Origin of the sequence: Streptomyces sp. WMMC500 (assembly GCF_027497195.1) — a bacterium.
GTDB lineage: Bacteria > Actinomycetota > Actinomycetes > Streptomycetales > Streptomycetaceae > Streptomyces.
Window position 1 is genome coordinate 2,129,586 of record NZ_CP114905.1, and the last position, 57,452, is coordinate 2,187,037.

Below are 57,452 nucleotides of genomic sequence, written 5' to 3' on the forward strand. Positions count from 1 at the left end.
CCCGGTCAGTGCGAGCGCGGCCACCGACATCGCGGAGCCGACGAGGAAGAACCCGCTCATCGTGCCGCGCAGCCCGGCACCCTCCTTGCCCTGCCACACCAGCGCCATCGGCGGCCCGCCGATCGCCGTCGCGGTGCCCATCAGGCCGGACGCGCCGCCGGCCAGGACGAGGTTGGGCCGGTTCGGCGCCGGGGCCCAGCCGAAGCTGTTCAACGCGATGCCGCACAGCACGACTCCGGCCAGCAGCAGCGCCAGCCCGCGCTCGGGCAGGACGGCGACGAGCAGCGCGCCCACCGCCGTCCCCGGCATCCGGCCCGCCAACGCCCAGCCGGTGCCGCGCAGATCGACGTGCTCGCGCTCGGTCACCGTCACCACCAGCGTGAGCATGGTGGCGAGAATGATCGGCATCCCGGGCAGCAGGCTTGCGTCGACCAGGGCCACCACCGGCGCGGCGAGCATGCCCATGCCGAAGCCGATGGACCCCTGGAGGCAGGACGCCAGCAGGACCGCGGCCGCCACGACGGCGAAGGCGGTCGGCGTCATCGGCCCGTCGGCACGCGGCCTGCCCCTTCCTGCAGCGGGTGGAAGCACTCCGCGGTGTGCGCCGGGTCGTCCGGGTCCTCGGCCGTACGGGGTGCGTCGGCCGCGCACGCCTCGGTCGCCCGCCAGCACCGGGTACGGAAGCGGCAGCCCGAGGGCGGGTCGAGCGGGGAGGGTATCTCGCCGCGGAGGATGATCTGTTCGCGCCGGTCACCGTGGTCGAGCGAGGGGGCGGCGGAGGTGAGCGCGGCGCTGTAGGGATGCAGGGCGCGGCCGAACACCGACGCGGTCTCCCCCTGCTCCACGATCCGGCCCAGGTACATCACCAGCACCCGGTCGGCGACGTGCTGCACCACCGACAGGTCGTGGGAGATGAAGACGTAGCTGACGCCGAGCTGCCGCTGGAGGTCGCCCAGCAGGTTCAGCACCTGCGCCTGCACGGACAGATCGAGTGCGGAGACGGGCTCGTCGCACACGATCACGTCGGGCCCGAGCGCGAGCGCGCGGGCGATCCCGATGCGCTGCCGCTGGCCGCCGGAGAACTCCTGGGGGTAGCGGTGTTCGTCGCTCGCCCGCAGACCCACCAGGTCCAGCAGCTCGCGCACCCGGGCGGCGCGCTCCCCCCGGCCGGGATACAGGTCCCTGTGGCTGCGCCAGGGCTCGCTGATCAGGTCGCCCGCCGTCATCCGGGCGTTGAGCGAGCCGAACGGGTCCTGGAAGACCATCTGCACCCGGCGCCGCCACTGCAGCAGCTCGCGGCCCTTGAGCGTGAACGGGTCCACGCCGTCGAAGCGGACGCTGCCGCCGTCGGGCCGCTCCAGCATCAGCAGCGTCCTGGCCAGGGTGGACTTGCCGCACCCCGACTCCCCGACGAGACCGAGGGTCTCACCGCGCCGCAGATCGAAGGTGATCCCGTCCAGTGCACGCAGCTTCTTCGCCGCGCCGCCGCTGCGGACCCCGAACACCTTGTTCAGCTCGCGCACCTGGAGCAGGGGCGCGCCGGCACCAGCGGTCATCACTTCACCTCGGCAGAGAAATGGCAGGCGGCCAGGCGCCCGGGGGCGACCTCGCCGAGCTGCGGGCGTGCTGTTCTGCAGACGTCCTGAACGAGCGGGCAACGCTCCTGGTAGACGCAGCCCGCGGGGATCGAGTGCAGGTCCGGCGGAGTGCCGGCGATGGACCGCAGCTCCTCGCCGCGGGCGGCGTGCGCCGGCACCGAGTCCAGCAGCCCCCTGGTGTACGGGTGCCGCGGCGCGGCGAAGACCTCCCGTACGGGACCGGACTCGACCACGTTGCCCGCGTACATGATCACGACCTGGTCGGCCTGCTCGGCGACCACGGCCAGATCGTGCGTGATCAGCACCACGGTCATGTCCCGCTCGGTGCGCAGCTCCCGCAGCAGCTCCATGATCTGCGCCTGCACGGTGACGTCGAGTGCCGTGGTCGGCTCGTCGGCCAGGAGCACGGTCGGCGACAGCGCGACCGCGATGGCGATGAGCAGCCGCTGCCGCATGCCGCCGGAGAACTGGTGGGGGTAGGAGTCGACGCGGGACTCCGGTTCCGGGATGCCGACCCGGGCCATCAGCTCGACGGCCGCCTTCCGCGCCTCCTTCCGCGACATCCCGCGGTGGATGCGGAACGGCTCGGCGAGCTGCGTCCCGACGGTGTAGACGGGGTTCAGCGCGGTGAGCGCGTCCTGGAAGACGATCGCCAGCTCGGGCCCCGCCATCGCCCTGCGGGTCTTCGCGTCGGCCGTGACCAGGTCCTTTCCGGCCAGCCGCACCTGCCCGCCCGCCACCTCCGCGACCGGGTCCAGCAGGCCGGCGATGGCCTGCGCCGTCATCGACTTCCCGCAACCGGACTCGCCGAGCAGCGCGAGGGTCTCACCGCGCCGGGCGGAGAACGTGACCGCGTCGACGGCGCGTACGGTGCCGTGCGGCGTGCTGATGTCGACGCTGAGCCCGTCGACTTCGAGGGCGGCGGGGCGGGCGGCCCCGCCGGGGGCGTCCTGCGCGGTGCCGGTCACGGCTGTGCCTCCTCGGCGGCGGGGGCTGCGGGGGCGGGGGTCTTGCGGCGTGTCCGGCGCGGCAGCGTCAGCCGCCACCGCTGGCCCGGGTCGGTGGCCAGCCGCACCCAGGCGGCGAGCACGGTCGCCGACACGGTGGTGACCACGATGGCCAGGCCCGGGAAGAACGAAAGCCACCACGCGGTCTGCAGATAGGTACGGCCCTGGGCGACCATCAGGCCCCAGCTCACGTCGGGCGGCTGGATGCCGATGCCCAGGAAGCTCAGCGACGACTCGGCCAGCATCACGTAGCAGAAGTCCAGCGTCGCCACGGTGAGCAGGGTCGGCAGCACGATCGGGAAGACGTGCCGCCTGATGATCGCGCCGCTGCGGGTGCCGAACGTCCGGGCCGCGTCGACGAACAGGCGGCTCTGCAGCTCGGCGGACTCCGCCCGGGCCGTACGCAGATAGATCGGGATGCGGGTGACGGCCAGCACCAGCACGAGGTTCGCCACACTGGGGGCGAAGACGTACAGCACGACGACGGCCATCAGCAGCGAGGGGAAGCTGAGGATGACGTCCGCCACCCGCATCGCGACGGTCTCCCGCCAGCCGCGGTGGTATCCGGCCCACATGCCGATCAGCGAGCCGATGGCCATCGACAGCAGCACGGCGGGTACGGCCACGCTGAACGTGGTCTGCGCGGCCACGATGAGTCGGGCCAGCACGCTGCGGCCCAGCGGGTCGGTGCCCAGGACGTCGAGCCAGCCGCTGTCCAGGCTGAACGGCGCCTGGTTGACGTTCTCGAGGTCCTGGTCGTTCGCCGCGGACTCGACCAGGAGCGGCCCGAACGCCGCGGTCAGCGTGATCAGGACCAGCACCGCGGCCGCCGCCGTCGCCACCCGGTCGCGGAGCAGCAGGCGCCACAGGCTGACCCGGCTGCCGCGGGCGGCGGGGGCGGGCTCCGCTCCCGGCGGGGCCGGGGTGGCGCCCGCGGCGCTGTCGGACAAGGTACTCACGGCGTCCTCCTCATACCTTCGCGGGCTCACGGACGCGGGCGTCGAGCAGCGCGTAGCAGATGTCGATCAGGATGTTGAGCACGAAGATGGTCACCGCGGTGAGCAGCACCGCGGCCTGGAGCACCGCGAAGTCCCGGCCCAGAATCGAGTCGATCATCAGCTTCCCGATGCCCGGCCAGCCGAAGATCGTCTCCACCACCACGGCACCGTTGACCATGGAGACCGCGAGGTCGCCGGCGACGGTGAGCGCGGGCGCTGCGGCGTTGCGCAGGGCGTGATGGGTCACCACCCGCACCCCGCCCGCGCCCTTGCTGCGCGCCAGCCGTACGTACGGCGCGGAGAGCGCGGAGACCATCGCTCCCCGCACCACCTGGGTCAGGACTCCCACCGGCCGGATCATCAGGGTGGCGACCGGGAGGACCCAGGAGAGCATGCCGTCGCTGACGCCCGACGTGGGCAGCACGCCGAACCCGACGGCGAAGATCCACACGCCGGTGATGGCGAACCAGAAGTCGGGGATGCTGGCGGCGGTCATGGACAGGAACGAGGCGATGCGGTCGGCCACCGAGTTCGGCCGGAACGCCGCCCAGCTCCCGATGAGCACGGCGGCGGCGACGGCGAGCAGCATCGTGGCGAAGGCGAGCTGCAGGGTCGCGGGGAAGGCGCGCAGCGCCATCGTCGACGCCTGCTCGCCGGTGCGCAGCGACTCGCCGAAGTCGAGCCGCACCACGCCGCTGAGGTAGTCGGCCAGTTGGGCCCAGATCGAGTCGTTGAAGCCGTTGCGCTCCGCGTAGGCGTCGCGCTGGGCGGGCGTGGCGGACTCCGGCAGGTACAGCGACGTGGGATCGCCGGTGAGCCGGGCGAGGACGAAGACGCCGAGGAGCACCACGGCCAGCGGCAGCAGGCTGGTCAGAGCGCGGCGGCGGAGGAAGAGGAACATCGCGGTCCCTAGGTCGGAGGTGGTTCCCGGAGGGCCGGCACGAGGTGGCGCCGGCCCTCCGCGGGATCAGTCGTCGGCGGGGGAGATCTCGGCGAGCCGCATCTCGTCGCCGGTGGAGGAGTTGGGCCGGTAGCGAACCGTCGGGGCCACGGCGATGATGCCGTTCATGTGGGCGATGTACGCGTACTGCGCGATCTCGTCCGGCTCCTCCTCGAAGATCCGGGCCAGCGCGTCCTGGCGCTCCCGCCCCTCCAGTTCCTCCGCGGCTCTGATCTTCCGGTCGAAGGCGGCGGTGCCCCAGGAGCTCTGGAAGCCGTCGCTGAGCAGGTACTGGTCCATGCTGAACGCGGCGTCGCCGGCCTGGTTGCCGTGCTGGATCAGCAGCAGGTACGGGCCGGAGTCCTCGGGGAAGGGGCGCTCCTGCACCTCCGTGCTGCCCGCGGTGTCCTTCATCTCGATCTTGACGTTGAGGCCGAGCTCGCTGAGCTGGTTCTGGATGACCTGGACGGTCTCCTCGACCTTCGGGAAGAGCGCGGTACGGGTGATCAGCCGGATCTGCGCGTCCAGATCGACACCGTCGGCCTCCGCCTCGGCCAGCAGGTCCCTGGCCTTCCGCAGATCGGTCGGCCACGGCTTCAGCTCCGGGTTGAAGCCGACGATGCCCTTGGGTACGAGCTGGGCGGCGGCCCGCGCGTCCCCCTGGTAGAGACCGTCGACGATGGACTTCCGGTCGATCGCGTAGTTGATGGCCTGGCGTACCCGCTTGTCGTCCAGCGGCGGCTCGTACGCCTGCATGCGCAGCGCGGTGGTCTCGTTGTTGGGGAACTGCAGGGCGGCGTCCGCGGCACCGTCCTCGGGCCCGATCGCGGTGGCGATGTCGGCCTCACCGCCGACCACCATGGCGGCCCGCACGCTTCCCTCCGTACGCCACTGGTACTCGGCGGTCGGATAGGCGGGCCTGTCGCCCCAGTACCTCTTGTTCGCGGCCAGGACCAGGCGCAGGCCGGGCTGCCAGTGCTCGATCCGGTAGGGGCCGGTGCCGACCGGCTCGCGCACCTTCTTGTCCGCGCTGGTGGACGTGGGGACCATCTCGACGAAGGACAGCCGCATCGGGAAGATCGGGTCGGCCTCCGGGGTGGTCACCGTCAGCGTGCCGGCGTCGGGCGCCGCCACCTCCAGGTCCATGTCCCCGAAGACGTACCCCTCGACGTTGCAGCCGAGGTCGGAGTTGACGGCGCGGTCGATCGAGTACGCGGCGTCCTTCGCGTCGAACGGCGTGCCGTCGCTGAACTTCACACCCTTGCGGACCTCGAACGTCCACCGCCTGTCGGAGGTCCGCTCCCAGCGGGTCGCCAGCTTCGGCTCCAGCTCTCCCGACGACGCGTCGCGCTCCATCAGCGGCTCGGTGATGTTGGACCGCACGACGGAACCGGTCGAGGTCAGGGACGCCTCGCAGGGTTCGAGGGTCGGCGGCTCCTCGGGCAGCACGATGCGGAGGATGTCGCCGCCCGCGGCATCCGAACTGTTGGCCACGGTGCAGGCGGTCACCGTGAGGGCGACCGGCAGCGCCACGGCCGAGATCACGAGCCGGCGACGACGGCCGGGCCGGATCGGGCCACGAGCGGGAACACGGGGCATGGGGTTTCCTCCACAGCGAAACCAACTGACGTGTCTACAGATGTAGATGCTGTTTCGAATTGTGAACGCACGGTAAATGAGTGACTAGAGCGAGTCAAGGGGTTGGCAGCCCCTGACATGAGAGCTACATATGTAGACGGCATTTCTGTAGACAGTCTGCATCTGCTAGCTTGACGGTCAAGCCTTCCTCATGCCCGACCTTGGAGCGCCCATGCCCCGCTTCTCACCCGACGACCTGCGCCACGTCCTCGGCTCCGGTCTGCTGTCCTTCCCCGTCACGCACGCCACCGCGGGATACGCCTTCGACGAGCGGGCCTACCGCGAGCACCTGCAGCGGATGGTGGGCTACGACGTGGCCGGGCTCTTCGCCCCCGGTGGCACCGGCGAGTTCTTCTCCCTGACCCACGACGAGGTGGACGCGGTCCTGCGGGCGACGGTCGCGGAGACCCCGGAGGGCATGCCCGTGATGGGGGCCGCCGGCTACGGCACGGCGACGGCGGCCGCCATGGCCGAGCGGGCCGAGCGGGCCGGCGCCGACGGGATCCTGCTCATGCCGCCCTACCTCACCGAGCTCGGGCAGGAGGGCCTCCACGCCCACGTGGCGCGGGTGTGCACGGCGACGTCCCTCGGCGTGGTCGTCTACCACCGGGCGAACGCCCGGTTCAGCGCGCGCACCGTCGCCCGCCTCGTGGCCGAGTTCCCGAACTTCATCGGCTTCAAGGACGGCGTGTGCGACATCGACCTGATGGCCACGCTGTACGCCACGCACGGCGACCGCCTCGTCCTCATCGGCGGCCTGCCCACCGCCGAGACCTACGCCCTGCCCTACCTCGAACTCGGCGCCACCACCTACTCGTCCGCGATCTTCAACTTCGCGCCGCAGTGGGCCGTCGACTTCTACCGCGCGGTGCGCGCACGCGACCGGGAGGGGGTCTACTCCCGGCTGCGCGAGTTCGTCCTGCCCTACCTGGAGATTCGCGACCGGCAGCCCGGCTACGCCGTCTCCATCGTCAAGGCCGGACTCACCGCGGCCGGCCGCACGGCGGGGCCGGTCCGCCCGCCGCTGACCGACCTGACGGAAGCGGAACTCGCCGAGCTGACCCCCCTCGTGCAGAAGGTGATCTGAAGATGGCCGACACCGACTCCGACACCGACACCGACGCCACCCTGACCGGCGCCATGCTGATCGGAGCCGCGCGCGTGCACGGCGCACAGGGCACCGTGCACGGCAGCGACCCGCGCACCGGCGAGCAGTTGGCGCCCGCGTACGGCCTCGGCGGCGGCCCGGACGTGGAACGGGCCGCCGCCCTGGCCCAAGAGGCGTTCCCCCGCTACCGGGAGACCGCCCCGGAGCAGCGCGCGGCCTTCCTGGAGCAGGTGGCCGCCAACCTCGAGGCCGTCGCCGGGGAACTGGTCGAGCGGGTCGTCCGGGAGACCGGCATCGTCCGCGCGCGGGTCGTCGGCGAGCTCGCCCGCACGACCGGCCAGCTTCGGCTCTTCGCGGAGCTGGTGCGCGAGGGCGGCTGGGCCGGTGCCAGGATCGACCCGGCCCTGCCCGACCGCGTCCCGCTGCCGCGCCCCGACATCCGCCAGCGCAGGATCCCGCTCGGCCCGGTGGCCGTCTTCGGCGCGAGCAACTTCCCGCTCGCCTTCTCCGTGGCCGGCGGCGACACCGCGTCCGCGCTCGCCGCCGGCTGCCCGGTCGTGGTCAAGGCGCACAGCGCCCACCCCGGCACCTCCGAGCTCGCCGGCACCGCGATCCAGCGGGCCGTGGAACGGCACGGACTGCCCGAGGGCGTGTTCTCCCTCATCTTCGGCACCGGCGAGGAGACCGGCATCCGGCTGGTCACCGACCCGCGGATACGCGCCGTCGGCTTCACCGGCTCGCGCAGCGGCGGCACCGCGCTCATGCGCGCCGCCGCCGGCCGCCCGGTGCCGATCCCCGTGTACGCGGAGATGTCGAGCATCAACCCCGTCTTCCTGCTCCCCGGTGCGCTGCGCGGCGAACGCGCCGCCGAGCTCGGCGGCGCGTTCACCGCCTCCCTCACCACCGGAGCCGGCCAGCTCTGCACCAGCCCGGGCCTGGTCTTCGGCATCGAGGGCCCCGGCCTTGCGGCGTTCACCGAGTCGGCAGCCGCCGCGGTCTCCGCCGCCCCGGCACTGCCGATGCTGAACACCGGCATCCACGCCTCGTACGCCGAAGGCGTCGCCCGGCTCGGCGGCCTCGCCGAGGTGACCGAGGCCGCCGCGGGTCTGCCCGGCGACGGCATCGCCGCACCCGGCAGGGCACGGCTGTTCACCACCACGGGCGACGCCTTCCTCGCCGAGCCGGCGTTGCACGAGGAGGTGTTCGGCGCCTCCTCCCTGGTGGTGCGCCTGAAGGACGCCGGTCAGCTCGACACCGTGGTCGCCGCGCTCGAAGGCCAGCTTACCGCGACCGTGCACGCCGCCGAGGACGACGAGGAGGACCGGCGGCTCGCCCGCGGTCTGCTGCGCTCGCTGGAGGACAAGGTCGGGCGCATCGTGTTCAACGGCTGGCCCACCGGCGTCGACGTCGGCCACGCCATGGTCCACGGCGGCCCGTTCCCCGCCACGTCCGACGGCCGCAGCACCTCTGTCGGCACCCTCGCGATCGACCGGTTCCTGCGGCCGGTCGCCTACCAGAACGTCCCGGCCGGCCTGCTGCCCGCGCCCGTGGACACCCAGAACTCCCTCGGACTGTGGAGGCAGGTCAACGGTGAGCTCACCCGGGACTGAATCTCCCGTCGTCACGGCCCTGCGCGTCGTCCCGGTCGCCGGCCACGACAGCATGCTGCTGAACCTCAGCGGCGCGCACGGACCGTACTTCACCCGCAACGTCGTCCTGCTCACCGACTCCGAGGGCAACACCGGAGTGGGCGAGGTGCCGGGCGGCGAGCCGATCCGCCGCACGCTGGCGGAGGCGGCCGGCCTCGTCGTCGGCCGCCCGCTGGCCCGGCACCGCTCCGTGCTGCGCGCGGTCGGCACGGCGTTCGCCGCCCGCGACGGCGCGGGCCGCGGGCCGCAGACGTACGACCTGCGCACCACCGTGCACGTCGTCGCCGGGCTCGAATCCGCGCTGCTCGACCTGCTCGGCCAGTTCCTCGGCGTCCCCGTCGCGGAACTGCTCGGCGAGGGGCAGCAGCGCGCGCGGGTACCGGTGCTCGGCTACCTCTTCTACATCGGGGACCGCAACCGCACCGATCTGCCCTACCGCGGCGAGCCGCAGGCCGAGGACGCCTGGACGCGGCTGCGGCACGAGCCCGCGCTGACCCCCGACGCGGTGATCGCACTCGCCGAGGCGGCCCACGAGCGGTACGGCTTCGCCGACTTCAAGCTCAAGGGCGGGGTGCTGCCCGGTGAGCAGGAGGTCGCCACCGTCACCGCGCTGGCGGAGCGCTTCCCCGGGGCCCGCATCACCCTGGACCCCAACGGCGGCTGGCCGCTCGCCGACGCGATCCGGCACGGCCGGGCGCTGCGGGGTGTCGTCGCCTACGCCGAGGACCCCTGCGGCGCGGAGGACGGCTACTCCGGCCGGGAGGTGATGGCGGAGTTCAAACGGGCCACCGGGCTCACCACGGCGACGAACATGATCGCCACGGACTGGCGGCAGTTGGGCCACGCGATACGCGCCGCGGCCGTCGACATCCCGCTGGCCGACCCGCACTTCTGGACCCTGTCCGGCTCGGTCCGGGTCGCCCAGCTCTGCCAGGCGTGGGGCCTGACCTGGGGATCGCACTCCAACAACCACTTCGACATCTCGCTGGCGATGTTCACCCACGTCGCCGCCGCCGCCCCCGGCGAGATCACGGCGATCGACTCGCACTGGATCTGGCAGGACGGGCAGCGGCTGACCAGCCGGCCCCCGGCCATCGAGAACGGGTCGATCGAGGTCCCGGCCGCGCCCGGGCTCGGCGTCACGGTCGACCACGAGCGGCTTGAGGAGGCGCACGAGCTGTACCTGAGCGCGGGCCTCGGCGCCCGGGACGACGCCGCGGCGATGCAGTACCTCATCCCCGGGTGGCGGTTCGATCCCAAGCGCCCGGCTCTCGACCGACGGGGAGACACCGCATGACCGACGACAGAGGCCGCGTGCTCCAGGTCGGCCCCTTGATGCCGTCGCTCGCCGAGACGCTGCGCGGCACGTACGGCGCCCTGGTGCTGCCCGACGGCGGCGACGAGCGGGCCGCGTTCCTCGCCGCCCGCGGATCCGAGGTCGTCGCCGCGGTGACCTCCGGCCGCGCCGGTGTCGGCACCGGGCTCATGACGGCACTCCCCCGGCTCGGCGCGGTGATCAACTTCGGCGTCGGCTACGACACGACCGATGTCGCCCTCGCCCGCAGCCGCGGGGTGAAGGTGTCCCACACCCCGGACGTGCTGACCGACTGCGTCGCCGACACGGCCCTCGGGCTCACTCTCGACCTGCTGCGCGGGCTGTCCGCGGCGGACCGGTTCGTCCGTGCCGGCCGGTGGCCGGAGGCGGGGACCTTCCCGCTGATGCGCCGGGTCAGCGGCGCCCGGGTGGGCATCCTGGGGCTGGGCCGGATCGGCCGGGCGATCGCCACCCGGTTCGCGGCGATGGGGTGCCCGATCAGCTATCACAGCCGGCACGAGGTGCCCGGCACCGGCCACGTCTACGCGCCCTCACCCGTCGAGCTGGCCGCGGCGGTGGACGTGCTGGTCGTGGCCACGTCCGGCGGCGCCGGCACCCGCGGGCTGGTGGACCGGTCCGTCCTGAAGGCACTCGGCCCCCGCGGCTATCTGATCAACATCGCCCGCGGGACCGTGGTCGACGAGGACGCGCTGGTCGAGATGCTGACGGCAGGAGAGCTCGCCGGCGCCGGACTCGACGTGTTCGCAGCCGAGCCGCAGGTACCCGACGCCCTGCTCGGCATGGACAACGTGGTGCTCCTGCCCCACCTCGCCAGCGGCACGCTGGAGACCCGGGCGGAGATGGAACGGCTCACCCTCGGCAACCTCGCCAGCTTCCTCGGCGGCGGCGACCTGCTGACCCCCGTCCCCGAGCTGCGCTGAAGCCGGTCCGGCCGCCCGTGCCCCAGACCACGGCGGCGGGCCGGGTCGTGATGACCCGGCCCGCCGCCGTACCTCCGCTCCCGCGGGGAGCGCTACCGCACCTCGGTGATCTCCGGTCCGCGCGCCAGCGAGTCGATGCCGCCCGCGAACCGCGAGCCCTCGCTCGCCTCGTCCTGCTGCACCCCGTCCGGCACCATCTGCGCGTCCGTCGGCAACTGCAGCACGATCGGGTCCCGCGGCGCCATCGGGCCCTCGCCGCGTACGACCACGGTCTCGCGGAAGATCTTCTCCAGCACCCCCGCCGCCTGCGGCTGCACCGCGGCGTGCCCGGAGATCACGCCGCGCAGGAACCACCGCGGGCCGTCGCAGCCGACGAACCGCACGACCTGCATGCCGCTCTTGCCGTCGGGCAGCTTGACCGGCACCTGGGCGCGCAGCTCCCAGCCGAGGGTGTCCTTGCGCTCGTCGATGATGCCGCCCTGCTTGGTGATGCCGTTGGCGATCTCGGCGCGGACCTCGCCCCAGATGCCCTCGTTCTTCGGGGCGGCGAAGCCCTGCAACTGGATCGCGCTGTCCCGCAGCACCACCGTCGCGGCGACGATCGACTCGCCCGCCACCTCGACGCGCAGCTCCATGCCCTCGACCCCGGGGACGAGCAGGCCGCCGAGGTCCACCCGGCCGCGGGTGGCGTCCTCGACCTCGCCGATGTCCCACGGGCCCTCGGGCCGCTCCTCGGGGGGCAGCGCGTACCTGCGCTCCTCCCCGTCCTCGGGCTGCTCCTCCGCCGACTCCTCGGCGTCCTCGGCGCTCACGCCGTCGGCGAGCTTGTCGACGGGCTCCTCCTGCCCCTTGCGACGACGTCCGAACACGTCACTGTCCTTCCCGGTCGGCAATGACCGAAGCGTATCCACGAGCGGCCTGCCGGTCGCCGAGGGAAGCATGCCCTCCGGTCGACCCGTGCCCTCCCTCGCCCCTGGCGGAGCCGGGGAGTTCGGCCACCTCGTGGAAGCGGGCCTTCTCCACCTGCTGGATCACGAGCTGCGCGATCCGGTCGAAACGCTCGAACCGCACCGGGCGGCGCGGGTCGAGGTTGACCACGTTCACCTTGATCTCCCCACGGTACCCGGCATCCACCGTCCCCGGGGCGTTCACGAGCGTCACGCCGCAGCGGGCGGCGAGACCGGAGCGCGGATGCACGAACGCCGCGTAGCCGTCGGGCAGCGCCAGGGCGATGCCGGTGGGCAGGACGACGCGCTCGCCGGGGGGCAGCTCCGCGGGCCGGGTGGTGACGAGGTCGACGCCGGCGTCGCCCGGGTGCGCGTACGCCGGGAGCGGTACCTCGGGGTCGACGCGGCGGATCAGCACGTCCACCGGCTCCCGCCCGGCCGTCACGGGTTCACCTCGAAGGCGCGCGCCCGCCGGACCTGGTCGGGGTCGGCCATCGCCGCCCGGATCTCGCTGTCCCGGCCGTTCTCGACGAAGTGGTCCACCTTGACCTCCACGAACAGGGCGTCGGCGCGTACGGCCACCGGCCCGTCCGGGGCGTCGAGACGGCCGGTGGCGGTGGAGTAGATCTTGCGGCCGGCGACGGCGCGGGCGCGGGCGGCCAGGTGGAGGGTGGCGCCCACCGGCACCGGGCGCAGGAAGTCGGTCTCCAGCCGGCCGGTCACCGTGATGGTGCGCAGCAGCCAGCTCAGCGCGCCCAGCGTCTCGTCGAGCGCGGCGGTGAGCACCCCGCCGTGGGCGAGGCCCGGAGCGCCCTGGTGGGCGGTCCTGACCGTGAATTCCGCGGTCACGCTCACGCCCTCGCCCGCCCGCGCGGCCAGGTGCAGCCCGTGCTCCTGGCCGCCGCCGCAGCCGAAGCACTGCTCGTAGTGGGAGCCGAGCAGCCGGCCGGGCGCCGGGGCGTCCGGATGCCGCACGGGTTCCGCGGCACCCGGGGGCGGGGTCAGCTTGTCACTTGCAGTCACGCGGCCAGAGCCTACCTGCGCGCACGACCCACGGCCGAGCCCCGGGCCGCCGCCATGGGAGGCTGGGGCCATGGAGACGACCCAGAGCTACGACGAGCGGCTGAGCGCCCCGCGGTCCTGGTGGGGCCTGGCGGTGGGTACGGGGGTGTGTCTGGCGCTGGTGCTGACGCCCTTCGGGACGCTTCCGCTGCTGGCCGGGCTCGCGGGCGGGACGGCGCTGGCGGCGGTCGGGGTCAGCTCGTACGGCTCGGCGCGGATCCGCGTCGTCGCCGGGAAGCTCGTCACGGACGACGCCCGGATCCCGCTCTCGGCGCTCGGTGAGGCGCAGGCGCTGGACGCGGAGGAGGCGCGGGCCTGGCGTACGCACAAGGCGGACACGCGCGCGTACATGCTGCTGCGGGGGTACATCCCGACGGCGGTGCGGGTGGAGGTCACGGATCCGGAGGATCCGACGCCGTATCTCTACCTGTCGACGAGGCAGCCGGAGCGGCTGGTGGCGGCGCTGCGGTCCGCCGCGGGCTGAAGCCTGAAGTTCGTCCGGCGGGGGCGTGTGAGGCCGCCGGGCCGTCTCAGCGCCCGGCCGGCGGCAGCGCGGGCGGGTCGCCCTTCGGGAGCGCACCTCCCCCGGCGCCCGGAAGGCCCGCGGGGCCGTCGGGCGCCGCAAGCTCCCCGCCGCCCGGCGGGAGCGGCTCCCACGGGACCTGGCGCACGCGCAGGTCGTCGCGGATGCGCTCGGCGAGCTTGCGGGTGTCCCTGCGGTTCATCAGCGCACCGGCGGCCGCGCCCATGAGGAACGGGGCGAGGCTCGGCAGGTTCCGCACGGTGCGCCTGAGTACCTGCTGCCGCAGGCGGCGGCGCATGGGGCCGCCGAGTACGACGTCGAAGCTGACAAGCTTGGCGGTGTCGATGCCGCGCTCGTCCGTCCAGGCGCCGAGGTACGCCATGGCCCGCTGCCGCGCCGGGCCCGGTGCCCGCACCCCGTACACCTCGTGCAGCTCGGCGATCAGCTTCAGCTCTATCGAGGCCACCCCCACGATCTCGGCGGTGAGCTCGGCGGGCATGGCGGGCGGCGCGGGCATCATCGCCGCCGCTCCGATGCCCGCACCGACCGTGGCGCTCCCCTTCACGGCTCCGGCGATGAGCCGGTCGGCGATCTCCTCCGGGCCGAGCCCGGGGAACTGCCGGCGCAGAGTCGCCTGGTCGCGGACCGGGACGCGCGGCGCGGTGTGCACGATGGCGTCCGCCATCCGCTCGAGCACCGCCCGGACGCGCCGGTCGGGGCGCGTCCGCCGCAGGATCCCGGTCTTCGGCCCGGCGGGACCGGAGCCGTCCGTGGGGGCCACGGCCGGTCTCAGGCCGCGCAGTCGCGGCAGATCGGCTGGCCGTTCTTCTCGGCGGCCAACTGGCTGCGGTGGTGCACCAGGAAGCAGCTCATGCAGGTGAACTCGTCCTCCTGGCGGGGCAGCACCCGCACGGACAGCTCCTCGTTGGAGAGGTCCGCACCGGGCAGCTCCAGCCCTTCGTTCTGCTCGAACTCGTCGACGTCGACGGCGGCGGCCGACTTGTCGCTGCGCCGCGCCTTCAGCTCCTCGATGCTGTCCTCGTTGACGTCGTCGTCTGTCTTGCGTGGGGTGTCGTAGTCCGTTGCCATTCTCGCTCTCCCCCTCCGGGTGGTCAGTGAGTCTCCAGCGCACGTAACGCATGAGAGGCCGGACTTGTGCCCGACCCGAAGCGGAGATTTTGCCTCACATCAAGGTCTGTTACTGAATCGACACCCGGCCGCACCCCGCAGGGGTGATCGCGGCCGGATGGCGAAAGGGACCATACGCGGTCCCCGGCTCTTCTCGTGCACGCCACCCCGTGTACTTCCCGTGACCGCATCCTGGGGAAACGCGGATCTTACGGGCTTTTCCCGGAATGCGGCGATGACACAGCGCACAGGGCCGGGATGGGCGGAATGTGACGTATCACACAGTCTGCATGGGCAGGGCGACGCGAATCACCAGCCCACCGCCCTCGCGCGGCTGTGCGGTCACCGTCCCGCCGTGCGCCCGAATGACGGATCTCACAATGGACAGCCCCAGTCCTACCCCCTTGTCACTGCCCGTACGCGCCGTCTTCAGCCGCCGGAACGGCTCGAAAAGGTTGTCCACCTCGTACGCGGGGACGACCGGTCCGGTGTTGGAGACCGTCAGCACGGCGACGCCGGGCTGCGCCTCCGTCGCCACCTCGACCCACCCGCCCTCGGGGACGTTGTACCGCACGGCGTTCTGCACCAGGTTCAGGCCCACCCGCTCCAGGAGTACCCCGTTGCCCTGGACGTACGCGGGCTTGCGCACCCCGCGCAGCACGACCCCCTTGCTCTGGGCCTCGCCGCGGATCTGCTCCATCGCCTGGGAGGCCACCTCGGCGAGGTCCACCGGCTTCCTGTCGACGATCTCGTTCTCGCTGCGGGCGAGCAGCAGCAGGCCCTCCACCAGCAGCTCGCTGCGCTCGTTCGTGGCCAGCAGGGTCTTGCCGAGCTGCTGCAGCTCCGGCGAGGCCGCCGGGTCGGAGAGCTGCACCTCCAGCAGGGTGCGGTTGATCGCAAGCGGGGTGCGCAGCTCGTGCGAGGCGTTGGCGACGAAGCGCTGCTGGGAGTTGAACGCCCGGTCGAGGCGGTCGAGCATGTCGTCGAAGGTGTCGGCCAGCTCCTTCAGCTCGTCGTCGGGCCCGTCCAGCTCGATGCGCTTGTGCAGGTCGGAACCGGCCACGCTGCGGGCGGTGCGGGTGATGCGGCCGAGCGGCGAGAGCACCCGGCCGGCGACGACGTAGCCGAAGGCGAAGGCGAGGACCGTCATGCCCAGCAGCGCGAGCAGCGACTTGCGCAGCAGGGAGTCCAGGGCGAGTTCGCGCCGCCGCTCGATGCAGGACTCGAGGATGCCGTTGAACTCGCTGTAGGTGTTCGCGTCCGAGACCTCGGGACACGGCGCGCTGCCCACCCGCACCGTGCCGCTGCTCTCCAGCAGCTTGATCGGGGTGGCGAAGCTGTCCAGGGCGGTGGCGGCCAGCAGATAGATGATGGCCAGCAGCACCATGCCGGCCATCAGGAACATGCCGCCGTAGATCAGCGTGAGCCGTATCCGGATCGTCGGGCGTAGCCAGTACGGCGCCGCGGCCTCCCGGGGGTCCCAGGTGGGCTTGGGCGGGGTACCGGCGGGCAGCGCGTCCGACGCGGAGCGTCTGTTGTCGTCCATGGGGCCATCCGTCGGGTGCGTGGGGGTGCGGCGGGTGCGTCAGATGCGATAGCCGGAGCCGGGCACGGTGATGATCACAGGGGGTTCGCCCAGCTTGCGGCGCAGCGTCATGACGGTGACGCGGACGACGTTGGTGAAGGGGTCGGTGTTCTCGTCCCACGCCTTCTCCAGCAACTGCTCCGCGGAGACCACGGCGCCCTCGCCCCGCATCAGCACCTCCAGCACCGCGAACTCCTTCGGCGCGAGCTGCACCAGCCGCCCGTCCCGGTAGACCTCCCGGCGGCCGGGGTCGAGCTTGATCCCGGACCGCTCCAGCACCGGGGGCAGCGCCTGCGTGCTCCGCCGGCCGAGGGCACGCACCCGCGCCGTGAGTTCGCTGAAGGCGAACGGCTTGGGGAGGTAGTCGTCCGCACCCAGCTCCAGCCCCTCGACGCGGTCGCGGACGTCGCCCGCGGCGGTCAGCATCAGCACGCGGGTGGGCAGCCCGAGCTCCACGACCTTGCTGCACACGTCGTCGCCGTGGACCAGCGGCAGGTCGCGGTCGAGCACCACGACGTCGTAGTCGTTGAGCTCGATGCGGTCGATGGCCGCCGCGCCGTCGTAGACGACGTCCACGGCCATCGCCTCCCGGCGCAGCCCGGTGGCCACCGCGTCGGCGAGCAGTTGCTCGTCCTCGACGACGAGTACGCGCACGGCGGGGTCCTCTCTCTCCTCGTGCGTGGGGGCACCGATCGGTGCTGAAGAACAGCTCCATCCTGCCTGCAATGGGCGTAAACCGGTGGTAAGCAGCCGGGCACCCAAAGATTCTGCGGATCCGATGTTTCCAGCCACGGCACTGCGGGGAGGACGATTCCACACCCGCCGATCACGTTTCCAGCCTCCCTTCCCGGCATGGCACACAGGCTGTAGCCGGAGGAACGGTCTCCGTGATCTGAACCGTCGGCACACCCCTTAGTGCCTCGACCCGACGACGAGGGGGCGCACACAATGGACGCTTTCACCGCTGGCATTCTGCAGCGCATCAGGAAGGCCGAGAACGAGCGGGACCGCGCCCGCGAGGAAGGCGACGACTTCGGTGTCGAGGTCGAGCAGGAGGAGCTGGACGACCTGCGCCGGCTCGCCGCCGACCACGGCGTCGAGGTCGGCGCACGCTCCGGAGTCTGACCCGCCCGGCGACCACACCGCCCCGGTACCGCGACGGTACCGGGGCGCCGCACTGTCCGGAGGTGTCCGAAAGACGTCGGAGAAGTGGCGCGGAGGTTGCGGGGTACGGGCGGGAAGGCGGGCTGCGGGAAGCGGCGGCGGCACGGCGGGCGCCTACGGGCCGGACGCGCGGGCAGCCGGCAGGCGGGCCGTACGGCCGGCGGGAGGGGCCGTACGGCGGCCGGGGACGGGGTACGGCGGGGGCGGGGCCCGTCAGTCGTGCCAGGCGCCCAGCTCGTCCAGCAGCTTCTGCAGCGGCTCGAAGAGCCCCGGCACCGCGGCGACGGTCAGGTCCCCGTCGGGCCTCCGGCCCGGCCGGGAGCCGGTCAGCGCGCCGGCCTCGCGGGCGATGAGGTCGCCGGCGGCCAGGTCCCACGGGTTGAGGCCGCGCTCGTAGTAGCCGTCGAGCCGGCCGCAGGCCACGTCGCACAGGTCGATCGCCGCCGAGCCGCCGCGGCGGATGTCGCGTACCCGCGGGATGAGCCGCCTCGCCACCTCGGCCTGGTGCGCGCGCACGTTATGGACGTAGTTGAAGCCGGTGGAGACCAGCGCCTGGTCCATCGGCGGGGTGGGCCGGCAGCGCGCGGACACGCCGTTGACGAAGGCGCCGCCGCCGCGTACGGCGTGGTACGTCTCGCCGCGCACCGGCGCCGCCACGACGCCGACGACGGTCTCGCCCGCGTACTCGGCGGCGATGCTGACGGACCAGTCCGGGCGGCCGTAGAGGTAGTTCACGGTGCCGTCGATCGGGTCGACGACCCAGCGCACGCCGCTGGTGCCGGGCCTGCTCGCACCCTCCTCGCCCAGGATCCCGTCGGCGGGCCGGCGCTCGGCGAGGAAGCCGGTGATCAGCTTCTCGGCGGCGAAGTCCATCTCCGTGACGACGTCGATGGCGCTGGACTTCGTCGCGGCCACGCCGAGGTCGGCGGGGCGCCGGTCGCGCAGCAGCTCGCCCGCGCGGCGCGCGGCCTCCAGCGCCAGGGCGAGCAGTTCGTCCCGCGGCGCGGCGGAGGGCTCGGGGCGGGGCTCTTCGGTCACGGTGGTCTGCTCCTCGGGCCGGGGTGGGACGGGCGGGCGGCGGTTCAGTCGGCGCCCGCGGCCGCGGGCCGGGGCGTACGGGCCGGGCAGCAGCCCGCCGGGCAGACGTCGTGGCTCGGCCCCAGCCTGCCCATCGCGACCCGCTCGACCTGCTCCCCGCGCTCGGTCGCGGCCCGCTCCAAAACCAGCTTCCGCAGCGTCGAGACGAACCCCGGCTCCGCCCCGACGGTCGCCGACCGCACCGCCGGCAGGCCCAGCTCCGCCGCCTTCGCCGCCGCCTCGGTGTCGAGGTCGTACAGGACCTCCATGTGGTCCGAGACGAAGCCGATCGGCACCATCACCACGGCGGGCGCGCCGGCGGCGTGCAGCTCCTCCAGGTGGTCGCAGACGTCCGGCTCCAGCCAGGGGATGTGCGGCGCACCGCTGCGCGACTGGTAGACGAGCCGCCAGGGCCGCTCCACGCCCGTGAGCGCCCGCACGGCGTCGGCGACCAGCGCGGCGACGTCCAGGTGCTGCGCCACGTACGCGCCGCCGTCGCCGTGGTCCTCGGGGGGACCCGAGGTGTCGGCCGCTGCGGTGGGGATGGAGTGCGTGGTGAACGCCAGGTGGGCGCCGTCGCGTACGTCCTCGGGCAGCCGCTCCAGCGCGGCCTGCACGCCGGCGACCATGTCGCGGACGAAGCCGGGGGCGTTGAAGTAGTGCCGCAGCTTGTCGACGCGCGGCGGCTGAAGGCCCTCCGCGGCGAGCGCGGCGAGCGACTCGGCCAGGTTCTCGCGGTACTGCCGGCAGCCCGAGTAGGAGGCGTACGCGCTGGTGACCAGCGCCAGCACCCGCCGGTGCCCGGCCTGCGTCATCTCGCGCAGGGTGTCGGTGAGGTAGGGGGCCCAGTTGCGGTTCCCCCAGTAGACCGGGAGGTCGAGGCCGGCGTCCGCGAAGTCCTTGCGCAGGGCCTGGAGCAGCACGCGGTTCTGGGCGTTGATCGGGCTCACGCCGCCGAAGAGGAAGTAGTGCTGTCCCACCTCCTCCAGCCGCTCGCGCGGGATGCCGCGGCCCCGGGTGACGTTCTCCAGGAACGGAACGACGTCGTCCGGGCCCTCGGGGCCGCCGAAGGACAGCAGCAGAAGGGCGTCGTACGGCTGGGGGGACGGCACGTCAGGCATGTCTTCGATCCTGCCATGCGGCGGGCCCGGGCCCGAGTCGGGCACCGGGGTCGGGCCGGTCCGTACGCGCGAGTATCATCCCTGTCCGACCGGGGGCCGAGAGCCGGGCACGAGGGCCGTACGACCGGCCCGTTCAGGGGATGGGCGGCGGATGCAGCAGGTGAGCAGCAGAAGGGCCACGGGCACCTGGCGCAACTGGGCGGGCACCGTCGCCGCGCGCCCCGCCCGCACCGTCAGCCCCGCCACCACCGCCGAGGTGGCCGACGCCGTACGGGCCGCGGCCGAGGACGGCCTGAAGGTCAAGGCCGTCGGCACGGGCCACTCCTTCACCGCCGCCGCGGCCACCGGCGGGCTCATGATCCGCCCGGAGCGGCTGGTCGGCATCCACGAGATCGACCGCGAGGCCGGCACCGTCACCGTCGCCGCGGGCACCCCGCTGCACCAGCTCAACCTCGCCCTCGCCGCCGCCGGTCTGTCGCTGACCAACATGGGCGACATCATGGCGCAGACCGTCTCCGGCGCCACCGCCACCGGCACCCACGGCACGGGCCGCTCCTCCGCCTCGCTGGCCGCCCAGATCACCGCGCTGGAGCTGGTGACGGCGGACGGCCGGGTGCGTACGTACACGGCGGCGGACACCGGCGAGGACGCGGCGGTCTTCGCCGCCGCCCGGCTCGGCGTCGGGGCGCTGGGCGTCGTCACGTCGCTGACGTTCGCGGTGGAGCCCGTCTTCCTGCTCACCGCGCGGGAGGAGCCGATGGCGCTCACCGACGTCCTCGCGGCCTTCGGTGACCTGGCGGAGGACAACGAGCACTTCGAGTTCTACTGGTTCCCGCACACCGTCCGCTGCAACACCAAGCGCAACAACCGCAGCGAGGGTCCGGCGAAGCCGCTGGGCCGGATCGGCGGGTGGATCGACGACGAACTGCTCTCCAACGGCGCCCTCCAGGCCGCCTGCGCGCTGGGGCGGGCGGTGCCCGCGGTGATCCCGGGCATCGCGGCGGTCTCCAGCCGGGCGCTGTCGGCACGTACCTACACGGACATCCCGTACAAGGTCTTCACCAGCCCGCGGCGGGTGCGGTTCGTGGAGATGGAGTACGCGCTGCCGCGGGCGGCGGCCGTGTCCGCGATCCGGGAGCTCAAGGCGATGGTCGACCGGTCGGGGCTGCGGATCAGCTTCCCGGTGGAGGTGCGCGTCGCACCCGCGGACGACATACCGCTGTCGACGGCGTCGGGGCGGGACACCGCGTACGTCGCGGTGCACCTGTACCGGGGGACGCCGCACCAGACGTACTTCACGGCGGTGGAGCGGATCATGATCGCGCACGGGGGGCGGCCGCACTGGGGGAAGCTGCACAGCAGGGACGCGGCGTACCTGGCGGGGGTGTACCCGCGGTTCGGGGAGTTCACGGCGGTACGGGACCGGCTGGACCCCGGCCGGGTGTTCGGGAACGACTACCTGCGGCGGGTGTTGGGGGACTGAGCGCGGGCCCGCGGCGGCTACCGCGTCGCCCCCGGTGCCGTGGCGCCGTCCGGCTGCGGGGGCGCCGGGGTCTCCCCCGTACCGGGCGGCTCCTGGCCGTCCTCGCCGGTGCCGGGCGGCGTCGTGGTGGGCGTGGGGGCCGGCGTCGTGCCGCCGCCTCCTCCGGCGCCGGGCGCGGGGCGGTCGCCGCCGCCGGGCTGCGGGGTGGACGTGCCGCCGGGCTCGGGGTCGCCGCCGGTGCCGTCGTCCGGGGAGCCGGTGCCGCCGTCGCGGGGCTCGCCGGAGCCGGTGCCGGGGGTGCCGCCGGTTTCGCCGGTCCCGCCGGTCCCCTCGGTCTCCTCGGAGCCGGGTTCGAGGGTGCCGTCGGTGGTGTGGTCGCCGTCGTCGGGCGCCGGCGGAGAGTCGGACTTTTGTTCACCGGGGCTGAAAGATGTGCCGGTGCGGTCGTCGCCCCAGGCGTTGGAGAGCGGCCCGCCGGTGAGCTTCTCGATGCCGAAGACCACGGCCATCACGGCGAGGAACGTCCCGGCCGCGACCGGCGCGACGCGCCGCCAGCCGCGGGCGCGGGTGCCGTGGGTGCGGGGCGCGCCGAAACCGCCGGCAGGCAGGGGTGCGGCCGGCCCGGTGGCCGGGTCGCCGGGCTCCGGCCGGGCGACGGGCAGCAGTCGGGTCGCGTCGTCGGCCGGGGATGCCACGGTCCTGAGCAGGTGTGTCTCGTCGTCGGCCCGGTTGCGTACGGGCGCCGGCAGCGGCGTCGTCTGCTTGTGCAGCGCCTTCGGCGCCGCGACCGCCGCGTCCTTCAACTGCTGGCCGGTGCGCCGGAAGACGTGCTGGAAGAGGGCCCCGCCGGCCGTGGCGCCGACGCTGACGACGCCGGCGCCGACGATCGTGCCGTACACACCCATGCTGGACGCGAGGAACGCGGCCACCATCGTGGCCGACGCACCTCCCGCGACCTGGGCGCCGCTCAGCTCGATGCGCCCCCTGCGCCTCTCCTCGCCCTCGTCGTGCGCCGTCGCGCCCGTCGTGCTCCGCATCTCCATCCCAAGATCGCTCCGATGGCCTCCCGGCCCCCATGGACGAGCGCGCGGACGGACCAGATAGTTCCGATTACGGGGATTCTGTGAGGCATCGCACCTCTTGATCGAACCGGGGCGGAACAGGCAGACTCAACTGCCGTGCAACGTTCCGCGTTCGGTGGCGCGCCGGTCCACCCACATGGCTCGAATGGAGTACTGTGGGCGAGCCAGTGCTCCGGTGTCCGTCCGACGGCGGCGATCACGGCCGCTGCGTTGCAAATGCGTAACCGTGTCATAGCGGCGCATCGGGTTCAAAGACCCGACACGCCGGGCAACTCAGCAATGTTGTGGCAGGCTGCACCCGGGCAGGCCACACTCGACTAGCGGAAAGAGCAGCGACGCACCGAACGTCGGCAGGCACCACCGGGAGGTTCCCATGCCCGAACTGCGTGTCGTGGCGGTCAGTAACGACGGCACACGGCTGGTGCTGAAGGCTGCGGACAGTACGGAGTACACCCTTCCGATTGACGAGCGTCTGCGCGCTGCCGTGCGCAACGACCGTGCCCGGCTCGGTCAGATCGAGATCGAGGTCGAGAACCACCTGCGTCCCCGCGACATCCAGGCGCGGATACGAGCCGGGGCGTCAGCGGAGGAGGTCGCCGCGCTCGCCGGGATCCCCGTCGACCGCGTCCGGCGCTTCGAGGGTCCGGTGCTGGCGGAGCGGGCGTTCATGGCCGAGCGGGCCCGCAAGACACCGCTGCGCCGCCCCGGCGAGAGCGCCGGTCCCGCGCTGGGCGAGGCGGTCGCCGAGCGGCTGATGATGCGCGGCGCGGAGAAGGACTCCGCGCGGTGGGACTCCTGGCGCCGGGACGACGGCACCTGGGAGGTGCTGCTCGTCTACCGGGTCGCCGGTGAGCCGCACAACGCCGGCTGGACGTACGACCCGCCGCGGCGGCTCGTGCAGCCCGTCGACGACGAGGCGCGCGCGCTGATCGGCGACACCGACGCCTCGCCGGAGCCGAGCCTGCCCTTCGTGCCCAAGATCGCGCGGCTGCCGCGGAGTCCGGAGCGGCCGGGCGACGGGCGCGGGGACAGGGACGCCGCCGGCGAGGACCGCGGGGACTCCCTGACCAGCCTGCTGGAGGCGGTGCCGAGCTTCCGGGGCGACCTGGTCGTGCCGGACCAGTCCGCGTCGGCCTCCGCGTCCGACGGGCCTGCCGGGACGGCCGGTTCCGCCGGTTCCGCCACGAAGCCGGGCCCGGTCCACGGGCCGGTGCCGGGACCGCCGCCGGAGGAGGACCCCGAGCCGCCCGCGGTGGAGGAGGAGCCTCCGGCGCCCGCGGCGAGCGCGGGTTCCGCCTACGCGGACGTGCTGATGCCGCGGAGCGTCTCGGCGCACCGGGAGCGGCTGACGGGGCACACGGACCGGCAGGCGGAGGCCGACGGCGTGCGGCCGGGACGCCGGGCCGCGGTGCCGAGCTGGGACGAGATCGTGTTCGGGAGCAGGCGCAAGAAGCCGGAGTAGCCCTGCGGCCGGGCGCGGTTCGTGCGGAGTCGTCCGTACGGACCGCGCCCGCGCCGTGCTCCCGGGACGCCGCCCGCGCGCCGATGCCGGGATACGCGGGCGGCGCCGTCAGCCCGGCTCCGGACCCGTCGCCACCGGACGCGCCGGGTCCGCCACCCACTCCGACCACGAACCCGGGTACAGCGCCGCGGGGATGCCCGCGATCGTGAGGGCCAGCACCTCCTGGGCCGCCGACACACCCGAGCCGCAGTACACCCCGACCTCCGTGCCCGGGGCGGCCCCCAGGGCGCGGAAGCGCGCCGCCAGGTCGGCCGCGGGCCGATAAGTCAGGTCGTCGCCGAGGTTCTCCGTCGTCGGCGCCGAGACCGCGCCCGGGATATGGCCCGCGACCGGGTCGACGGGCTCCGTCTCGCCGCGGTACCGCTCGCCCGCACGGGCGTCGAACAGGACGCCGTGGCGGGCGAGTCCGGCGGCCTCCTCCGCGGTGAGCACCGGCAGCGCACCGGGCTCCGGCGTGAAGTCGCCGGCGCCGTCCGCCGGCGCCGCGCGGGAGAGTTCGCCGGGCCAGGCGGCCAGGCCGCCGTCGAGGACGCGCACGTCCGGGTGGCCGGTGTAGCGCAGCAGCCACCAGCAGCGCGCGGCCGACCAGCCCTGACCGCCGTCGTACACGACCACGGGCCGGTCGCCCGAGACGCCGGCGCGGCGCATGGCGGCGCCGAAGACGCCGAGGTCGGGCAGCGGATGGCGGCCCTTGGGGCCGGGCGGGGCGGCCAGTTCCGTGGCCAGGTCGACGTAGGCGGCGCCGGGGATGTGGCCCGCGTCGTACTCGGGACGGCCGGGCGGGCCGCCGAGCGTCCAGCGCACGTCGAGCACGACGGGCGGTCGCGGGCCCGCCAGGTCGCTCGCGAGATCGGTTCCGGAGATGATGGCATCCATGGAGGCCATCCTGGCGCAGAGTCGCGCCGCGCCTCCCGCCCCGCCCCACCGACCCGAAAGCGAATACTTCGCATCGCGACGGACAATTTTCCAACGGATCGGCGCAGAGGGGGCGCACTGCGGCACGGGGGATGAAAACATCTGCAGGGGCGTCACCGGAACGTCACCCACCGCCACCTTCCGATGGTCAGAGAGGGCTGCCATGTCCGAAGGAGCGAACCTCTGCGCGCCGGGCACACCGTGCTGGGTGAGCCTGATGGTGCACGGGCTGGACAGGACCGAGGAGTTCTACCGGGGCCTGTTCGGCTGGGACTTCGAAGAGGGCCCGCGTGCGCTGGGCGCGCACCGGCTGGCACACCTCGACGGCGGCCAGGTCGCGGCGATCGGCGCGATGGCGCCGGAGCACAGGCTGCCGGTGGCCTGGACCCCGTACCTGGCGACCGACGACGCCGACGCCGCCACCGAGCAGGTGCGCTGCTGCGGCGGGACGGTGGGGGTGGGGCCGCTGGACGCCGACGCGGCCGGCCGTAAGGCGATCTGCTCGGACCCGGCGGGCGCGGTGTTCGGGCTGTGGCAGCCGCGGCGGCACTCGCCGGTGGAGCGGCCGGTGCGGCCGGGCACGCCGGCGTGGAACGACCTGCTGGTAGCGGAGCCGGCGCTGGTCGCGAAGTTCTACGAGCTGGTCTTCGGCTACGACGTGCGTTCGGAGGGCGACACGGCGACGCTGTACGTCGGGGGCCGGCCCGTGGCGTCGGTCCGCGCCGCGGACGAGGAGACGCTGCGCGAGACGGGCCCGCGCTGGACGACGCACTTCGAGGTCGCCGACGTGGACGCCGCCGTGGCGCGGGCGGTGGAGCTGGGCGGGCGGCAGGTGCGCGAGCCGCACGAGACGGCCGCGGGGCGGCTGGCGGAGGTCGCGGACGTCGAGGGCGCGCGGTTCATGCTGGTGCACTCCCCGCGTTAGGCGGGCGCGCCGCCGGGGGCCGCGGGCGTACGGCTCGTGGCCCCCGTATCGGCGGGCCGGTCCCGGGGATCCGGCCCGGCAGGTATGGCGGTCCGGCTCAGGAGCGTACGGAGAGCAGCGGGACCAACTGCTCCGCCGGGGTCAGCGAGCCGTGCATGCCGGCGAGCGCGGACTCCTTGGGCTCCGTGCGGGTGGCGACGATCGCGATGTCGTCCGCCGCGGCCACGATGACGTCCCCGAGCCGGTCCCGTACCCGCTCGTCGACCTTCGGCCCGAACCACCCCAGCGCGACGGCCTCTTCGCGGCTCGCCACCCAGGCGCGCTCGCCCAGCACCTCGCGCCAGACGGTGAGCACGTCGGCGGCGGCGCCCGGGGCCGCGTACACGTGCCGCGCGCGGCCCTCGCCGCCGAGGAGCCGGACGCCGGCGCGCAGCTCCCAGTCCTCGTCGACGTCGTAGCGCGCGTCGGCGGTGAAGGGGATGTCGACCATGCCGTGGTCGGCGGTCACGTGGAGGGCGGCGCGCGGCGGCAGTTGCTCGGCGAGGCGGCGGGCGAGGCGGTCGGCGTAGCCGAGCTGGCCGCGCCAGGCGTCGGAGTCGACGCCGTGCCGGTGGCCGTTGCCGTCGACCTCGCTGTAGTACGTGTAGACGAGCGTGCGGTCGGCGGCGGCGAGTTGGGCGGCGGCGACGTCCATCCGCTCCTCCCCCGACAGCCGGCCGTGGAAGGTGCCGCCGCTGAGGGCGACCGTCGTCAGCGGGGTGGTCTCGAAGGCGGGCGAGGAGACCTGCGCGGTGTGCACGCCGGCGTCGTGGGCGAGTTGGAAGACCGTGGGGTACGGCTGCCACGCGCGCGGTGCCGTCCAGGGCTGCCAGCGGAGCTGGTTCATCAGCTCGCCGGTGCCGGGGTCGCGCACCATGTAGCCCGGCAGGCCGTGGGCGCCGGGCGGCAGGCCCGTACCCACGGAGGCGAGGGAGGTGGCGGTGGTGGCGGGGAAGCCGGCGGTCAGCGGCTCGCCGGTGGCCAGCCCGTGCAGGAAGGGGGCGTCCTCGGGGTGGGCGAGCAACTGCTCCCAGCCGAGGCCGTCGATGAGGAACACGCAGACGCGGTCGGCCGGTTCGACCCCGGCGAGGGCCGGCACGAAGCCGGGGACGCCGAGGCCGGCGGCGACGCTGGGCAGCAGGTCGGCCAGGGAGCGGGTGCCGTAGCGGGGGGCGGGCGCGGCGGCGGGGTCGAGGGGCGCGGGCCACTCCCCCGCGTCCGGTGGCGCGCCGTCCTGTGTCCCGTGGCCCGGTGTCCCCCCCGTGGCCGGCATCAGGCTTCGGGACCGGCGGCGGTGGCTTCGGAGAGCGCCTGCGCGAAGTCCAGGGCCTGCCGTACGGTCTCGGGGCCGTCGCCCGCCTCGCTGACGCGCAGGCTCAGGTCGTCGGCGGTGGCCGAGCCGGTGTAGCCGTGGTCGGCGTCGCAGTTGGGGTCGCCGCAGGTGGCGGGCTCCATGTCGAGCCGGCTGACGGCGCCCCAGCCGACGGTCAGCACGACCTCGCGGGGCAGGCTGCCGGCGGTGTACGCCTCGGGGTTGCCGACGACGCGGCTGAGGACGACCGAGGAGATCCGGGCGAGCTTGACGGACTCGGTGGAGGTGGTGGCGTACGGCGTCGGGGAGGTGGTGTCGGCGGCCTGCTCGTCGGTGTGGCTGACGATGAAGCGGCTGTCGGTGAGTACGAGCACGGTGACGTGGCGCCGGACCTCGTTGGCGTCGAACGTCGTCTCCTGGTGGACCAGGTACGCGGACACGGGCTCCCCGCCGACGGCGGCCTCCACCGCCTCCGCCACGAGGGCGGGGTAGTAGCCGCTGCGCTCGATCGCCGCGCGCAGCCCCTTGGTCGCGGTCCCGGTCTTAGCCATGCGCCCATCCTACGGCCAGCAGTGCCCGCCCCGGTCCGCCGGAGTGAGGCCCCGGGGGGCGGGCGGGGCGCGCGGGCCGGCCCCGGCGGGGTACGGCCGGCATCGGGCCCGGTCGGGGGCGCACGCCGGCGCGCGGCGGGGTCAGTAGCGGGGCATCCGGCGGGCGCCGAGGTCGATGCGGGGCGGCGGCGGGGCCAGCCGCAGAGCGGCGGACAGCACGCTGACGCCGTGCGGGGCCACCACGACCGGGGACAGCTCGGCGGAGACCACCTCGGGGTGCTCGTCGACGAAGATCGACAGCCGCAGCAGCAGTTCCTCCAGGGCCGCCGTGTCCACCGGCTGGGCGCCGCGCCAGCCGAACAGCAGCGGGGCCCCGCGGACGGCGCGGATCAGCTCGGCGGCGTCGCGGTCGGTGGCGGGCACGAGCCGGTGCGCGACGTCGCCGAGCAGCTCGGCGGGGGCGCCGGCCAGGCCGAAGGAGAGCACCGCGCCGACGCCGGGGTCGACGGTGGCGCGGACGACGGTGTCGACACCGCGCGGGGCCATGGCCTGAACCACCGGCTGCAGCTCGGCGGCGGCGCCGAGGGTGCCGGTCAGCTCGGCGTGGGCGAGGCGCAACTGTTCCTCGCCGGCGAGGTCGAGGCGTACGCCGCCGAGGTCGGGGCGGTGCCGCAGGTGGACGGCGGTGGTCTTGAGCGCCACGGGGTAGCCGAGGCGGGCGGCGGCGGCCGCGGCGGCTTCCGGGTCGGGGGCGGGCAGCGCGGGCAACACGGTGATCCCGTACCGGGCCAGCACGCGCACCGCGGCCTGCTCGGGTACGTCGACGGGCACGCCCTCCGCGTCCGGCAGCAGCTCCGCGATGTCCGCCGCGGCGCCCGCCGGGTCCAGGTCGTCGTACTCCGGCACCCGGCCCGGGTCCGCCGCGCGCCGGCGCCACTGGGCGTACCGCACCGCCTGCGCCAGGGCCCGCGCCGCCCGCTCCCCCGCCGGGTACGTCGGGATGCCGTCCGGCGGGGCCGCCAGGGCGGCGGGCAGGCCCTCGATCTCCAGGTGGACGACGGCCACCGGCTTCGTCGCGCCGGCCGCCGCCGCGCGCAGCGCCGCCGCGAGCGCCCCCGCGTCCTGCGGCCCCGGCACCGCGGCGAGCGCGGGCACGTCCGGGTCCGCAACCCACGGGATCGTCGTCACCAGCACCGCGTCGCAGCCGTCCTCGGCCAGCGCGCCGGCGACGGCGGCCCGGAAGTCCTCCGGCGCCGCGGCCGCGGTCAGGTCGCGCGGGGGCAGCGGGCGCAGTCCGGCGGCGCGGCAGGCGTCGTACGCGAGGAGGCCGAGGGAGTCGGAGTTGCCGACGATCGCGACCCGCGGCCCGGCGGGCAGGGGCTGGGCGGCGAGCAGCAGCCCGGTGTCGACGAGTTCGGTGACGGTGTCGACGGCGACGACCCCGGCCTGGCGCAGCAGCGCGCCGACGGTCTCGGCGGGCACGGACGTGCGCGGCACGGCGTGGCCGGGCGGCATGCTGGCGCTGTGCCGGGCCCCCTTGACGACCACGACGGGCTTCTCGGCCGACGTGCGGCGGGCGAGGCGGGTGAACTTGCGCGGGTTGCCGAGGGATTCGAGATACATGAGGACGACGTCGGTGGCGCCGTCGTCGTGCCAGTACTGCAGCAGGTCGTTGCCGGAGACGTCGGCGCGGTTGCCGGCGGAGACGAACGTGGACACCCCGGTGAGCGCCGCGCCGGGCCGCCGGTGCAGCCCGGACAGCAGCGCGATGCCGATGGCGCCGGACTGCGTGAAGACCCCGACGCGCCCGGCGCCCGCGGGCTCGGGCGCGAGGGTGGCGTTCAGGCGTACGGGCGGGGCGGTGTTGAGGACGCCGAAGGCGTTGGGGCCGATGACCCGCATCCCGTGGCCGCGGGCCTGCCGGACGAGGTCGCGCTGCCGCGCCCGGCCGGCGGGGCCCTCCTCGGCGTAGCCGGAGGAGAGCACGACGAGCCCCTGCACGCCCTGTTCGCCGCAGTCGTCGACGACGTCGGGGACGCGGGCGGCGGGCACGGCGACGACGGCGAGGTCGACGGGCTCGTCGATGTCGCGCACGGAGCGGCGGGCGGGGACGTCCTCCGGCAGGAGCCGGTCCTGCCCCGCGGGGTACGCGTGGTTCACGGCGTAGACCCGGCCGGTGAAGCCGGCGGCGAGGAGGTTGGCGAGGACGGTGCGGCCGACGCCGCCGGGGCGGCGGCCGACGCCGACCACGGCGACGGAGCGCGGGGCGAGCAGCCGCCGCACGGAGCGGGCCTCGGCCCGCTGCTCGCGGGCGTGCATGACCGCGAGCGACCGCTCGGTGGGCTCCAGTGGGAACTCCAGCCGCACGACGCCGTCCTCGAAGCTGCGCTTCTGCGTGTAGCCGGCGTCCGTGAAGACCTTCATCATGCGGCTGTTGGCGGGCAGCACGTCGGCGACGAAACGGCGCACGCCCCGCTCGCGGGCGCAGGCCGCGATGTGCTCCAGCAGCACGGAGGCGACGCCGCGGCCCTGCTGGTCGTCCTGGACGAGGAACGCCACCTCGGCCTGCGGCGCCCCGTCGGGGGCGGGCTCGGTGCGGTCGTAGCGCACGGTGGCGATGAAGGCGTCGCCGACGACGGCCGCCAGGCCCACCCGGTCGACGTAGTCGTGGTGGGTGAAGCGGTGCACGTCCTTGGCGGAGAGCTGCGGGTGCGGGGCGAAGAAGCGCAGGTACTTGGACTCGTCGGAGACCCGGTCGAAGAACGCGACGAGCCGGTCGGCGTCGTCCGGGACGATCGGCCTGACCTCCGCGGTGCCGCCGTCGCGCAGCACGACGTCGGCTTCCCAGTGGGTGGGGTACTCATGTGCCGACGGGGTGGACATGGGCCCAGGTTACGGTCCGCGCATGCTGGCGGGAGCGCGGGCGGCAGGGCAGGCTGAGGTGACCGCGGGGCGCGCCGGGCGCCGCGGGGCGGCCGGGGCAGGCGGCACAGGGCGGGAGACGAAGGGCGGCGGGGGTGGGAGACGAAGGGCCCGTGCCCCGGAACGCCGCAGGCCGGCGCGGTCCGACCGCGGTCCGGTCCACTCGGCGCGCGTGCGAGAATGGTCTAGACAACTAGAACGATGGAAGGGCAACACCATGGTTGAGCGCCGCGTCACCGTCGGCTGGGCCGAGGGCCTGCACGCCCGCCCCGCGTCGATCTTCGTGCGGGCGGCCACCGCCGCCGGCGTCCCGGTGACGATCTCGAAGGCCGCCGACGGCAACGCCGTCAACGCCGCCTCCATGCTGGCCGTGCTGGGCCTGGGCGCCAAGGGCGGCGACGAGATCGTCCTCGCCTCGGAGGACGACGCCTCCGACGCCGCGCTCGACCGGCTGGCGAAGCTGGTCCAGGAGGGCCTGGACGAGCTGCCGGAAACCGTCTGACGCGCGTCCGCGCACGAATCCGTACGACGCACCGCCGGGGGGAATCGGCCGATTACCGCCCTTCGTATTCCGGCGGGTCGGCATTTCCCCCGCTCCCCCGATTTCCGCGGGCACGAGATTGTTACGGCTGATCGCTTCCCGTGTTTACGGCATGTTTCCGGGAACTCACGCGCACGGTTCTGCGCAATTCGTACGCACCCGCGGAACGCTCCACGTGCGCCGTGGCGAGAACCCTGGCCCGCTCCGCGTCCCCGCGCGCCACGGCGTCGGCGATCGCGCCGTGCTCGTCCCACGCCTCCACCGACCGCACCGCCGGCGAGGCCCCGTACAGCCAGGACACCTTCCGGCGCACCTGCACCAGCAGCGCGGTGAGGTTCCGGCTGCCGGTGGCCTGCGCCAGCGTCTCGTGGAACCACGTGCTCAGCGACGGCAGCTCCGCGACGTGCCCGCGCTGCGCCCGTTCCCTGCCCAGCCGCACCAGGCCGTGCAGCACCTTCAGATGGGCCTCGGTACGCCGCTGGGCCGCCCGCGCGGCACCCAGCGGCTCCAGCAGCGCGCGTATCTCCAGCAGGTCGGCGGTGTCCTGCGCGGTGGGCTCGGCGACGCAGGCGCCGGCGTGCCGCTTGGTGGTGACGAAGCCCTCCGACTCCAGGGTGCGCAGCGCCTCGCGGACCGGCACCCGCGAGACACCGTACCTGCGCGCGAGGTGCTCCTCGGCGAGCCGGGCGCCCTGGGCGAAGAATCCCGAGACGATGTCGTCGCGGATCGCCGTACACACCGCCTGGGAAATACCGCCGTTCACCGCGCACACCGCATCATCCACGCCCCTTAGCGCCGCCCCGGGTGAACAGTATGGCAGCGGTATGCGAATTCCGGCAGGAACGCGAAAGAGCCCGGCGGCACCGCCGGGCTCTTTCCGGTCTGCTACGGGCCGTTTACCGCGGGACGCGGTAAAGCCGGCAATCAGCCGGAGACGACCCTGACCTCACCGATGCCCAGCTCCCGCACCGGCTCGGCGATCTTCTCCGCGTCGCCGACGAGCACGGTCACGAGCCGGTCCGTGGGGAACGCGCTCAGCACCGCGGCCGTGGCCTCCACCGTGCCGGTGGCGGCGAGCCGGGCGTACTGCCGGGCCTGGTAGTCGTCCGGGAGCTGCTGCTCGACCTGGTCGGCCAGCGTGCCGGCGACCGCGGCCGACGTCTCGTACCGCAGCGGGGCCACGCCGACCAGGAAGTCGGCCGCCGCGTCCCGCTCGGCGTCGGTCAGCCCGTCGGCCAGCGAGCGCAGCACCTGCCAGGTGTCCGCCAGCGCCGGGCCGGTCACGTCGGTCTCCACCGACCCGCTGATGGCCAGCAGCGCGGCGCCGGTGCCGGCGGCCGGCGAGCGTAGCGACTGGGCGGAGGCCCGCACGCCGTAGGTGTAGCCCTTCTCCTCGCGCAGCACGACGTCGAGGCGCGAGGTGAGGGTCCCGCCCAGGCAGTACGTGCCGAGGAGCTGGGCGGGCCAGACGGCGTCGTGCCGGTCGGCGCCGACGCGGCCGATGAGCACCTGCGTCTGCACCGCGCCCGGGCGGTCGACGACGACGACCCGGCCGGTGTCGTCCGCGGCCACCGGCGGCAGCGGGCGGGCCTCGGCGGGCGTGCCGGTCCAGGCGCCGAGGGTGCCTGCCAGCGCGTCGTCGACGTCGGCGCCGGTCAGGTCGCCGACGACCACGACGGTGGCGGTGGCGGGCCGGACATGGGCGTGGTAGAAGGCCCGTACGGACGCGGCGTCGATGCCCGCGACGGACTCCTCCGTGCCCCAGCGGGGCCGGGAGAGGCGGTCACCGGCGTCGAACAGCTCGGCGTACAGCGCCATCGCGGCGCGCCGGCCGGGGTTGGCCAGCTCGTGCGGGATCTCGTCCAGCCGGTTGGCGACCAGCCGCTCGATCTCGTCGTCCGGGAAGGCGGGCGCGCGCAGCGCGTCGGCGAGCAGCGTCAGGCCGCGGCGCAGCCGGGAGGCGGGGACCTCCAGGGAGACGCGGACGCCGGGGTGGTCGGCGTGCGCGTCGATGGTGGCGCCGCAGCGCTCCAGCTCGGCGGCGAACTCCTCGGCGGTGTGCGTGTCCGTGCCCTCGGAGAACGCCCGCGCCATGATCATGGCGACGCCGTCGAGACCGGCGGGCTCGGCGTCCAGCGGCGCGGCGAGGCACACCTCGACGGCGACGACCTGCTGTCCCGGCCGGTGGCAGGTGAGCACCGTGAGCCCGTTGGCGAGGGTGCCGCGGTCCGGGGCGGGAAACGCCCACGGCCGGGCCTCGCCGCCCTGCGGGCGCGGGTGGAAGGTCATCATGCTGGTCGTCTCGGCGGTCACGCCTGAACCTCGTCTTCCTCGGTGCTCGCGGCGTCCGCGGCGCCGTCGTTCTCGTCGGTGGCGTCGGCGGCGGGCGCCGTGGGCTCGTACACGAGCGCCGCGCGGTTCTCCGGGATCAGCCGCGCCTTGGCGACGGCCTGCACCTCCTCGGCCGTGACGCCGAGGATCCGCTCGACCGCGCCGAGCGCGAGCTTCGGGTCGCCGAAGAGCACCGCGTAGCGGCAGAACTCGTCCGCCCGGCCGCCGACGGTCGCCAGCCGGTCCAGCCACTCGCGTTCGAGCTGCGCTTGCGCCCGCTCCATCTCCTCGGGCGTCGGCCCCTGTTCGGCGAAGCGGGCCAGCTCCTCGTCGACGGCGGTCTCGATGGCGGGCACCTCGACGCCGCCGGACGCCTTGACGTCGAGCCAGCCGAGCGACGGCGCGCCGGCCAGCCGCAGCATCCCGAACCCGGCCGCCACGGCGAGCCGGTCGCGGCGCACCAGGCGGTTGTAGAGCCGGGAGGACTCGCCGCCGCCGAGCACGGTCAGGGCCAGGTCCGCGGCGTCGGCCTCGCGGGTGCCGTCCTCGGGCAGCCGGTACGAGGCCATCAGCGCCCGCGACGGCACCTCTTCGGCGAGCGGCACGCGCTGCGCGCCGCCGAGGGTGTCGGGCAGCGCGCCGTCGCGCGGGGGCTGCTTGCCCTCGTGCGCGGGGATGGAGCCGAAGTACTTCTCCACCCAGGCGAGGGTCTGCGCCGGGTCGATGTCGCCGACGACGGAGAGCACGGCGTTGCTCGGCGAGTAGTACGTGCGGAAGAACTCCTGGCAGTCCGCGAGGGAGGTCGCGTCCAGGTCGGCCATGGAGCCGATCGGCGTGTGGTGGTACGGGTGGCCCTCGGGGTACGTCATCGCGGCGAGCTTCTCGAACGCCGTGCCGTAGGGCACGTTGTCGTACCGCTGGCGGCGCTCGTTCTTCACCACGTCGCGCTGGTTGTCCAGGCTCTCCTGGGTCAGCGCCGTGAGCAGCGAGCCCATCCGGTCGGCCTCCAGCCACAGAGCCAGTTCGAGCTGGTGGGCCGGCATGGTCTCGAAGTAGTTGGTGCGCTCGAAGCTGGTGGTGCCGTTGAGCGAGCCGCCGGCGGACTGCACCAGTTCGAAGTGGCCGTTGCCGGAGACCTGCGCCGAGCCCTGGAACATCAGGTGCTCGAAGAGGTGGGCGAGGCCGGTGCGGCCGGCCACCTCGTGGCGCGAACCCACGTCGTACCAGATGCACACCGAGGCGACGGGCGTGAGAGGGTCCTCGGAGAGGATGACCCGCAGCCCGTTGTCCAAGCGGTGTTCTTCCAGTGTCGGTCCGCCTGAACCGGCCTGCGGGGTGGCCGTCTGACCCATGGGCATGGAGTCCCTTCGATCGCTGCTGTACGCGGACACCGGACGTCCGGTGTCGCGCCCCCACTGTATGCCGGGGGCCGTGCGCCGGGTCGTGGTCGGCGATGTCGGCGCGTGGGTCCACAATGGGGGCGCACGCCGACCGCCCGTGAACGAGCCGATGAGGAGCAGCAGCCGAGATGGCCCGCCGCAGAAGCAGTGCCCCGCCGCCAGAGGAGTTCGAAGAGCGGATCCTCGACGTCGACGTCGTGGACGAGATGCAGGGCTCCTTCCTCGAGTACGCGTACTCGGTCATCTACTCCCGCGCGCTCCCCGACGCCCGCGACGGCCTGAAGCCCGTGCACCGCCGCATCCTCCACCAGATGAACGAGATGGGCCTGCGCCCCGAGCGGTCGTACGTGAAGTGCGCGCGCGTCGTCGGCGAGGTGATGGGCCGCCTCCACCCGCACGGCGACTCCGCCATCTACGACGCGCTGGTGCGCATGGCGCAGCCGTTCTCGATGCGGCTGCCGCTTGTCGACGGCCACGGCAACTTCGGCTCCCTCGGCAACGACGACCCGCCCGCGGCCATGCGCTACACCGAGTGCCGCCCCGCGCCCGCCGCGACGCTCATGGTCGAGTCGATCGACGAGGACACCGTCGACTTCGCCCCCAACTACGACGGCAGCGAACAGGAGCCCGTCGCCCTGCCGTCCGCGTTCCCGAACCTGCTGGTGAACGGCGCCTCCGGGATCGCGGTCGGGATGGCGACCAACATGCCGCCGCACAACCTCGGAGAGGTCATCGCCGCCGCGCGGCACCTGATCCGGCACCCGGGCGCCGACCTGGACACCCTGATGCGGTACGTGCCGGGTCCCGATCTGCCCACCGGGGGCCGGGTCGTCGGCCTCGACGGCATCCGGGACGCGTACGAGACGGGCCGCGGCAGCTTCAAGATCCGCGCCACCGCGACGGTCGAGCAGGTCTCCGCGCGCCGCAAGGGCATCGTCGTCACGGAGCTGCCCTTCACCGTCGGGCCGGAGAAGATCCGCGCCAAGGTCAAGGACCTCATCGGGGCGAAGCGCCTGCAGGGCATCGCCGACCTGAAGGACCTCACCGACCGCGAGCACGGCCTGCGGCTGGTCTTCGAGATCAAGAACGGCTTCCACCCCGAGGCCGTGCTGGAGCAGTTGTACAAGCTGACGCCGATGGAGGAGACCTTCGGCATCAACAACGTCGCGCTCGTCGACGGGCAGCCGCTCACGCTGGGCCTCAAGGAACTGCTGGAGGTCTTCCTCGACCACCGCTTCACGGTGGTGCGGCGGCGCAGCGAGTTCCGGCGCACCAAGCGCCGCGACCGGCTGCACCTGGTGGAGGGCCTGCTCGTCGCGCTGCTCGACATCGACGAGGTCATCCGCATCATCCGGGCCAGCGAGAACGCCGCGCAGGCCAAGGAGCGGCTGATCGCCCACTTCTCGCTCTCCGAGATCCAGACGCAGTACATCCTGGACACGCCGCTGCGCCGGCTGACGAAGTTCGACCGGCTGGAGCTGGAGGCCGAGCGGGACCGGCTGACGGCGGAGATCGCCGAGCTGACGCGGATCCTGGAGTCGGACGCGGAGCTGCGCAAGCTGGTGTCCGGGGAGCTGTCGGCGGTGGCGAAGAAGTACGGCAGCGAGCGCCGCACGGTGCTGCTGGAGGCCGGCGGGGAGCCGGCCGCGGCGGTGCCGCTGGAGATGTCCGACGACCCGTGCCGGGTGCTGATGTCGTCCACCGGGCTGCTCGCCCGTACCGCCAACGGCGATCCCTTCGGCGAGCCGGCGCCGGCGAAGCGCGTCAAGCACGACGTGATCGTCTCCGCCGTGCCGACGACGTCGCGGGCGCACATCGGGGCGGTGACCTCGCAGGGGCGGCTGCTGCGGGTATCGGTGATCGACCTGCCGGTGCTGCCGGAGACCGCGGCCCGGCCGAGCCTGGCGGGGGGCGCGGCGGTCTCGGAGTTCCTGACCCTGGCGGACGGCGAGAAGGTCGTCTGTCTCACGACGCTCGACGAGTCCTCGCCGGGCCTGGCGCTGGGCACGGAGCAGGGCGTGGTGAAGCGGGTGGTGCCGGACTACCCCGCGAACAAGGACGAGTTGGAGGTCGTGTCGCTCAAGGACGGCGACCAGGTCGTCGGCGCGGCGGAGCTGCGCACGGGCGAGGAGGACCTCGTCTTCGTCACCAGCGACGCGCAGTTGCTGCGCTATCCCGCGGGGCAGGTGCGGCCGCAGGGCCGGGCCGCCGGCGGCATGGCGGGCGTGAAGCTGGGCGCGGGGGCGAGGGTCGTCGCGTTCCACGTGGTCGACCCGGCGGCGGACGCGGCGGTGCTGACGGTCGCGGGTTCCACGGGGGCGCTGGACGGGGCGTGGGTGCAGACGGCCAAGCTCACGCCGTTCGACCAGTTCCCCCGGAAGGGGCGGGCGACGGGCGGCGTGCGCTGCCAGCGGTTCCTGAAGGGCGAGGACTGCCTGACGTTCGCCTGGGCGGGGCCGGTGCCGGCCCGCGCGGCGGGGCGCACCGGCAGCCCGGTGGAGCTGCCGGAGCCGGACCCGCGCCGGGACGGCTCGGGGACGCCGCTGGCGAAGCAGGTGACGGCGGTGGCGGGCCCGGTGTAGGCGCGCGGGGCGGTACGGGGCGCGGGCCGCTTCCGGTCCGGGCCCGGCGGCGCGGCAGTTGCGCGTGGGCGAGAGGCGTGGCGGACCGGCGGTCTGCGGAGGCGCGGGGTGATCCTCGCGCTGGACCCGGAGGTCACCGGCTGCCAGCGTGGGGCCATGAGGACTCCGACCGTCACCGACGCCCTGCTCGCCCGCCGGCTGATCCGCGACGAACTGCCGCCCACCCCGCTGTGGTCCTACCCCGCGCTGGACCGGGGCTCGGCCGCGCGCCTGCTCGTCAAGCACGAGAACACCCAGCCGACGGGCGCGTTCAAGGTACGCGGCGGCCTCGCCCTCCTCGCCTCGATGAGCGACGAGGAGCGCGCCCGCGGCATCGTGGGGTACTCCACCGGCAACCACGCCCAGTCGCTCGCCTACGCCGCCGCCCGGCACGGCGCACCCTGCACGATCGTGATGCCGGAGCGCCCCAACCCCGGCAAGGCGCGCGCCGTCACGGCCCTCGGCGCGGAGCTGATCGAGCACGGCGCGACGTTCGACGAAGCCCGCCCGTACGCCGGGCGGTTGGCCGCCGAGCGCGGCGCCCGGCTGGTGAGCGCGGCGGACGAGCCGGAGATCGTCGCCGGGGTGGCCACCGCGTACCTGGAGCTGTTCGAGCAGGCGCCGGACCTGGACGCGGTGATCGTCCCGGTTGGCGGGGGCAGCGGGGCCGCCGCCGCGTGCCTGGTGGCCGCGGCCGTCGCCCCGGACTGCCGGGTGATCGCGGTGCAGTCGTCGGCCTCCCCGGCGGCGTACCGGTCGTGGCGTGCCGGACACCTGGTCGAACACCCCAACCGCACCCGCGTCGAGGGGCTGGCCACCGGCACCGGATTCGCGCTGCCGCAGGCGCTGATGCGCACCGGGCTGGCGGACTTCCTCCTCGTCGACGACGAGGAGATCGCCCTCGCCCAGAAGAGCCTGATGAGTGACGCGCACACGCTGGCTGAGGGCGCCGGCGCCGCGGCGCTCGCGGCGCTGTACGCGCAGCCGGACGCCTTCGCGGGACAGCGCGTCGCGGTCGTGGTTACCGGAGGCAACGCCCAGCAGGCAGAAATTGCCAGGGCTGTCGCCTGAAGGTGTGAAGGGCCGGGAATGCCCCAACTGTGATCTTCCCGCGGTGCTCATTCTGGGCAGTCGGCAACCCCGCCGAGCGAGGAGAGCACTCCGGTGAACGACCCCCAGGGGCCCGAGGGCGCCCCGGCAGCCCCGCCCCACGATCCGTGGTCCGACCGGCCGGACTGGTCCGGCCGGCCGGACCGCGCCGCTCCCCCAGGCGCGGACGGCGCCGAGCCCGGTGACGACCACGGAGCCGAGCCCGACGACGACGTGTACCTCGCGGTCCACGCCACCCCCGAGTTCCGGCGCGTACGCCGCCAGTACCGCCGCTTCGTCGTGCCGGCCGCGCTCGCGTTCCTCGCCTGGTACCTGTCGTACGTCGTGGCCGCCACCGTCGCCCCGGACCTGATGGGCCGCCGGGTCGCGGGGCCGGTCAACGTCGCGCTGCTCGCCGGCCTCGGCCAGTTCGCGACGACGTTCCTGCTCACCTGGGCGTACGCCCGGCACGCCCGGCTGCGCCGCGACCCCGCCGCGCTCGACCTGCGCTGGGACATCGCCATGCGCACCCGCCGCGCGGACGGCTACGTCGGGACCCGCCGACCCTCGCGGCAGGAGCCGGGCCGGTGACCGGGGAGCACCGGAAGCTCGCTCTGCTGCTGTTCTGCGCGTTCGTCGCGCTGACGCTGGCGATCACGCTGTGGGCGGGGCGGCGGCGGCACGGCTCGCCGGAGGAGTTCTACGCCGGCGGCCGGCTGTTCACCCCCATGGAGAACGGTTTCGCCCTCTCCGGGGACTACCTGTCCGCCGCCTCCTTCCTCGGCGTCTCCGGCCTCATCGCGCTCTACGGCTACGACGGCGTGCTGTACTCCGTCGGCTTCCTCGTCGCCTGGCTCGTCGTGCTGCTGCTCGTCGCGGAACTCGTGCGCAACTGCGGCCGGTTCACCCTCGGCGACGTCGTCGCCTGCCGGCTACGCCGGCCGCACGTACGGTTCGCCGCGGGCATCTCGTCGGTCACGGTCTCGGTGCTGTACCTCGTGGCGCAGATGGTCGGCGCGGGCAGCCTGGTGGCGCTGCTGGCCGGCGGCCACACCGGCGGCGCGCGCACGGCCGCGGTCGCGGGCGTCGGCGCGCTGATGGTGACGTACGTCGTGCTCGGCGGGATGCGCGCCACGACCTGGATCCAGATCGTCAAGGCCGTGCTGCTGCTGGCGGGGGCGCTGACGCTCACCGTGCTGGTGCTGCTGCGCTTCCACGGCGACCCCGGCGCGCTGCTCGACGCCGCGGCCGGGCGCAGCGGCCACGGTTCCGACTTCCTCGCCCCGGGCCTCGCGTACGGCGGCGGGCTCGTCGACCGGCTGGACTTCCTCAGCCTGGGCCTCGCGCTGGTCCTCGGCACCGCGGGCCTGCCGCACATCCTGGCCCGCTTCTCCACCGTGCCGACCGCCGCCTCCGCGCGCCGCTCGGCGGTCTGGTCGATCGGGCTGATCGGCGGCTTCTACCTGATGACGATCGTGCTCGGCTTCGGCGCCGCGGCGCTCGTGGGCGGCGCGGCGGTGCGCGCCGACGACCCGTCGGGCAACACGGCGGTGCCGCTGCTCGCGCTCGACCTCGGGGGCGGCGCGGGCTCGGCCGGCGGAACGATCCTCTTCGCGGTGGTGGCGGCCGTGGCGTTCGCGACGATCCTGGCGGTGGTCGCGGGGATCACGCTGGCGTCGTCGGCGTCGGTGGCGCACGACCTGTACGCGACGGTGCGCCGCGCCCGCGCGCGGCGCCGCCCGGGCCGTACGCGACGGCCCGCCGGCACGGCCGGCGGCCCCGGCGAGGTGACGGTGGCGCGGGTGGCCGCGGCGGTCATCGGTGCACTCGCCATCGGCCTCGGACTGCTGGCCCGGGACCTGAACGTGGCGTTCCTCGTCGGGCTCGCCTTCGCGGTGGCGGCCTCGGCGAACCTGCCGGTGCTGCTCTACGCGCTCTTCTGGCGCCGCTTCACCGCCCGCGGCGCGCTGTGGGCGCTGTACGGCGGGCTCGGCCCCGCGGTGCTGCTGGTGGTGTTCTCGCCGGTGGTCTCGGGCAGCCCGGCCGCCCTCTTCCCGGGCGTGGACTTCCACGTCTTCCCGCTGCAGAACCCGGGGCTGGTGTCCGTGCCGCTGGGCTTCCTCGCGGGCTGGCTGGGCACGGTCACGTCCGCGGAGCCCGCGGATCCCGTACGGCACGCGAAGACCCAGGTCCGCGCGCTGACCGGGGCGGGGGCCGCGTAGCGGCGGAACCGCGGGCCACACGGGCCACACGGGCTACGGGGCCGGCAGCCGGCGCTCGGGCACGCGCCCGGCCGCCGGCGCCAGCGCCTCCGGGAGCACGACGGTGAACTCCGCGCCCCCGCCCGGCCGCTCGCCGACCTCCGCGCCGCCGCCCTGCCGCTCCGCGAGCCGCCGCACCAGCGCGAGACCGAGGCCCCGCTTGCCGTGCGCGGGCGGCTCCTTCGTCGTCCAGCCGTCCGCGAAGACCATCTCGCGCCGCTCCGCCGGCACCCCCGGACCGGAGTCGGCGACCCGCAGCCGCACCGTCTCGCCGTCGGCGCGCAGGTCCACCTCGACCAGCGGGGCCGGTGAACCCACCGCCGCGTCCAGGGCGTTGTCGACCAGGTTGCCGACGATGGTGACCAGCCCGCGCGGGTCGACTGCCCGGTCGGGCAGCTCCCCCGTCACCACCAGCGGCACGCCCCGCTCCGCGGCGACGGTCGCCTTGCCGACGAGCAGCGCGGCGAGCAGCGGGTCGCGGATCCGGCCGGTCACCTGCTCCGCGGTGGCGCGACGGCCGCCGGCGGCCTCGGCGATGTACTCGGTGGCCTCCTCCGTCATGCCCAGCTCCAGCAGCCCGAGCAGGGTGTGCAGGTGGTTGGCGTGCTCGTGGTCCTGGGCGCGCAGGGCGTCGATGAGGCCGCGGGTGGAGTCCAGTTCGCGGCCCAGTTGCTCCAGCTCGGTGCGGTCGCGCAGGGTGGCGACGGCGCCGCCGTCGGCGGTGGGCATGCGGTTGGCGACGAGCACCCGGCCGTCGCTGACCGTCAGCAGGTCGGAGCCGGCGACCCGGCCGGCGAGCACGTCCGCGGTCCGGCCCGGGCGCAGCACGTCGTCCAGCGGGCGGCCGGTGTGCCCGGGGTCGATGCCGAGGAGCCGGGCGGCCTCGTCGTTGACCAGCCGCAGCCGGCCGCCGCCGTCGAGCGCGACGACGCCCTCGCGGATGCCGTGCAGCATCGCCTCGCGCTCGTCCAGCAGCGCTGCTATGTCGGAGAACGCGAGGTCGCGAGTGCGGCGCTGGAGCCGGCGGGAGTGCGCGAAGGCGACGAGCGCGCCGACGGCCAACGCGCCCCCCGCGTACGCCAGCACGCCGGGCACCGCCGCGATGAGCCGGTCGCGTACGCCCTCGTACGGGATGCCGACCGAGACCGCGCCGACGATCCGCCCCTCCCGGTCGTGCAGCGGCACCTTGCCGCGGGCGGTACGCCCCATGGTGCCGGTGTCGATGCCCATCCACTCCTCGCCGGCGAGCGCCGCCGAGGGGTCGGTGGAGACGCGGTGGCCGACGTTCCCGGGCCGGGTGTGGGACCAGCGCACGCCGCGGTTGTCCAGCACGACGACGTACTCGGCGCCGGTGGCCCTGCGGATCCGCTCGGCGCGGCGCTGCACCGGTCCGTCCGGGTCGGCGGGGGTGGTCAGCAGCGCCTCGGCGAGGCCGGGCTCGACCGCGGTGCTCTGCGCGATGGCCAGCGCGCGGCGCATCACCTGCCGGTCGAGCTCGTCGCTGTACGGCGCGAGGAAGAGCGCCGCGGCGAGGATCGTGACCCCGGTGGCCAGGGCGAGCTGCATGAGCAGGATCTGGGAGGAGACACGGCGCGGCCAGCCGAGCCGCCGGCCGGGGCCGCGGGGCTCGCCGCGGCGTACGGTCGACGTTGCACCCATGAGGGCGAACCGTAACCGACCGGGACGCTACGGGCATCCCCCTGGCGTGGCTTCCCGGGTGCGGCCGGACTCACCGCGCGCGCGGCGGCCCCGCGGCCATGTGCCGCTGCAGGACGGGCGCGGCGCCGCAGCTCGCGGGCGTGGCCGCGGCGGCGGCGCGCGCGGTGACGGGCACGTCCCAGGCGCGCCCGTCGCGGTGCGCGACGGTCACCCGCCAGCCGTCACCGTCACCTTCGCGTTCGGCTTCGGCCTCGGCTTCGGTGCGTACGACCACGAGGTCGTCGGCGCCGTACGCCCCGGTCAGCCGGCGCACCGCCAGCTCCGCCGCCTGCCCGGGGCGCTCCCAGGTGGAGCGTCCGCGGCAGCCGTCCGGGACGACCAGCCCGGAGGCCAGCCACTCGATGACCTCCTTGACGGCGTGCGGGGTCATGCGGCCGTAGGCGTAGCCGTGCGGGAGGAGGAGCAGGGTGGGCGAGAAGCGGTGGCCGCCGATGTGGGTGATCTCCCAGGTCGCGGTGCCGCCCGCGGCGTGCAGGTCGGCGGCCAGCGGACGGCCGAGGAGCGCGCAGCAGCGGTCGCGCCGGCCGTTGGTGCAGACGAAGACCGGCGGCTCGCCGCGGTACGGGCCGGCGCCGAGGGCGGCGTCGAAGCCCGCGTGCTCGCCGCGGCCGAGGGCGGCGAGGTCGAGGCCGGTGAGGACCGCGGGGTCACGGAGGTCGGTGGCGCGGATCCAGGTGCCGCCGGGGGCGGTGTGGGCGGCGAGGACGCGGCGGCTGGCGGGGCGGCGGACGTCGGCGTGCCGGCCGGGCCGGCGGATGAGCGCGACGCGTACGCCGGTGCCCTCGGCGCGTTCCTCCAGGGCACGGCCGATCTCGGGGTCGAGGTGGCTCTGGGTCAGCGCCTCGTTCCCCCACGGGCCGGTCTGCTCGACGAGCAGCCAGGTCGCGGCGACGGCCGCGGTCCCGGCGAGCGGTTCGGCCAGCTCTCCGGAGGCGGTCGCGCACGTACTCACATAGGTGAGCCTAACCGTTCTTCAACGCCCCGTCCCCCGGGGCCCGTCCGTCCCGGTGGTCCCCCGCGTCCCGGGGGTCCTCGCGGGCCCCCGGCACCGCTGCCGCCCGCGGCGTACGCCCACCCCCCGGCGTACCGCCCGCGCAGGCGGGACGGGTCGGTCCCGCGACCCCCGCAAGCAGTTTGCGCTTCTTGCGCTAATCTTGCGGGCATGACTCGACGACTTGCTGAGGTTGCCAAGAAGGTGGGGGTCTCCGAGGCCACCGTCAGCCGCGTGCTGAACGGAAAGCCCGGGGTGTCGGAGGCGACCCGGCAGGCGGTGCTGTCGGCCCTCGACGTGCTCGGCTACGAACGGCCCACGCAACTGCGCGGCGAGCGCGCCCGGCTGGTCGGCCTGGTGCTGCCGGAGCTGCAGAACCCGATCTTCCCCGCGCTGGGCGAGGTGGTCGGCGGCGCGCTGGCCCAGCTCGGCCTCACCCCGGTGCTGTGCACGCAGACGAAGAACGGCGTCTCCGAGGCCGCGTACGTGGATCTGCTCCTGCAACAGCAGGTCTCCGGCGTGGTGTTCGCCGGTGGCCAGTACGCGCAGTCCGCCGCGCCGCACGAGCACTACCGCAGGCTGGCCGAGCGGCGCATCCCGGTGGTGCTGATCAACGCCGCCATCGAGGACCTGGGCTTCCCCCGCGTCTCCTGCGACGACGCGGTCGCCGTCGAGCAGGCGTGGCGGCACCTCGCGTCGCTCGGGCACCGCCGCATCGGCATGCTGCTGGGCCCCGGCGACCACGTGCCCTCGGCCCGCAAGCTCGCCGCCGGCGAGGAGCTGGCCGGGCAGACGGGCCTGGAGCTGCCGCCGTCGCGCGTGGCGCGGGCGCAGTACTCGCTGGAGAGCGGGCAGGCGGCCGCCACGCGGATGCTGGAGGACGGCGTCACGGGGTTCGTGTGCGCCAGCGACCCGCTCGCGCTCGGGGTGATCCGGGCGGTGCGGCGGCGCGGCCTGGACGTGCCGGGGGACGTGTCGGTGGTGGGGTACGACGACTCGGCGTTCATGAACTGCACCTCGCCGCCGCTGACGACGGTGCGGCAGCCGATCGAGTCGATGGGCCGGGCGGCGGTCGAGCTGCTGTCGGCGCAGATCGGCGGCGCCCCGGTCGCCGCCGACGAGCTGCTGTTCGAGCCGGAGCTGGTGGTGCGCGGCTCCACCGGCCCGGCGCGGTGAAGGATCTTCATTCGTCAGTCTCATTCTTGCAATTTCCGCGCGACATATTGCGAAGACCTGTCGACGGTGGTTGAGTGTGCGCGCCACGGCAGCGTGCAGCCGTGGCTTCCCGCTCCTGCCCAGAGGGGTCACCGAGATGAGAAAAACCGGGTTCCGCCGTACCAGCGCCGCCCTCGCCGTCAGCGCCGCCCTGGCGCTCGTCGCCGCGTGCGGCACCTCCAGCTCCGACGAGGGCGAGGACGACGCGGCCGATCCGGCCGACGCCGCCGCCCCGCTGGACCCGGAGACCGAGGTCACCCTGACGATCGACTGCATGCCGCCGGCGGCCGAGAAGGCCGAGCTCAAGGAGTGGAACGAGGACGTAGCGGCCTTCAACAAGGAGTACCCGAACGTCACGATCGAGGGGAAGCAGACCGACCCCTGCCTGGAGCCGCCGCGCTTCACGGCCATGCTCAAGGCCAAGTCCCAGCCGGACGCCTTCTACACGTACTTCACCGACCTCCAGCAGGTGCTCGACAACGACGGCGCCGCGGACATCACCGCGTACGTCAACGACAAGACGGTGCCGGCGCTCGCGGACATCGACCCGCAGGTCCTCGACGTGCTCAAGCAGGACGGCAAGCTCTACGGGCTGCCGACCAGCAACTACACCATGGGTCTGCTGATCAACCGCAAGCTCTTCGAGGAGGCCGGCCTGGACCCCGACAACCCGCCGACGTCCTGGGACGAGGTGCGTACCGCCGCCAAGGCGATATCCGGCCTCGGCGACGGCATCAGCGGCTTCGGCGAGTACAGCGCCGGCAACAACGGCGGCTGGCACTTCACCGCCTCGATGTACGGCCTCGGCGGCGACATCGTCTCCGAGGACGGCACCAAGGCCGCGTTCAACGACGAGACCGGCCGCGAGTACGTCGAGACCCTCCACGCGATGCGCTGGGAGGACGACAGCATGGGCAAGACCCAGTTGCTCAAGTGGGGCGACCTGCAGAAGCAGATGGCGACCGGCAAGCTCGGCATGTTCCTCGCCGCGCCCGACGACATCACGTACATGGTCCAGCAACTGGGCGGCGACTACGCCGACTACGGCATGGGCCCGATACCTGGCGGCGAGGCGACCCTCTTCGGCGGCAACGACTACCTGATCAAGAAGGGCAGCTCGCCCGACCAGATCAAGGCCGCCATCGCCTGGCTGAACTTCAAGTTCCTCACCCCCGGCAAGGGCCAGTTCGAGTGGGCCCGTACCAAGGCCGACGGGCTGCCCGTCGGGCTGCCGCAGCCGGACTTCTGGAAGGGCGAGAGCAAGCAGCAGGACGACAAGCTGCGCGCCGAGCACTCCACGATGCCGGTCGAGAACTTCCAGCCCTTCCGCGACGACCCGGTCCCCGGCCGCGCCGAGCCGCCCAAGGCGCAGGAGATCTACAAGGTCCTCGACACGGTGATGTCGGGCGTGCTCACCAACGAGGACGCCGACCCCGCGGGACTGCTCGACACCGCCGAGGACCAGGTCAACCAGGTCCTCGCGAACCAGTAGCCATGGCGGCGCCCACCCTGTCCCGGCCGGCCGCCCCGTCCGCGGGGCGGCCCGCCGGCCGCCGGCACGCGGGCCGCGAGAGCTTCGGCCGCGCGCTGCGCCGCAACCTGACCGCCCACGGCTTCCTCATCGGCGCCGTGCTCTGCTTCTCGCTCTTCTCCTGGTATCCGATGGTCAGGGAGTTCATCCTGGCCTTCCAGAAGAACGAGGACGGCGAGACCGTCTGGGCCGGCTGGTCGAACCTCAGTTACATCTTCAACGACCCCGCCTTCTGGGAAGCGTGGCGCAACACCTTCTTCTTCACCGGCCTGGCGCTGCTCCTCGGCTTCGCCGTGCCGTTCGCGGTCGCGATCGTGCTGAACGAGTTCCGGCACGGCCGGGCGTATCTGCGGATCCTGGTGTACCTGCCGGTGATGCTGCCGCCGGTCGCCTCCGTGCTGCTCTTCAAGTACTTCTACGACCCGGGCCACGGGCTCTTCAACCGCATCCTGGAGACCTTCGGCCTGCCCGCGCAGGACTGGCTGCAGTCGACCGACACCGCGATGCTGTCCGTCGTCATCGCCGCGACCTGGATGAACATGGGCGCCGCCACGCTGATCTACCTGGCCGCGCTGCAGGGCATCCCGGGCGAGCTGTACGAGGCCGCGGAGCTCGACGGTGCCGGGCTGTTCCGCAAGATCTGGCACGTCACCATCCCGCAGACAAGGCTCATCCTGTCGCTGATGCTGCTGATGCAGATCATCGCCACGATGCAGGTCTTCGTGGAGCCTTTCCTGCTCACCGGCGGCGCCGGCCCGGAGAACTCGACGCTCACCGTCGTCCAGCTCATCTACCAGTACGCCTTCACCTTCAACAACTACGGCAGCGCCGCGGCCCTCGGGGTCGTCCTGATGCTGGTGCTCGCCGTCTTCTCGGCCGCGTTCGTCCGCCTCGACCGCAGCAGCGAAGACTGAAGCCGGGAGATCCCAGATGGCCGAATCACAAAGGACGCTGATCTCGCCGGCGGTGCTGGCCAGGCCGCGCGGAAAGGCCCTGTACTGGGCCGCGTTCGCGCTGGTCATGGCGGTCTTCACGCTGGCGTTCATCGGGCCGCTGTACTGGATGGTGACCAGCGGGCTGAAGTCCTCCCAGGAGTTCGCGCAGACCCCGCCGACGCTGGTGCCCGGCGAGGTCCAGCCGGACAACTACTCCGAGGCGTGGAGCGTGCTGGACCTGTCCCAACTGCTCCTCAACACCTGCGTGTACGCCTTCGGCGCGCTGGCCTTCATGCTCGTCTTCGACGTGGCCGCGGCGTACTCGCTGTCCAAGCTCCGCCCCGTGCTGGGCAAGGTCATCCTCGGCGCGATGCTCGCGACCCTGATGATCCCGGCCACGGTGCTTGTCGTACCGCAGTACCTCACGGTGCTCGACGTGCCGCTGGTGGAGCGCAACCTCATCAACTCGCCGTGGGTGATCTGGCTGCCGGCGGTCACCAACGCCTTCAACATCTTCCTGCTCAAGCGGTTCTTCGACTCCATCCCCCGGGAGCTGATGGACGCCGCGGCCATGGACGGCGCATCGCCGATGCGCACCCTGTGGTCCATCGTCCTGCCGATGTCCCGGCCGATCCTCGGCGTGGTCTCGATCTTCGCGGTCGTCGCCGTGTGGAAGGACTTCCTCTGGCCGATGCTCACCCTGCCCGACCCGTCGAAGCAGACACTCAACGTCGGCATCTACTCGCTGGGCGCGAGCGTTCCGGAGAACCAGCTCATCGCGGCCCTCGCGATCGCTTCCGTGCCCACGTTGGTGATCTTCCTCGTCTTCCAGCGCAACATCATGCACGGCCTGACCGCCGGCAGCCTCAAGGGCTGACGGCACGGGCCCCCTTCCTGAACCAGTAGGGATTTCCTGTGAGGGATTCAGTGTCGGATACGAGCTGGTGGCGCGACGCCGCCATCTACCAGGTCTACGTACGCAGCTTCGCCGACGGCGACGGCGACGGCACCGGCGACCTCGCCGGCGTCCGCGCCCGGCTGCCGTACCTCGCCGAGCTGGGCGTGGACGCCATCTGGTTCACCCCGTGGTACGTCTCGCCGATGGCCGACGGCGGCTACGACGTCGCCGACTACCGGGCGATCGACCCGGCGTTCGGCACCCTCGACGAGGCCGAGAAGCTGATCGCCGAGGCCCGCGCCCTCGGCATCCGCACGATCGTCGACGTCGTGCCCAACCACGTCTCCGACGCCCACCCCTGGTTCCGCGCCGCGCTCGCCGCCGGGCCCGGCAGCCCGGAGCGCGAGCTGTTCCACTTCCGCCCCGGCCGCGGCCCCGACGGCGAGCTGCCGCCGAACAACTGGCCCTCCCAGTTCAACGGCGAGAGCTGGACCCGGCACGCCGACGGCGACTGGTACCTGCACCTGTTCTCCGAGCGGCAGCCGGACCTCAACTGGGCCCACCCGGTGGTGCGCCGCGAGCACGAGGACGTGCTGCGCTTCTGGTTCGAGCGGGGCGCGGCCGGCGTCCGCATCGACTCCGCCGCCCTGCTGGCCAAGGACCCCGAGCTGCCCGACTGGGACGAGGACGACCCGCGCGGCGAGCCGAACCCGTACGTGGACCGCGACGAGCTCCACGACATCTACCGCTCCTGGCGGGCCATCGCCGACGAGTACGACGGCGTCCTCATCGGGGAGCTGTGGGTGCCCGAGCCGGAGCGCTTCTCCCGCTATCTGCGCCCGGACGAGCTGCACACCGCGTTCAACTTCGACTTCCTCGCCCGCCCCTGGGACGCCGCCGAGCTGCGCGCGTCCATCGACACCACGCTCGAATACCACGCGCCGGTCGGCGCGCCCGCGACGTGGGTGCTGTGCAACCACGACGTGACCCGCACCGTCACCCGCTACGGCCGCGACGACGCCGACCCGGGCACGGGCTTCGACTTCGCCGCCAAGCGCTTCGGCACCCCCACCGACCCGGTGCGCGGCACCCGCAGGGCGCGCGCCGCGGCGCTGCTCTCCCTCGCGCTGCCCGGCTCCGTCTACCTCTACCAGGGCGAGGAGCTGGGCCTGCCGGAGGCGGAGGTGCCGCGGGACCGCATCGTCGACCCGATGCACTTCCGCTCCGAGGGCCGCGACCCGGGGCGGGACGGCTGCCGGGTGCCGCTGCCGTGGCGGCCGGGCGGACCGGCGTACGGGTTCAGCGACTCCGCGCACGCCGGCGGCGGGGACGACGGCGCCGGCGGGACCGGCGGCGCGCCGGCCGAGCCGTGGCTGCCGCAGCCGGCGGGCTGGGGCACGTACGCCGTCGCAGGCCAGGAGGACGACCCGCGCTCGATGCTGCGCCTGTACCGCGAGGCGCTGCGGCTGCGCCGCGGCGAGCCGGGCCTCGGCGACGGGCCGATGCGCTGGCTCGACGCCCCCGCGGGCGTGCTCTCCTTCGCCCGCTCCGACGAGTTCGTCTGCGTCGTCAACCTCGCCGCGGAGCCCGCGCCGCTCCCGGCACACCGAGACGTCCTGATCGGCAGCGGCCCCCTGGACGAGGGGCGGCTGCCGCGGGACACGGCGGTCTGGCTGCGCATCTAGCCGGCTGCGCCCCGCGCGGCCGGACCGCCGGCCCACACCCCCCACCCAACCCCCCACGGGAAGGTACGTCATGCGCACAGCACGCACAGGAAGGATCACGCTGGCCGCGGCCGTGGCCGCCGCCGCGGCGCTCGTCGCGTTGCCCGGCGGCGCCCACGGCGCGCCGGAGGCGGGCGCCGACCTGCCGTTCGTCTCGATCGAGGCGGAGGCGGCCGACACCAACGGCAGCCTCGTCGGCCCGGACTACACCCAGGGCACGCTCGCCTCGGAGTCCTCGGGGCGGCAGGCGGTGCAGCTCGACGCCCAGGGCGAGTACGTCGAGTTCACGCTCACGGCCCCGGCGAACGCCGTGAACGTCGCGTACAGCGTCCCCGACGGCAAGTCGGGCAGCCTCGCCGTCTACGCCAACGGCACCAAGCTGGACGCGTCGCTCGCCGTCACCTCGAAGTACTCGTACGTCGACACCCCCTGGATCCCCGGCGCCAAGACCCACCACCTGCTGGACAACGCCCGCGTCCAGCTCGGGCAGGACTTCCAGGCCGGCGACACCGTACGGCTGCAGGCGGACGACCTCGGCGGCGGCCCGTACACCGTCGACGTCGCCGACTTCGAGCAGGTCGCCGCGCCCGCCGGGCAGCCGGCCGGCTCCGTCTCCGTCGTCGACAAGGGCGCCGACCCGACCGGCGCGGCGGACTCCGCGGAGGCGTTCCGCGCCGCGATCGCCGAGGCCAGGGGCGGCGGCACGGTCTGGATCCCGCCGGGCGACTTCAAGGTGGGCGCCGAGCTGTCCGGCGTGGAGAACGTCACGATCCGGGGGGCCGGCTCGTGGCACTCCGTGGTCCGCAGCTCCCGCTTCGTCAACCAGTCGGGTTCCGCGGGCAACGCGCACCTCGCCGACTTCGCCGTCATCGGCGAGGTCACCGAGCGCGTCGACAGCAACCCGGACAACTTCGTCAACGGCAGCCTCGGCGCCGGCTCCACCGTCTCCGGCATGTGGCTGCAGCACCTGAAGGTCGGTCTCTGGCTGACCGGCACCAACGACAACCTCGTGGTCGAGAACAACCGCTTCCTCGACATGACCGCCGACGGCCTCAACCTCAACGGCAACGCCAAGGGCGTCCAGGTGCGGAACAACTTCCTGCGCAACACCGGCGACGACGCGCTCGCCATGTGGTCGCTGAACGCACCGGACGTGGACTGCACCTTCGCGAACAACACCGTCTCGCAGCCCAACCTGGCCAACGGCATCGCGATCTACGGCGGCACGGACATCACCGTCGAGAACAACCTCATCCTCGACACGAACGCCCTGGGCAGCGGCATCGCGATCTCCAACCAGAAGTTCCTGGACCCGTTCCACCCGCTGGCCGGCACCATCACCGTCGCCGGGAACGAGCTGGTGCGTACCGGCGCGATGAACCCCAACTGGAACCACCCGATGGGCGCGCTGCGCGTCGACGCCTACGACAGCGCCATCGAGGCGGACGTGAACATCACGGACACCGTCGTCACCGACAGCCCGTGGAGCGCCTTCGAGTTCGTCTCCGGCAGCGGCACGGGCAAGGCCGTGCAGAACGTCACCATCGACGGCGCCACCGTCACCGGCGTCGGCAGCGTCGTCGTGCAGGCCGAGACGCAGGGCGAGGTGAGCGCGGGTAACGTCACCGCGACAGACGTCGGCGTGGCCGGCGTCTACAACTGCCCGTACCCGGAGGGCAGCGGCACCTTCACGCTGACCGACGGGGGCGGCAACTCCGGCTGGGACAGCGTGTGGGAGGACTGCTCCACCTGGCCCGGCCAGGACTGATCCCGGCCTCTACGGCACAGCGCTCCCGCACGGCGCACCACGGCACAGCGGTTCCTTCGTCCGGGCTCCCGGTTCACCCCCACGGGCCGGGAGCCCGTTCCCCCCATGAGAGGAGCACCACCGTGACCACCCGAAGAGTCTTCCTCGCCGGCGCCGCGGGCGCCGGCCTCGCCGCGGCGGCCGGCCTGCCGTCCGCCACCGCGGCACCCGACCCCGGACCGCAGCCGGCGTACGCGGCCGAGCCGTCCCCGCACGTGCACGCCTTCTACTACTCCTGGTACGGAAACCCCGACCACCACGGCTCGTGGGTGCACTGGCAGCAGGGCGGGCACACGCCCCCCGACGACATCGGCGCCGACTTCTACCCCGTCCTCGGCGCGTACGACTCGGGCGACTACGACGGCGCCGTCGCGCAGCACATGACGTGGGCGCGGCAGGCCGGGATCGGCGTGCTGGCCTACAGTTGGTGGGGCCGCGGCGGCTACGAGGACCGGCTGGCGGCCGGCGTGCTGGACGCGGCGGCGGCCAAGGGGCTGCAGATCGCCTGGCACATCGAGCCCTACTCGGGGCGCGACGGGGCGTCGGTCGTCGATGACGTGGCGTACCTGGAGGAGACCTACGGCGACCACCCCGCCTACCACCGGGCGGCCGACCGGGGCGGGCGCTGCGCGTACTACGTCTTCAACAGCCTGAACGTCACCGACTGGGCGCCGATCGCGGCGATCCGGGACAGCGCGCTGGTGATGGCGCAGACCACGGACGTCTCCCGCGTCGAGCACTTCGGCGGCATCTACACCTACGACGCGATCGCCGGCGCGAACAACCCGGACTGGGCGGGCGTCGCCGCCTGGTGCCGCGCCAACGACTACGTGTGGGCGCCGTCCATCGGCCCCGGCTACCTCGACGACCGGGCCGTGCCGGGCAACACGACGCCGACCGTGGACCGCGCGGACGGCGAGGTGTACGACCGGAGCTGGGGCTACGTGCTGGACCCGGCGAAGGGCGGGCCGGCGGACTGGGTGACGCTCACGTCGTTCAACGAGTGGCACGAGGGCAGCCAGTTGGAGCCGGCCGCGTCCGCACCGCCGGAGCCGGTCTACGTCACGTACGACGGCGCCTACGGGCGTACGGGCGCGGCGGCCGAGACCGCGTACCTGGACCGGACCCGGCACTGGGTGACCGAGTTCGAGGCGGCGTCCGGCCGGGGCTGAGGCGGGCCTGAGCCCGCGGGCGGACGCCGCCGGGCGGGCTCAGGTGTCGATCCGCGAACGGTCCAGGGTGGCCGCCGAGTTGGTGATGAACTCCTTGCGGGGGGCGACCTCGTTGCCCATCAGCAGGTTGAACACCTGCTCGGCGGCCTCCAGGTCGCTGATGTTGATCCGCCGCAGCGTGCGGTACCGCGGGTCCATCGTGGTCTCCGCGAGCTGGTCGGCGTCCATCTCGCCGAGGCCCTTGTAGCGCTGGATGGAGTCCTTGAAGCGCGTGCCCCTGCCCTGCAGGTCGAGCAGGGTCTCGCGCAGCTCGGTGTCCGAGTAGGTGTAGATGTACTTGTCCTGGCCCTTCTTGGGCTGGGTCAGCTCGATGCGGTGCAGCGGGGGCACCGCGGAGAAGACGCGGCCCTCCTCGACCATCGGGCGCATGTAGCGCTGGAAGAGGGTGAGCAGCAGGGTGCGGATGTGCGCGCCGTCGACGTCGGCGTCGGCGAGGAAGATCACCTTGCCGTAGCGGGCCTGGTCGATGTCGAACGTCCGGCCCGAGCCGGCCCCTATCACCTGGATGATCGCGCTGCACTCGGCGTTCTTCAGCATGTCCGCGACCGACGCCTTCTGGACGTTGAGGATCTTGCCGCGGATCGGCAGCAGGGCCTGGAACTCGGAGTTGCGCGCGAGCTTGGCGGTGCCCAGCGCGGAGTCGCCCTCGACGATGAACAGCTCGGAGCGCTCCACGTCGTCGCTGCGGCAGTCGGCGAGCTTGGCGGGCAGCGAGGAGGACTCCAGCGCCGTCTTGCGGCGCTGCGCCTCCTTGTGCTGCCGGGCGGCGATACGGGTACGGGCCGCGGCCACGGCCTTCTCCAGCACGGCGCGCGCCTGCTGCTTGGCGTCCCGCTTGGTGGAGGTCAGGAAGGCCTTCAGCTCCCTGGCGACGACCTGCGCGACGATCCGGGAGGCCGCCGAGGTGCCCAGCACCTCCTTGGTCTGGCCCTCGAACTGCGGCTCGGCGAGCCGGACGGTGACCACGGCGGTCAGCCCCTCCAGCGCGTCGTCCTTGACGATGTCGTCCTCGGCGACGCGCAGCAGCTTCAGGCTGCGCAGGGCGTCGTTGACCGTGCGGGTCAGGGAGCGGTCGAAGCCGGTGAGGTGCGTGCCGCCCTTGGGGGTGGCGATGATGTTGACGAAGGAGCGGATCGTGGTGTCGTACCCGGTGCCCCAGCGCAGCGCGATGTCGACGCCGAGGTCGCGGGTGACCTCGGTCGGCGTCATGTGCCCGCGGTCGTCGAGCACCGGGACGGTCTCCTTGAACGTCCCCTGCCCGGAGAGCCGCAGCACGTCGCAGACCGGCCGGTCGGGGGCGAGGAACTCGCAGAACTCACTGATCCCGCCGTCGAAGCGGAAGGTCTCGGTGGTGTGCTCGGCCTTGTCGGCGGAGCGCTCGTCCCGCACCACGAGCGTGAGGCCCGGCACGAGGAACGCGGTCTGCCGGGCGCGCGCGTGCAGGTCGTCCAGGGACAGCGCGGCGTCCTTGAGGAAGATCTGCCGGTCCGGCCAGAAGCGGATGCGGGTGCCCGTCCTGGTCTTGGGGATCTTCTTGCCCTTGACCAGGCCGCTCCCCGGCTCGAAGGAGCCGTCCGCGCCCTTGCCCGAGAACTGCCCGGGCACGCCGCGGCGGAAGCTCATCGCGTGCGTCCTGCTGGAGAGGTCGACCTCCACGTCGAGCCGCGCGGACAGCGCGTTGACCACCGAGGCGCCCACGCCGTGCAGACCGCCGGAGGCCGCGTACGCGCCGCCGCCGAACTTGCCGCCGGCGTGCAGCTTGGTCATGACGACCTCGACGCCGGACAGGCCGGTCTTCGGCTCGACGTCGACGGGGATGCCGCGGCCGTCGTCGTGGACCGCGACGGAGCCGTCGGCGGCGAGGATGACCTCGATGTTCCGGCAGTACCCGCCGAGGGCCTCGTCGACCGAGTTGTCGATGATCTCCCACAGGCAGTGCATGAGGCCGCGGCTGTCGGTGGAGCCGATGTACATGCCGGGCCGCTTGCGGACGGCCTCCAGACCCTCCAGGACGAGCAGGTGCCGCGCGGTGTAGTTGGAGCCGTCGCGCTCGGCGGCGGCCAGCACGGACGGCACGGACGTGTCGGCGGTCACTCAGTTCGCTCCTCGCTGAATTCGGGCCCGGGTGGCGGTGGCGGGCCTCATCTGCCGGTCAGAGGGTACCGAGGCTCTATAGAGCCGGTACGCAGCCACCCGCATGTGACTCGATACTAGTCCCGCTTCGAGTGCATGTTCGATCCCTCGGAGGGGTGATTCGTTTATCACGTTCCCTTACGCGCATGAACCATTTAGGCTCCGGGCACGTCCTCATGAACAACCGGCAACCCAGCCGGGGAGGTCAAAAGGAACCAAAGGCGCTCAATACGGCACAAGCACGACAAGCACTACGGCTCATCCGCCGCCACCTGGCGACATCGGGCCTGGTGACGAAGGCTTTCCCGATCCCCGGCCACGAGCGGGAACGTTTTCGGCCTGGTTGGATGTTGACCCTGGTACGACAGCTCGTCGAGCTAGAGAAGAGGCGACGTGACTACTGTTCTGACTCCCGCAAGCCCGCTGACGGCCGCCGACCGGTGCGACCGCTGCGGCGCCCAGGCTTACCTGCGTGTTGTCCTGACGAGCGGCGGCGACCTGCTCTTCTGTGCGCACCACGGCCGTAAGTTCGAGCCGGAGCTCAAGAAGATCGCTGCCGAGATACAGGACGAGACAGAGCGGCTTCAGACCACTCCCGCGTCGGCAGCCGCCGACGAACGCTGACGCGCCGACGTCAGCCCGACGAGCCTCGTACGGTCCCCGGGACCGGACACAGGCGGTCATTCCCGGACGGGGTGGCCGCCTCGTCGGTTTCCGGGGCGGTACGGGCCCGTGAGGGGGCTGACGCGGCGCGTCTGACGGAGGACCCCGTACGAGAGCCGTGGGCGGCGCCTGTGTTCCTCAGGACGCCTTGCCGGGCCTGTGTGCCATGACGGTCTCCACGGCCGCCGAGATGCGCGTGTAGACGCCCGGGCGGCCCCTCTCACCGCAGCCCTCGCCCCACGAGACGAGGCCCACCAGCCGTCCCCGTACGACCAGCGGGCCGCCGCTGTCTCCCTGGCAGGCGTCGCGGCCCCCGCGCATCAGCCCCGCGCAGACCATGGACGCGGCCAGGTAACGGCCGTCCCGGCTGCCCGGGTACGCCCGCTCGCACGCGGCGTCCGGCAGCACCTCGACGTCCGCGGCGTGCAGCGTGGTGGGGTATCTGGCGTCACCCGCGGTGTCACCCCAGCCGTAGACGCGGGCCGGCGAGCCCGGCGCGTACGCCGGGTCGTCCGGCTTCTTCGCCAGCTTCAGGAAGCGCCCGGCCGGAGCCGGGCGCTTCAGGCGCAGCACGGCGAGGTCGCCGGCATTGGTCCAGCCGTCGTAGTCCGGGTTCACCCACACCCGCTCGATGGCGAACTCCTCACCCGCGGTGCTCGCCAGGTCACCGCGGCCGGCCACCACGCTCAGGTCGCCGGCCTTGCTCCAGTGCACGCCGAGGGTCTCCTCCCCCAGGCAGTGCGCGGCCGTCAGCACCACCCGGCGGGACACGAGCACCCCCGCGCAGAACTGCCCCGACCGCTCGTCGCCGAAGAGTTTCCTGCTGGTCAGCGCGACGGTCCAGGGGCTGTCCGCGATACGCACCGGACGCCCGCCCACCACCACGCCGTCCGCCGCCGCCGGCGGCGCCTGGCCGAGCACGGCCGGGGGCAGCAGCACGGCGACGACGGCGGCGGCGAGGGAGCGAAGACGCGGGCGCATGGGGTCTCCTGACGGGGTGAGGCTGGAGCGGTCGTGCACTCAAGCCTCAGCCAGCAGGGCGCGGGCCGCACCTCAGCCGGGCCGGCCGCAGGACCCCGGGCATAGCGTCTGACCTGCGGCGACACGGGTCCGGGGGCGGCGTGGCATCCGAACTACCCGCGGCTCGCGCACGCCGCCCGCCCGGTCACGCCGCCCCGCCCGGTCACGGCGTCGCCCGCGCCGCCGCGGGCGCCGGCACCGGTGGGGTCGCCGGGGTCGCCGTCGCCGCCGGAGCCGGCAGGTGGCGCAGCCGTTCGGAGGCGAGACAGGCGCGGGTCAGGATGGTGCGTACCTCGTCGGCGGCGCTGCCGCTGCACCGGGCGATGTAGAAGATCACGACGTTGATGGCGGCCACGGAGCCGGCGTAGATGTAGACGTCCTTCGCGGTGTCCGCGTAGATCGACAGCCCGATGCCCCAGCAGGCGACGGCGTAGAAGCCGGCCGTCAGCGTCCAGCTGTAGAGCGCGTCGAGGCCCGCGATCCGGCCCTGCGGCACCGTGCCCAGTTGCCTCCCGCGGGCCTCGGCGATGGCGGCGCGGGCGAAGACCAGGCAGGCGGCGTTGCACAGCGCGGTGGAGAGGATGCCGATCGCCGTGCAGATCGGCCACCAGTCGCGGTGGAACAGCGTGGTCGACAGCACCAGCACCGCGGGGATGAGGGTGAACAGCCGCATCGCGACCTCGGCCAGCACGGCCCGCCGGCTCAGCCTCCCCTGCTGCCGGCCGGCGACGAGCGGGGTGAGGCCCGCGAAGAGGTTCTGGTAGTACCGGGCACCGGCCAGCAGGAAGC

General features: G+C 73.6%; 50 protein-coding genes (2 of these 50 cut by a window edge). 22 read left to right on the forward strand and 28 right to left on the reverse strand.

The annotated features are described in order from the left end of the window. The 6 genes from O7599_RS08665 to O7599_RS08690 all read right to left on the reverse strand — a co-directional run. Positions 1-543, reverse strand: partial view of a sulfite exporter TauE/SafE family protein gene (locus tag O7599_RS08665; protein ID WP_281621541.1) — the 5' portion only. Its footprint begins 174 nt before the window's first position; the window shows 543 of its 717 coding nt (coding positions 1-543); the start codon lies at positions 541-543; the stop codon falls past the left edge of the window. After that, entirely contained in the window at positions 540-1,556 is a 1,017-nt protein-coding gene (locus tag O7599_RS08670) for an oligopeptide/dipeptide ABC transporter ATP-binding protein (protein WP_281621542.1), read from the reverse strand. The genes O7599_RS08665 and O7599_RS08670 overlap by 4 nt, the downstream gene beginning before the upstream one ends. Further along, entirely contained in the window at positions 1,556-2,566 is a 1,011-nt protein-coding gene (locus tag O7599_RS08675) for an ABC transporter ATP-binding protein (RefSeq protein ID WP_281621543.1), read from the reverse strand. Before O7599_RS08675 ends, O7599_RS08670 begins: the two co-directional genes overlap by 1 nt. After that, positions 2,563-3,564 carry an ABC transporter permease gene (locus tag O7599_RS08680; protein ID WP_281621544.1) on the reverse strand — a complete coding sequence of 334 codons (1,002 nt, stop codon included), beginning with the start codon at positions 3,562-3,564 and terminating at the stop codon, positions 2,563-2,565. The genes O7599_RS08675 and O7599_RS08680 overlap by 4 nt, the downstream gene beginning before the upstream one ends. Positions 3,565-3,574: 10 nt before the next feature. Further along, the gene (locus O7599_RS08685; RefSeq protein ID WP_281621545.1) at positions 3,575-4,504 is read right to left on the reverse strand and encodes an ABC transporter permease; all 930 of its coding nucleotides are present in this window, start codon (positions 4,502-4,504) and stop codon (positions 3,575-3,577) included. A gap of 66 nt (positions 4,505-4,570) precedes the next feature. Then, positions 4,571-6,142 (reverse strand): ABC transporter substrate-binding protein, encoded by a 1,572-nt coding sequence (locus O7599_RS08690; RefSeq protein ID WP_281621546.1) that lies wholly within the window; start codon positions 6,140-6,142, stop codon positions 4,571-4,573. 211 nt (positions 6,143-6,353) lie between these two features. Here O7599_RS08690 and kdgD point away from each other — a divergent pair, with 211 nt between their 5' ends. Genes kdgD through O7599_RS08710 form a run of 4 tightly spaced genes read left to right on the forward strand, consistent with a single transcriptional unit; the run spans position 6,354 to position 11,194 of the window. Then, positions 6,354-7,268, forward strand: coding sequence for a 5-dehydro-4-deoxyglucarate dehydratase (gene kdgD, locus O7599_RS08695; protein ID WP_281621547.1), 915 nt, complete (start codon positions 6,354-6,356; stop codon positions 7,266-7,268). Positions 7,269-7,270: 2 nt separating this feature from the next. Further along, the gene (locus O7599_RS08700) at positions 7,271-8,899 is read left to right on the forward strand and encodes an aldehyde dehydrogenase (NADP(+)) (RefSeq protein ID WP_281621548.1); all 1,629 of its coding nucleotides are present in this window, start codon (positions 7,271-7,273) and stop codon (positions 8,897-8,899) included. Between the two features lie 52 nt (positions 8,900-8,951). Further along, positions 8,952-10,235: an enolase C-terminal domain-like protein gene (locus tag O7599_RS08705; RefSeq protein WP_281623317.1), complete on the forward strand. Its 1,284-nt coding sequence runs from the start codon at positions 8,952-8,954 to the stop codon at positions 10,233-10,235. After that, entirely contained in the window at positions 10,232-11,194 is a 963-nt protein-coding gene (locus O7599_RS08710) for a 2-hydroxyacid dehydrogenase (RefSeq protein WP_281621549.1), read from the forward strand. The genes O7599_RS08705 and O7599_RS08710 overlap by 4 nt, the downstream gene beginning before the upstream one ends. 92 nt (positions 11,195-11,286) lie before the next feature. Here O7599_RS08710 and O7599_RS08715 read toward each other — a convergent pair whose 3' ends face one another. Genes O7599_RS08715 through O7599_RS08725 form a run of 3 tightly spaced genes read right to left on the reverse strand, consistent with a single transcriptional unit; the run spans position 11,287 to position 13,164 of the window. Further along, a complete protein-coding gene (locus O7599_RS08715; protein WP_281621550.1) occupies positions 11,287-12,063 on the reverse strand; it encodes a DUF3710 domain-containing protein in 777 nt (258 codons plus the stop codon). A 1-nt stretch (position 12,064) separates the two neighbouring features. Further along, positions 12,065-12,586 carry a dUTP diphosphatase gene (gene dut / locus O7599_RS08720; RefSeq protein WP_281621551.1) on the reverse strand — a complete coding sequence of 174 codons (522 nt, stop codon included), beginning with the start codon at positions 12,584-12,586 and terminating at the stop codon, positions 12,065-12,067. Further along, on the reverse strand, positions 12,583-13,164 hold the full coding sequence (locus O7599_RS08725) for a PaaI family thioesterase (RefSeq protein ID WP_281621552.1): 582 nt from the start codon (positions 13,162-13,164) through the stop codon (positions 12,583-12,585). The genes dut and O7599_RS08725 overlap by 4 nt, the downstream gene beginning before the upstream one ends. A gap of 70 nt (positions 13,165-13,234) precedes the next feature. Between O7599_RS08725 and O7599_RS08730 the strand changes: the two genes are divergently transcribed. Continuing rightward, entirely contained in the window at positions 13,235-13,687 is a 453-nt protein-coding gene (locus tag O7599_RS08730; RefSeq protein ID WP_281621553.1) for a DUF3093 domain-containing protein, read from the forward strand. A 46-nt stretch (positions 13,688-13,733) separates the two neighbouring features. Here the strand turns inward: O7599_RS08730 and O7599_RS08735 are convergent, their stop codons facing one another. From O7599_RS08735 to O7599_RS08750, 4 genes are all read right to left on the reverse strand, one after another. Further along, entirely contained in the window at positions 13,734-14,507 is a 774-nt protein-coding gene (locus O7599_RS08735; protein WP_281621554.1) for a hypothetical protein, read from the reverse strand. An 8-nt stretch (positions 14,508-14,515) separates the two neighbouring features. Next, complete coding sequence (locus O7599_RS08740; protein ID WP_018838171.1) at positions 14,516-14,815, reverse strand: DUF4193 domain-containing protein; 300 nt, start codon at positions 14,813-14,815, stop codon at positions 14,516-14,518. A gap of 316 nt (positions 14,816-15,131) precedes the next feature. Then, positions 15,132-16,400 (reverse strand): HAMP domain-containing sensor histidine kinase, encoded by a 1,269-nt coding sequence (locus O7599_RS08745; protein WP_281621555.1) that lies wholly within the window; start codon positions 16,398-16,400, stop codon positions 15,132-15,134. Positions 16,401-16,439: 39 nt separating this feature from the next. After that, positions 16,440-17,093, reverse strand: a complete 654-nt coding sequence (locus tag O7599_RS08750; protein ID WP_281621556.1) for a response regulator transcription factor — start codon at positions 17,091-17,093, stop codon at positions 16,440-16,442. A 294-nt stretch (positions 17,094-17,387) separates the two neighbouring features. Here O7599_RS08750 and O7599_RS08755 point away from each other — a divergent pair, with 294 nt between their 5' ends. Next, entirely contained in the window at positions 17,388-17,564 is a 177-nt protein-coding gene (locus O7599_RS08755) for a hypothetical protein (protein ID WP_281621557.1), read from the forward strand. A gap of 252 nt (positions 17,565-17,816) precedes the next feature. Here O7599_RS08755 and O7599_RS08760 read toward each other — a convergent pair whose 3' ends face one another. Further along, positions 17,817-18,641, reverse strand: coding sequence for an inositol monophosphatase family protein (locus O7599_RS08760; RefSeq protein WP_281621558.1), 825 nt, complete (start codon positions 18,639-18,641; stop codon positions 17,817-17,819). 44 nt (positions 18,642-18,685) lie between these two features. After that, entirely contained in the window at positions 18,686-19,801 is a 1,116-nt protein-coding gene (locus O7599_RS08765; protein WP_281621559.1) for a ferrochelatase, read from the reverse strand. 151 nt (positions 19,802-19,952) lie between these two features. Here O7599_RS08765 and O7599_RS08770 point away from each other — a divergent pair, with 151 nt between their 5' ends. After that, positions 19,953-21,284: a D-arabinono-1,4-lactone oxidase gene (locus O7599_RS08770; RefSeq protein ID WP_281621560.1), complete on the forward strand. Its 1,332-nt coding sequence runs from the start codon at positions 19,953-19,955 to the stop codon at positions 21,282-21,284. 17 nt (positions 21,285-21,301) lie between these two features. Here O7599_RS08770 and O7599_RS08775 read toward each other — a convergent pair whose 3' ends face one another. Continuing rightward, on the reverse strand, positions 21,302-22,321 hold the full coding sequence (locus tag O7599_RS08775) for a hypothetical protein (RefSeq protein ID WP_281621561.1): 1,020 nt from the start codon (positions 22,319-22,321) through the stop codon (positions 21,302-21,304). Between the two features lie 418 nt (positions 22,322-22,739). Here O7599_RS08775 and sepH point away from each other — a divergent pair, with 418 nt between their 5' ends. Further along, positions 22,740-23,828, forward strand: coding sequence for a septation protein SepH (gene sepH / locus O7599_RS08780; protein WP_281621562.1), 1,089 nt, complete (start codon positions 22,740-22,742; stop codon positions 23,826-23,828). A 108-nt stretch (positions 23,829-23,936) separates the two neighbouring features. Here sepH and O7599_RS08785 read toward each other — a convergent pair whose 3' ends face one another. Then, a complete protein-coding gene (locus O7599_RS08785; RefSeq protein WP_281621563.1) occupies positions 23,937-24,773 on the reverse strand; it encodes a sulfurtransferase in 837 nt (278 codons plus the stop codon). Between the two features lie 193 nt (positions 24,774-24,966). Between O7599_RS08785 and O7599_RS08790 the strand changes: the two genes are divergently transcribed. Next, complete coding sequence (locus tag O7599_RS08790) at positions 24,967-25,728, forward strand: VOC family protein (protein ID WP_281621564.1); 762 nt, start codon at positions 24,967-24,969, stop codon at positions 25,726-25,728. Between the two features lie 97 nt (positions 25,729-25,825). Here the strand turns inward: O7599_RS08790 and O7599_RS08795 are convergent, their stop codons facing one another. The 3 genes from O7599_RS08795 to O7599_RS08805 all read right to left on the reverse strand — a co-directional run bounded on the left by O7599_RS08795 (position 25,826) and on the right by O7599_RS08805 (position 30,513). After that, positions 25,826-27,040 (reverse strand): nucleotide pyrophosphatase/phosphodiesterase family protein, encoded by a 1,215-nt coding sequence (locus tag O7599_RS08795; protein ID WP_281621565.1) that lies wholly within the window; start codon positions 27,038-27,040, stop codon positions 25,826-25,828. Further along, entirely contained in the window at positions 27,040-27,630 is a 591-nt protein-coding gene (locus O7599_RS08800; RefSeq protein ID WP_281621566.1) for a DUF5998 family protein, read from the reverse strand. Before O7599_RS08800 ends, O7599_RS08795 begins: the two co-directional genes overlap by 1 nt. A gap of 141 nt (positions 27,631-27,771) precedes the next feature. Further along, positions 27,772-30,513, reverse strand: a complete 2,742-nt coding sequence (locus O7599_RS08805; RefSeq protein ID WP_281621567.1) for a GNAT family N-acetyltransferase — start codon at positions 30,511-30,513, stop codon at positions 27,772-27,774. Between the two features lie 256 nt (positions 30,514-30,769). On the opposite strand from O7599_RS08805, the gene O7599_RS08810 reads away from it, so the two are divergent. Beyond that, on the forward strand, positions 30,770-31,054 hold the full coding sequence (locus O7599_RS08810) for an HPr family phosphocarrier protein (protein ID WP_281621568.1): 285 nt from the start codon (positions 30,770-30,772) through the stop codon (positions 31,052-31,054). Between the two features lie 121 nt (positions 31,055-31,175). Here the strand turns inward: O7599_RS08810 and O7599_RS08815 are convergent, their stop codons facing one another. The 3 genes from O7599_RS08815 to O7599_RS08825 all read right to left on the reverse strand — a co-directional run bounded on the left by O7599_RS08815 (position 31,176) and on the right by O7599_RS08825 (position 34,776). Continuing rightward, a complete protein-coding gene (locus tag O7599_RS08815; RefSeq protein WP_281623318.1) occupies positions 31,176-31,865 on the reverse strand; it encodes a GntR family transcriptional regulator in 690 nt (229 codons plus the stop codon). A 152-nt stretch (positions 31,866-32,017) separates the two neighbouring features. Then, positions 32,018-33,406: a pitrilysin family protein gene (locus O7599_RS08820; protein WP_281621569.1), complete on the reverse strand. Its 1,389-nt coding sequence runs from the start codon at positions 33,404-33,406 to the stop codon at positions 32,018-32,020. Further along, complete coding sequence (locus O7599_RS08825) at positions 33,403-34,776, reverse strand: pitrilysin family protein (RefSeq protein WP_281621570.1); 1,374 nt, start codon at positions 34,774-34,776, stop codon at positions 33,403-33,405. The genes O7599_RS08820 and O7599_RS08825 overlap by 4 nt, the downstream gene beginning before the upstream one ends. A gap of 176 nt (positions 34,777-34,952) precedes the next feature. Between O7599_RS08825 and O7599_RS08830 the strand changes: the two genes are divergently transcribed. The 4 genes from O7599_RS08830 (at position 34,953) to O7599_RS08845 (ending at position 40,756) form a co-directional block, all read left to right on the forward strand. After that, positions 34,953-37,406: a DNA topoisomerase IV subunit A gene (locus O7599_RS08830; RefSeq protein WP_281621571.1), complete on the forward strand. Its 2,454-nt coding sequence runs from the start codon at positions 34,953-34,955 to the stop codon at positions 37,404-37,406. Positions 37,407-37,562: 156 nt separating this feature from the next. Continuing rightward, positions 37,563-38,516 (forward strand): pyridoxal-phosphate dependent enzyme, encoded by a 954-nt coding sequence (locus O7599_RS08835; RefSeq protein WP_281621572.1) that lies wholly within the window; start codon positions 37,563-37,565, stop codon positions 38,514-38,516. A gap of 93 nt (positions 38,517-38,609) precedes the next feature. Then, positions 38,610-39,125 (forward strand): DUF485 domain-containing protein, encoded by a 516-nt coding sequence (locus tag O7599_RS08840; RefSeq protein ID WP_281621573.1) that lies wholly within the window; start codon positions 38,610-38,612, stop codon positions 39,123-39,125. Next, positions 39,122-40,756, forward strand: a complete 1,635-nt coding sequence (locus O7599_RS08845; protein ID WP_281621574.1) for a cation acetate symporter — start codon at positions 39,122-39,124, stop codon at positions 40,754-40,756. The genes O7599_RS08840 and O7599_RS08845 overlap by 4 nt, the downstream gene beginning before the upstream one ends. Before the next feature lie 33 nt (positions 40,757-40,789). Here O7599_RS08845 and O7599_RS08850 read toward each other — a convergent pair whose 3' ends face one another. Next, positions 40,790-42,454, reverse strand: a complete 1,665-nt coding sequence (locus O7599_RS08850; protein WP_281621575.1) for a sensor histidine kinase — start codon at positions 42,452-42,454, stop codon at positions 40,790-40,792. 70 nt (positions 42,455-42,524) lie between these two features. Beyond that, entirely contained in the window at positions 42,525-43,466 is a 942-nt protein-coding gene (locus O7599_RS08855) for a sucrase ferredoxin (RefSeq protein ID WP_281621576.1), read from the reverse strand. A 210-nt stretch (positions 43,467-43,676) separates the two neighbouring features. On the opposite strand from O7599_RS08855, the gene O7599_RS08860 reads away from it, so the two are divergent. From O7599_RS08860 to O7599_RS08890, 7 genes are all read left to right on the forward strand, one after another. After that, positions 43,677-44,681: a LacI family DNA-binding transcriptional regulator gene (locus O7599_RS08860; protein ID WP_281621577.1), complete on the forward strand. Its 1,005-nt coding sequence runs from the start codon at positions 43,677-43,679 to the stop codon at positions 44,679-44,681. A 136-nt stretch (positions 44,682-44,817) separates the two neighbouring features. Next, entirely contained in the window at positions 44,818-46,212 is a 1,395-nt protein-coding gene (locus O7599_RS08865; protein WP_281621578.1) for an extracellular solute-binding protein, read from the forward strand. Between the two features lie 2 nt (positions 46,213-46,214). Next, positions 46,215-47,165, forward strand: a complete 951-nt coding sequence (locus tag O7599_RS08870; RefSeq protein ID WP_281621579.1) for a sugar ABC transporter permease — start codon at positions 46,215-46,217, stop codon at positions 47,163-47,165. 16 nt (positions 47,166-47,181) lie between these two features. Further along, positions 47,182-48,063 carry a carbohydrate ABC transporter permease gene (locus O7599_RS08875; protein ID WP_281621580.1) on the forward strand — a complete coding sequence of 294 codons (882 nt, stop codon included), beginning with the start codon at positions 47,182-47,184 and terminating at the stop codon, positions 48,061-48,063. Positions 48,064-48,113: 50 nt separating this feature from the next. Further along, on the forward strand, positions 48,114-49,769 hold the full coding sequence (locus O7599_RS08880) for a glycoside hydrolase family 13 protein (RefSeq protein ID WP_281623319.1): 1,656 nt from the start codon (positions 48,114-48,116) through the stop codon (positions 49,767-49,769). 70 nt (positions 49,770-49,839) lie between these two features. Next, complete coding sequence (locus tag O7599_RS08885) at positions 49,840-51,576, forward strand: glycosyl hydrolase family 28-related protein (protein ID WP_281621581.1); 1,737 nt, start codon at positions 49,840-49,842, stop codon at positions 51,574-51,576. Between the two features lie 122 nt (positions 51,577-51,698). Continuing rightward, entirely contained in the window at positions 51,699-52,787 is a 1,089-nt protein-coding gene (locus tag O7599_RS08890) for an alpha-mannosidase (protein ID WP_281621582.1), read from the forward strand. Positions 52,788-52,826: 39 nt separating this feature from the next. Here O7599_RS08890 and O7599_RS08895 read toward each other — a convergent pair whose 3' ends face one another. After that, entirely contained in the window at positions 52,827-54,941 is a 2,115-nt protein-coding gene (locus O7599_RS08895; RefSeq protein WP_281621583.1) for a DNA topoisomerase IV subunit B, read from the reverse strand. Positions 54,942-55,373: 432 nt separating this feature from the next. Here O7599_RS08895 and O7599_RS08900 point away from each other — a divergent pair, with 432 nt between their 5' ends. Next, positions 55,374-55,604 carry a hypothetical protein gene (locus O7599_RS08900; protein ID WP_281621584.1) on the forward strand — a complete coding sequence of 77 codons (231 nt, stop codon included), beginning with the start codon at positions 55,374-55,376 and terminating at the stop codon, positions 55,602-55,604. Between the two features lie 177 nt (positions 55,605-55,781). Here the strand turns inward: O7599_RS08900 and O7599_RS08905 are convergent, their stop codons facing one another. Next, positions 55,782-56,624, reverse strand: coding sequence for a serine protease (locus O7599_RS08905; RefSeq protein ID WP_281621585.1), 843 nt, complete (start codon positions 56,622-56,624; stop codon positions 55,782-55,784). A 202-nt stretch (positions 56,625-56,826) separates the two neighbouring features. Then, on the reverse strand, positions 56,827-57,452 hold the final stretch of the coding sequence (locus O7599_RS08910; protein WP_281621586.1) for a hypothetical protein. The gene runs 1,762 nt beyond the window's last position; only the last 626 of its 2,388 coding nucleotides appear in the window; its start codon lies off the right edge, out of view; the stop codon is at positions 56,827-56,829.

Coding starts and splice junctions, on each gene's coding strand:
- O7599_RS08905 (WP_281621585.1), bottom strand. CDS start 56,624: ATGCGCCCGCGTCTTCGCTCCCTCGCCGCCGCCGTCGTCGCCGTGCTG.
- O7599_RS08775 (WP_281621561.1), bottom strand. CDS start 22,321: ATGCGGAGCACGACGGGCGCGACGGCGCACGACGAGGGCGAGGAGAGG.
- O7599_RS08730 (WP_281621553.1), top strand. CDS start 13,235: ATGGAGACGACCCAGAGCTACGACGAGCGGCTGAGCGCCCCGCGGTCC.
- O7599_RS08870 (WP_281621579.1), top strand. CDS start 46,215: ATGGCGGCGCCCACCCTGTCCCGGCCGGCCGCCCCGTCCGCGGGGCGG.
- O7599_RS08800 (WP_281621566.1), bottom strand. CDS start 27,630: ATGGCTAAGACCGGGACCGCGACCAAGGGGCTGCGCGCGGCGATCGAG.
- O7599_RS08865 (WP_281621578.1), top strand. CDS start 44,818: ATGAGAAAAACCGGGTTCCGCCGTACCAGCGCCGCCCTCGCCGTCAGC.
- O7599_RS08690 (WP_281621546.1), bottom strand. CDS start 6,142: ATGCCCCGTGTTCCCGCTCGTGGCCCGATCCGGCCCGGCCGTCGTCGC.
- O7599_RS08810 (WP_281621568.1), top strand. CDS start 30,770: ATGGTTGAGCGCCGCGTCACCGTCGGCTGGGCCGAGGGCCTGCACGCC.
- O7599_RS08790 (WP_281621564.1), top strand. CDS start 24,967: ATGTCCGAAGGAGCGAACCTCTGCGCGCCGGGCACACCGTGCTGGGTG.
- O7599_RS08830 (WP_281621571.1), top strand. CDS start 34,953: ATGGCCCGCCGCAGAAGCAGTGCCCCGCCGCCAGAGGAGTTCGAAGAG.
- O7599_RS08785 (WP_281621563.1), bottom strand. CDS start 24,773: ATGGCCTCCATGGATGCCATCATCTCCGGAACCGATCTCGCGAGCGAC.
- O7599_RS08885 (WP_281621581.1), top strand. CDS start 49,840: ATGCGCACAGCACGCACAGGAAGGATCACGCTGGCCGCGGCCGTGGCC.
- O7599_RS08860 (WP_281621577.1), top strand. CDS start 43,677: ATGACTCGACGACTTGCTGAGGTTGCCAAGAAGGTGGGGGTCTCCGAG.
- O7599_RS08850 (WP_281621575.1), bottom strand. CDS start 42,454: ATGGGTGCAACGTCGACCGTACGCCGCGGCGAGCCCCGCGGCCCCGGC.
- O7599_RS08700 (WP_281621548.1), top strand. CDS start 7,271: ATGGCCGACACCGACTCCGACACCGACACCGACGCCACCCTGACCGGC.
- O7599_RS08770 (WP_281621560.1), top strand. CDS start 19,953: ATGCAGCAGGTGAGCAGCAGAAGGGCCACGGGCACCTGGCGCAACTGG.
- O7599_RS08875 (WP_281621580.1), top strand. CDS start 47,182: ATGGCCGAATCACAAAGGACGCTGATCTCGCCGGCGGTGCTGGCCAGG.
- O7599_RS08835 (WP_281621572.1), top strand. CDS start 37,563: ATGAGGACTCCGACCGTCACCGACGCCCTGCTCGCCCGCCGGCTGATC.
- sepH (WP_281621562.1), top strand. CDS start 22,740: ATGCCCGAACTGCGTGTCGTGGCGGTCAGTAACGACGGCACACGGCTG.
- kdgD (WP_281621547.1), top strand. CDS start 6,354: ATGCCCCGCTTCTCACCCGACGACCTGCGCCACGTCCTCGGCTCCGGT.
- O7599_RS08765 (WP_281621559.1), bottom strand. CDS start 19,801: ATGCCTGACGTGCCGTCCCCCCAGCCGTACGACGCCCTTCTGCTGCTG.
- O7599_RS08740 (WP_018838171.1), bottom strand. CDS start 14,815: ATGGCAACGGACTACGACACCCCACGCAAGACAGACGACGACGTCAAC.
- O7599_RS08805 (WP_281621567.1), bottom strand. CDS start 30,513: ATGTCCACCCCGTCGGCACATGAGTACCCCACCCACTGGGAAGCCGAC.
- O7599_RS08825 (WP_281621570.1), bottom strand. CDS start 34,776: ATGGGTCAGACGGCCACCCCGCAGGCCGGTTCAGGCGGACCGACACTG.
- O7599_RS08795 (WP_281621565.1), bottom strand. CDS start 27,040: ATGCCGGCCACGGGGGGGACACCGGGCCACGGGACACAGGACGGCGCG.
- O7599_RS08705 (WP_281623317.1), top strand. CDS start 8,952: ATGCTGCTGAACCTCAGCGGCGCGCACGGACCGTACTTCACCCGCAAC.
- O7599_RS08685 (WP_281621545.1), bottom strand. CDS start 4,504: ATGTTCCTCTTCCTCCGCCGCCGCGCTCTGACCAGCCTGCTGCCGCTG.
- O7599_RS08745 (WP_281621555.1), bottom strand. CDS start 16,400: ATGGACGACAACAGACGCTCCGCGTCGGACGCGCTGCCCGCCGGTACC.
- O7599_RS08710 (WP_281621549.1), top strand. CDS start 10,232: ATGACCGACGACAGAGGCCGCGTGCTCCAGGTCGGCCCCTTGATGCCG.
- O7599_RS08755 (WP_281621557.1), top strand. CDS start 17,388: ATGGACGCTTTCACCGCTGGCATTCTGCAGCGCATCAGGAAGGCCGAG.
- O7599_RS08670 (WP_281621542.1), bottom strand. CDS start 1,556: ATGACCGCTGGTGCCGGCGCGCCCCTGCTCCAGGTGCGCGAGCTGAAC.